General features: G+C 62.0%; 61 protein-coding genes and 2 pseudogenes (2 of these 63 cut by a window edge). 37 read left to right on the forward strand and 26 right to left on the reverse strand.

Annotation, left to right across the window (positions count from 1 at the left end; translation table 11 throughout):
• Nucleotides 1–168, reverse strand: the 5' portion of a protein-coding gene (gene lptF / locus RO009_14195; protein ID MDT3686183.1) for an LPS export ABC transporter permease LptF. 1,017 nt of this gene lie to the left of the window's left edge; only the first 168 of its 1,185 coding nucleotides appear in the window; it begins with the start codon at nt 166–168; the stop codon falls past the left edge of the window.
• A gap of 384 nt (nt 169–552) precedes the next feature.
• Here lptF and RO009_14200 point away from each other — a divergent pair, with 384 nt between their 5' ends.
• The 3 genes from RO009_14200 to RO009_14210 all read left to right on the forward strand — a co-directional run bounded on the left by RO009_14200 (nt 553) and on the right by RO009_14210 (nt 2,885).
• Nucleotides 553–2,052 carry a leucyl aminopeptidase gene (locus RO009_14200; GenBank protein MDT3686184.1) on the forward strand — a complete coding sequence of 500 codons (1,500 nt, stop codon included), beginning with the start codon at nt 553–555 and terminating at the stop codon, nt 2,050–2,052.
• A 96-nt stretch (nt 2,053–2,148) separates the two neighbouring features.
• Nucleotides 2,149–2,436 (forward strand): hypothetical protein, encoded by a 288-nt coding sequence (locus RO009_14205; GenBank protein ID MDT3686185.1) that lies wholly within the window; start codon nt 2,149–2,151, stop codon nt 2,434–2,436.
• Nucleotides 2,433–2,885, forward strand: a complete 453-nt coding sequence (locus tag RO009_14210) for a DNA polymerase III subunit chi (protein MDT3686186.1) — start codon at nt 2,433–2,435, stop codon at nt 2,883–2,885. The genes RO009_14205 and RO009_14210 overlap by 4 nt, the downstream gene beginning before the upstream one ends.
• A gap of 3 nt (nt 2,886–2,888) precedes the next feature.
• Here RO009_14210 and RO009_14215 read toward each other — a convergent pair whose 3' ends face one another.
• Nucleotides 2,889–3,074, reverse strand: coding sequence for a hypothetical protein (locus RO009_14215; protein MDT3686187.1), 186 nt, complete (start codon nt 3,072–3,074; stop codon nt 2,889–2,891).
• Between the two features lie 250 nt (nt 3,075–3,324).
• Here RO009_14215 and RO009_14220 point away from each other — a divergent pair, with 250 nt between their 5' ends.
• A complete protein-coding gene (locus tag RO009_14220) occupies nt 3,325–3,933 on the forward strand; it encodes a hypothetical protein (GenBank protein ID MDT3686188.1) in 609 nt (202 codons plus the stop codon).
• Nucleotides 3,934–3,940: 7 nt separating this feature from the next.
• Here RO009_14220 and RO009_14225 read toward each other — a convergent pair whose 3' ends face one another.
• Complete coding sequence (locus tag RO009_14225) at nt 3,941–5,821, reverse strand: ABC-F family ATP-binding cassette domain-containing protein (GenBank protein ID MDT3686189.1); 1,881 nt, start codon at nt 5,819–5,821, stop codon at nt 3,941–3,943.
• 146 nt (nt 5,822–5,967) lie between these two features.
• On the opposite strand from RO009_14225, the gene RO009_14230 reads away from it, so the two are divergent.
• On the forward strand, nt 5,968–6,798 hold the full coding sequence (locus RO009_14230) for a cyclase family protein (protein ID MDT3686190.1): 831 nt from the start codon (nt 5,968–5,970) through the stop codon (nt 6,796–6,798).
• A 1,073-nt stretch (nt 6,799–7,871) separates the two neighbouring features.
• On the opposite strand, the gene RO009_14235 is transcribed toward RO009_14230, so the two are convergent.
• Entirely contained in the window at nt 7,872–8,255 is a 384-nt protein-coding gene (locus RO009_14235; GenBank protein MDT3686191.1) for a hypothetical protein, read from the reverse strand.
• Nucleotides 8,256–8,326: 71 nt separating this feature from the next.
• Nucleotides 8,327–9,399, reverse strand: a pseudogene (locus RO009_14240) (IS3 family transposase).
• Nucleotides 9,400–9,688: 289 nt separating this feature from the next.
• Between RO009_14240 and RO009_14245 the strand changes: the two are divergent.
• Both RO009_14245 and RO009_14250 read left to right on the forward strand, forming a co-directional pair.
• On the forward strand, nt 9,689–9,838 hold the full coding sequence (locus RO009_14245) for a hypothetical protein (protein ID MDT3686192.1): 150 nt from the start codon (nt 9,689–9,691) through the stop codon (nt 9,836–9,838).
• Between the two features lie 42 nt (nt 9,839–9,880).
• Nucleotides 9,881–10,459, forward strand: coding sequence for a hypothetical protein (locus RO009_14250; protein MDT3686193.1), 579 nt, complete (start codon nt 9,881–9,883; stop codon nt 10,457–10,459).
• 1 nt (nt 10,460) lies between these two features.
• Here the strand turns inward: RO009_14250 and RO009_14255 are convergent.
• Nucleotides 10,461–11,376 (reverse strand): annotated as a pseudogene (locus RO009_14255) (IS1595 family transposase).
• Between the two features lie 718 nt (nt 11,377–12,094).
• Here RO009_14255 and RO009_14260 point away from each other — a divergent pair.
• Complete coding sequence (locus tag RO009_14260; GenBank protein MDT3686194.1) at nt 12,095–12,229, forward strand: hypothetical protein; 135 nt, start codon at nt 12,095–12,097, stop codon at nt 12,227–12,229.
• 94 nt (nt 12,230–12,323) lie between these two features.
• Here the strand turns inward: RO009_14260 and RO009_14265 are convergent, their stop codons facing one another.
• Nucleotides 12,324–12,971: a thermonuclease family protein gene (locus RO009_14265; protein ID MDT3686195.1), complete on the reverse strand. Its 648-nt coding sequence runs from the start codon at nt 12,969–12,971 to the stop codon at nt 12,324–12,326.
• 342 nt (nt 12,972–13,313) lie between these two features.
• Here RO009_14265 and RO009_14270 point away from each other — a divergent pair, with 342 nt between their 5' ends.
• Nucleotides 13,314–13,526: an alkylphosphonate utilization protein gene (locus RO009_14270; GenBank protein MDT3686196.1), complete on the forward strand. Its 213-nt coding sequence runs from the start codon at nt 13,314–13,316 to the stop codon at nt 13,524–13,526.
• 166 nt (nt 13,527–13,692) lie between these two features.
• Here RO009_14270 and RO009_14275 read toward each other — a convergent pair whose 3' ends face one another.
• The 3 genes from RO009_14275 to RO009_14285 form a co-directional block, all read right to left on the reverse strand.
• Nucleotides 13,693–14,220 carry a DinB family protein gene (locus RO009_14275; protein ID MDT3686197.1) on the reverse strand — a complete coding sequence of 176 codons (528 nt, stop codon included), beginning with the start codon at nt 14,218–14,220 and terminating at the stop codon, nt 13,693–13,695.
• 242 nt (nt 14,221–14,462) lie between these two features.
• Entirely contained in the window at nt 14,463–14,699 is a 237-nt protein-coding gene (locus tag RO009_14280) for a hypothetical protein (GenBank protein MDT3686198.1), read from the reverse strand.
• Between the two features lie 179 nt (nt 14,700–14,878).
• The gene (locus RO009_14285) at nt 14,879–15,088 is read right to left on the reverse strand and encodes a sulfur globule protein precursor (GenBank protein MDT3686199.1); all 210 of its coding nucleotides are present in this window, start codon (nt 15,086–15,088) and stop codon (nt 14,879–14,881) included.
• A 196-nt stretch (nt 15,089–15,284) separates the two neighbouring features.
• Here RO009_14285 and ndk point away from each other — a divergent pair, with 196 nt between their 5' ends.
• The 3 genes from ndk (at nt 15,285) to RO009_14300 (ending at nt 18,740) form a co-directional block, all read left to right on the forward strand.
• Nucleotides 15,285–15,707 (forward strand): nucleoside-diphosphate kinase, encoded by a 423-nt coding sequence (gene ndk / locus RO009_14290; protein MDT3686200.1) that lies wholly within the window; start codon nt 15,285–15,287, stop codon nt 15,705–15,707.
• Between the two features lie 130 nt (nt 15,708–15,837).
• Nucleotides 15,838–16,551, forward strand: coding sequence for a TerC family protein (locus tag RO009_14295; protein ID MDT3686201.1), 714 nt, complete (start codon nt 15,838–15,840; stop codon nt 16,549–16,551).
• A 98-nt stretch (nt 16,552–16,649) separates the two neighbouring features.
• Nucleotides 16,650–18,740 carry a molybdopterin oxidoreductase family protein gene (locus tag RO009_14300; protein ID MDT3686202.1) on the forward strand — a complete coding sequence of 697 codons (2,091 nt, stop codon included), beginning with the start codon at nt 16,650–16,652 and terminating at the stop codon, nt 18,738–18,740.
• Between the two features lie 11 nt (nt 18,741–18,751).
• Here RO009_14300 and RO009_14305 read toward each other — a convergent pair whose 3' ends face one another.
• Entirely contained in the window at nt 18,752–19,792 is a 1,041-nt protein-coding gene (locus RO009_14305; protein MDT3686203.1) for an autotransporter outer membrane beta-barrel domain-containing protein, read from the reverse strand.
• A 445-nt stretch (nt 19,793–20,237) separates the two neighbouring features.
• On the opposite strand from RO009_14305, the gene RO009_14310 reads away from it, so the two are divergent.
• Nucleotides 20,238–20,441, forward strand: coding sequence for a cold-shock protein (locus RO009_14310; GenBank protein MDT3686204.1), 204 nt, complete (start codon nt 20,238–20,240; stop codon nt 20,439–20,441).
• 61 nt (nt 20,442–20,502) lie between these two features.
• Here the strand turns inward: RO009_14310 and purN are convergent, their stop codons facing one another.
• A complete protein-coding gene (gene purN, locus RO009_14315) occupies nt 20,503–21,192 on the reverse strand; it encodes a phosphoribosylglycinamide formyltransferase (protein MDT3686205.1) in 690 nt (229 codons plus the stop codon).
• Complete coding sequence (gene purM, locus RO009_14320) at nt 21,189–22,262, reverse strand: phosphoribosylformylglycinamidine cyclo-ligase (protein MDT3686206.1); 1,074 nt, start codon at nt 22,260–22,262, stop codon at nt 21,189–21,191. Before purM ends, purN begins: the two co-directional genes overlap by 4 nt.
• A gap of 127 nt (nt 22,263–22,389) precedes the next feature.
• Here purM and RO009_14325 point away from each other — a divergent pair, with 127 nt between their 5' ends.
• The 5 genes from RO009_14325 (at nt 22,390) to ppx (ending at nt 28,666) form a co-directional block, all read left to right on the forward strand.
• On the forward strand, nt 22,390–22,935 hold the full coding sequence (locus tag RO009_14325) for a CDP-alcohol phosphatidyltransferase family protein (GenBank protein MDT3686207.1): 546 nt from the start codon (nt 22,390–22,392) through the stop codon (nt 22,933–22,935).
• Nucleotides 22,936–22,957: 22 nt separating this feature from the next.
• Nucleotides 22,958–24,091 (forward strand): AI-2E family transporter, encoded by a 1,134-nt coding sequence (locus tag RO009_14330; GenBank protein MDT3686208.1) that lies wholly within the window; start codon nt 22,958–22,960, stop codon nt 24,089–24,091.
• Between the two features lie 2 nt (nt 24,092–24,093).
• A complete protein-coding gene (locus RO009_14335) occupies nt 24,094–24,771 on the forward strand; it encodes a chromosomal replication initiator DnaA (protein MDT3686209.1) in 678 nt (225 codons plus the stop codon).
• A 93-nt stretch (nt 24,772–24,864) separates the two neighbouring features.
• Nucleotides 24,865–27,084, forward strand: coding sequence for an RNA degradosome polyphosphate kinase (locus RO009_14340; GenBank protein MDT3686210.1), 2,220 nt, complete (start codon nt 24,865–24,867; stop codon nt 27,082–27,084).
• Nucleotides 27,026–28,666 (forward strand): exopolyphosphatase, encoded by a 1,641-nt coding sequence (ppx, locus tag RO009_14345; GenBank protein ID MDT3686211.1) that lies wholly within the window; start codon nt 27,026–27,028, stop codon nt 28,664–28,666. Before RO009_14340 ends, ppx begins: the two co-directional genes overlap by 59 nt.
• Before the next feature lie 9 nt (nt 28,667–28,675).
• On the opposite strand, the gene hpaD is transcribed toward ppx, so the two are convergent.
• The 3 genes from hpaD to RO009_14360 form a co-directional block, all read right to left on the reverse strand.
• Nucleotides 28,676–29,527, reverse strand: coding sequence for a 3,4-dihydroxyphenylacetate 2,3-dioxygenase (gene hpaD / locus RO009_14350; GenBank protein ID MDT3686212.1), 852 nt, complete (start codon nt 29,525–29,527; stop codon nt 28,676–28,678).
• A 96-nt stretch (nt 29,528–29,623) separates the two neighbouring features.
• Nucleotides 29,624–30,772 (reverse strand): ribonuclease D, encoded by a 1,149-nt coding sequence (gene rnd / locus RO009_14355; protein ID MDT3686213.1) that lies wholly within the window; start codon nt 30,770–30,772, stop codon nt 29,624–29,626.
• 11 nt (nt 30,773–30,783) lie between these two features.
• Nucleotides 30,784–32,475 carry a thiamine pyrophosphate-binding protein gene (locus RO009_14360; protein ID MDT3686214.1) on the reverse strand — a complete coding sequence of 564 codons (1,692 nt, stop codon included), beginning with the start codon at nt 32,473–32,475 and terminating at the stop codon, nt 30,784–30,786.
• 134 nt (nt 32,476–32,609) lie between these two features.
• On the opposite strand from RO009_14360, the gene aspS reads away from it, so the two are divergent.
• From aspS to RO009_14405, 9 genes are all read left to right on the forward strand, one after another.
• Nucleotides 32,610–34,406, forward strand: coding sequence for an aspartate--tRNA ligase (gene aspS, locus RO009_14365; GenBank protein MDT3686215.1), 1,797 nt, complete (start codon nt 32,610–32,612; stop codon nt 34,404–34,406).
• A 64-nt stretch (nt 34,407–34,470) separates the two neighbouring features.
• Nucleotides 34,471–36,750 (forward strand): NADP-dependent malic enzyme, encoded by a 2,280-nt coding sequence (locus RO009_14370; GenBank protein MDT3686216.1) that lies wholly within the window; start codon nt 34,471–34,473, stop codon nt 36,748–36,750.
• A 203-nt stretch (nt 36,751–36,953) separates the two neighbouring features.
• Complete coding sequence (gene speD / locus RO009_14375) at nt 36,954–37,433, forward strand: adenosylmethionine decarboxylase (GenBank protein ID MDT3686217.1); 480 nt, start codon at nt 36,954–36,956, stop codon at nt 37,431–37,433.
• 122 nt (nt 37,434–37,555) lie between these two features.
• Nucleotides 37,556–38,428 carry a polyamine aminopropyltransferase gene (gene speE, locus RO009_14380; protein MDT3686218.1) on the forward strand — a complete coding sequence of 291 codons (873 nt, stop codon included), beginning with the start codon at nt 37,556–37,558 and terminating at the stop codon, nt 38,426–38,428.
• A gap of 340 nt (nt 38,429–38,768) precedes the next feature.
• Complete coding sequence (locus tag RO009_14385) at nt 38,769–39,458, forward strand: helix-turn-helix transcriptional regulator (GenBank protein MDT3686219.1); 690 nt, start codon at nt 38,769–38,771, stop codon at nt 39,456–39,458.
• Between the two features lie 163 nt (nt 39,459–39,621).
• Nucleotides 39,622–41,229 carry an EAL domain-containing protein gene (locus tag RO009_14390; GenBank protein MDT3686220.1) on the forward strand — a complete coding sequence of 536 codons (1,608 nt, stop codon included), beginning with the start codon at nt 39,622–39,624 and terminating at the stop codon, nt 41,227–41,229.
• A gap of 84 nt (nt 41,230–41,313) precedes the next feature.
• Nucleotides 41,314–41,757: a hypothetical protein gene (locus RO009_14395; GenBank protein ID MDT3686221.1), complete on the forward strand. Its 444-nt coding sequence runs from the start codon at nt 41,314–41,316 to the stop codon at nt 41,755–41,757.
• Nucleotides 41,758–41,812: 55 nt separating this feature from the next.
• Nucleotides 41,813–42,280 carry a DoxX family protein gene (locus RO009_14400; protein ID MDT3686222.1) on the forward strand — a complete coding sequence of 156 codons (468 nt, stop codon included), beginning with the start codon at nt 41,813–41,815 and terminating at the stop codon, nt 42,278–42,280.
• Nucleotides 42,281–42,286: 6 nt separating this feature from the next.
• Entirely contained in the window at nt 42,287–42,568 is a 282-nt protein-coding gene (locus tag RO009_14405) for a DUF3551 domain-containing protein (protein ID MDT3686223.1), read from the forward strand.
• A gap of 174 nt (nt 42,569–42,742) precedes the next feature.
• On the opposite strand, the gene RO009_14410 is transcribed toward RO009_14405, so the two are convergent.
• The 3 genes from RO009_14410 to RO009_14420 all read right to left on the reverse strand — a co-directional run bounded on the left by RO009_14410 (nt 42,743) and on the right by RO009_14420 (nt 45,061).
• The gene (locus RO009_14410) at nt 42,743–43,300 is read right to left on the reverse strand and encodes a dihydrofolate reductase (GenBank protein ID MDT3686224.1); all 558 of its coding nucleotides are present in this window, start codon (nt 43,298–43,300) and stop codon (nt 42,743–42,745) included.
• A 109-nt stretch (nt 43,301–43,409) separates the two neighbouring features.
• Nucleotides 43,410–44,276: a polysaccharide deacetylase family protein gene (locus RO009_14415; GenBank protein ID MDT3686225.1), complete on the reverse strand. Its 867-nt coding sequence runs from the start codon at nt 44,274–44,276 to the stop codon at nt 43,410–43,412.
• Between the two features lie 206 nt (nt 44,277–44,482).
• Nucleotides 44,483–45,061 carry a glutathione peroxidase gene (locus tag RO009_14420; protein ID MDT3686226.1) on the reverse strand — a complete coding sequence of 193 codons (579 nt, stop codon included), beginning with the start codon at nt 45,059–45,061 and terminating at the stop codon, nt 44,483–44,485.
• A gap of 477 nt (nt 45,062–45,538) precedes the next feature.
• On the opposite strand from RO009_14420, the gene RO009_14425 reads away from it, so the two are divergent.
• Nucleotides 45,539–45,967, forward strand: a complete 429-nt coding sequence (locus tag RO009_14425; protein ID MDT3686227.1) for a hypothetical protein — start codon at nt 45,539–45,541, stop codon at nt 45,965–45,967.
• Nucleotides 45,968–46,055: 88 nt separating this feature from the next.
• Here RO009_14425 and RO009_14430 read toward each other — a convergent pair whose 3' ends face one another.
• Nucleotides 46,056–46,478 (reverse strand): hypothetical protein, encoded by a 423-nt coding sequence (locus tag RO009_14430; GenBank protein MDT3686228.1) that lies wholly within the window; start codon nt 46,476–46,478, stop codon nt 46,056–46,058.
• A gap of 215 nt (nt 46,479–46,693) precedes the next feature.
• On the opposite strand from RO009_14430, the gene RO009_14435 reads away from it, so the two are divergent.
• The gene (locus RO009_14435) at nt 46,694–46,846 is read left to right on the forward strand and encodes a hypothetical protein (protein ID MDT3686229.1); all 153 of its coding nucleotides are present in this window, start codon (nt 46,694–46,696) and stop codon (nt 46,844–46,846) included.
• A gap of 33 nt (nt 46,847–46,879) precedes the next feature.
• Here the strand turns inward: RO009_14435 and RO009_14440 are convergent, their stop codons facing one another.
• Nucleotides 46,880–47,107 carry a hypothetical protein gene (locus RO009_14440; protein MDT3686230.1) on the reverse strand — a complete coding sequence of 76 codons (228 nt, stop codon included), beginning with the start codon at nt 47,105–47,107 and terminating at the stop codon, nt 46,880–46,882.
• 229 nt (nt 47,108–47,336) lie between these two features.
• Here RO009_14440 and RO009_14445 point away from each other — a divergent pair, with 229 nt between their 5' ends.
• On the forward strand, nt 47,337–47,603 hold the full coding sequence (locus RO009_14445) for a DUF3551 domain-containing protein (protein MDT3686231.1): 267 nt from the start codon (nt 47,337–47,339) through the stop codon (nt 47,601–47,603).
• Between the two features lie 21 nt (nt 47,604–47,624).
• On the opposite strand, the gene RO009_14450 is transcribed toward RO009_14445, so the two are convergent.
• Together RO009_14450 and RO009_14455 are read right to left on the reverse strand one after the other, a co-directional pair.
• Nucleotides 47,625–48,377, reverse strand: coding sequence for a hypothetical protein (locus tag RO009_14450; GenBank protein ID MDT3686232.1), 753 nt, complete (start codon nt 48,375–48,377; stop codon nt 47,625–47,627).
• Nucleotides 48,378–48,820: 443 nt separating this feature from the next.
• Nucleotides 48,821–49,186, reverse strand: coding sequence for a hypothetical protein (locus tag RO009_14455; protein ID MDT3686233.1), 366 nt, complete (start codon nt 49,184–49,186; stop codon nt 48,821–48,823).
• Between the two features lie 163 nt (nt 49,187–49,349).
• On the opposite strand from RO009_14455, the gene RO009_14460 reads away from it, so the two are divergent.
• Nucleotides 49,350–49,598 carry a PilZ domain-containing protein gene (locus RO009_14460; GenBank protein MDT3686234.1) on the forward strand — a complete coding sequence of 83 codons (249 nt, stop codon included), beginning with the start codon at nt 49,350–49,352 and terminating at the stop codon, nt 49,596–49,598.
• Between the two features lies 1 nt (nt 49,599).
• On the opposite strand, the gene RO009_14465 is transcribed toward RO009_14460, so the two are convergent.
• On the reverse strand, nt 49,600–49,902 hold the full coding sequence (locus tag RO009_14465; protein MDT3686235.1) for a hypothetical protein: 303 nt from the start codon (nt 49,900–49,902) through the stop codon (nt 49,600–49,602).
• Nucleotides 49,903–50,178: 276 nt separating this feature from the next.
• Between RO009_14465 and RO009_14470 the strand changes: the two genes are divergently transcribed.
• The 3 genes from RO009_14470 to RO009_14480 all read left to right on the forward strand — a co-directional run bounded on the left by RO009_14470 (nt 50,179) and on the right by RO009_14480 (nt 51,381).
• Entirely contained in the window at nt 50,179–50,439 is a 261-nt protein-coding gene (locus RO009_14470) for a hypothetical protein (GenBank protein MDT3686236.1), read from the forward strand.
• Between the two features lie 235 nt (nt 50,440–50,674).
• Nucleotides 50,675–51,151, forward strand: a complete 477-nt coding sequence (locus RO009_14475; GenBank protein MDT3686237.1) for a YbaK/EbsC family protein — start codon at nt 50,675–50,677, stop codon at nt 51,149–51,151.
• A gap of 20 nt (nt 51,152–51,171) precedes the next feature.
• Nucleotides 51,172–51,381, forward strand: coding sequence for a hypothetical protein (locus RO009_14480; GenBank protein ID MDT3686238.1), 210 nt, complete (start codon nt 51,172–51,174; stop codon nt 51,379–51,381).
• Between the two features lie 359 nt (nt 51,382–51,740).
• On the opposite strand, the gene RO009_14485 is transcribed toward RO009_14480, so the two are convergent.
• Together RO009_14485 and RO009_14490 are read right to left on the reverse strand one after the other, a co-directional pair.
• Complete coding sequence (locus tag RO009_14485) at nt 51,741–51,980, reverse strand: DUF6719 family protein (GenBank protein MDT3686239.1); 240 nt, start codon at nt 51,978–51,980, stop codon at nt 51,741–51,743.
• An 86-nt stretch (nt 51,981–52,066) separates the two neighbouring features.
• Nucleotides 52,067–52,942, reverse strand: a complete 876-nt coding sequence (locus RO009_14490) for a transporter (protein ID MDT3686240.1) — start codon at nt 52,940–52,942, stop codon at nt 52,067–52,069.
• 344 nt (nt 52,943–53,286) lie between these two features.
• Between RO009_14490 and RO009_14495 the strand changes: the two genes are divergently transcribed.
• The 3 genes in view from RO009_14495 to RO009_14505 are tightly spaced (at most 1 nt apart) and all read left to right on the forward strand, a layout consistent with a single transcriptional unit that may run on beyond the window.
• Nucleotides 53,287–54,162: a metal ABC transporter substrate-binding protein gene (locus RO009_14495; protein MDT3686241.1), complete on the forward strand. Its 876-nt coding sequence runs from the start codon at nt 53,287–53,289 to the stop codon at nt 54,160–54,162.
• Entirely contained in the window at nt 54,159–55,058 is a 900-nt protein-coding gene (locus RO009_14500; protein ID MDT3686242.1) for a manganese/iron ABC transporter ATP-binding protein, read from the forward strand. Before RO009_14495 ends, RO009_14500 begins: the two co-directional genes overlap by 4 nt.
• 1 nt (nt 55,059) lies before the next feature.
• Nucleotides 55,060–55,466, forward strand: partial view of a metal ABC transporter permease gene (locus RO009_14505; GenBank protein MDT3686243.1) — the start only. The gene runs 469 nt beyond the window's last position; only the first 407 of its 876 coding nucleotides appear in the window; its start codon is at nt 55,060–55,062; its stop codon lies off the right edge, out of view.

Raw genomic sequence — 55,466 nt, forward strand, 5'->3', positions numbered from 1 at the left:
GATGAGGCCGGTAATGCCGAGAAACACCAGAATGGTTTGTCCGCGGCCGGTCATCAAATCGATATCACGCAACGCCTGCGTGATCCAGATGACGGATGTCAGACTGAAGAGCACGACGAGGAACGCACCAAAGGTGGTGCGGAAGATGTAAAGGCCGATCGACCCCATCGTCTTGCGACGTCCCCTTTGGCTGCCGCGCGGCAGGCCTAACACGCGCGACCCCGTTCGCACGCACAACGGCCCGGGCGCTGGCCGCCCGGAACCACGGCCCCTCTCATCGTTTCACAAAATGGCCGGGCAATGGCAAAGCGTTGAAAATGCACCGAAAAAAGTTAAGCCGTTGGCAAGATTTTAGAGCCTGTGGCGCCCCTGACACGCCCCTCGGAAGTGACTTGGTTCCTATGGTTAATATCTTCTTCGCCCCTGCAGGGCATACGGTCCCGAAGACCCCTTGATTTGACTTTGCGCGCAACTTTCGCCCCATATCCATGAGCTGGCCGCATTCCCGCGGCCATTCATGAATTTCGACTGCCAGCCCCAGGAAAATCTGCCATGTCCGACGCCCTCAAGATCGGATTCTCCACGCCTGCTGCCCCGACCAAGGGTGTTCTCGTCTTGTTCTGCGAGTCGGGGGTAAAGCTTGGCCCGTCGGCCAAGAAGGTGCTGGCGCCGGCCGGCGACCTGCTGACGCGGGCGGCGGCGGCCGATCGTTTCAACGGCAAGAGCGGCAGCGCTATCGACATCGTGGCTCCGGCCGGGCTGAAGGCCTCGCGGCTGATCGTGATTGGCACCGGCAAGGCCGACGGGAAGCCGGAAGATCTCATCAAGCTTGGCGGCCAGGCGCTCGGGCGGGTGCCGGCAAGCGTCACCGACATCACTGTCCTCGCCGAATGGGCGGACGGCAGCATGAAGCCCGAACAGGCGGCCGATCTCGCGCTTGGCATGGCGCTGCGAGGCTATTCCTTCGATCGCTACAAGACGAAACGCAAGGAGGGCGAGGAGGAACCCAAAAAAACGCGCCATGTCAGCATCGGGGTCGCCGATCCGGACAAGGCACGCAAAGCATGGAGCGAGCGCCAGGCCGTCGCCAACGGCGTGACCACGGCGCGCGACCTGGTCAACGAGCCGGCCAATGTTCTGTATCCGGCCGAATTCGCCCGCCGCGCATCAGCGTTGAAGAAGGCCGGCGTGAAGGTCGAAGTGCTCGACGAACGCGCGATGGCGAAGCTCGGCATGCGCGCGCTGCTTGGTGTGGGGCAGGGCTCCGAGCATGACAGCCGCATGGTTGTCATGCGCTGGGACGGCGGCAAGAAAGGCGAAGCGCCGCTCGCCTTCATCGGCAAGGGCGTTTGTTTCGATACCGGCGGCATTTCGATCAAGCCAGCCGGCGGCATGGAAGACATGAAAGGCGATATGGGCGGCGCGGCCTGTGTCGTCGGTCTGATGCAGACGCTGGCCGCGCGCAAGGCCAAGGTCAACGCGATCGGTGTGATCGGCGTCGTCGAAAACATGCCGGACGGCAAAGCGCAGCGTCCGGGTGACATCGTCACGTCGATGTCGGGTCAGACCATCGAGATCATTAACACCGATGCCGAAGGACGGCTCGTGCTAGCGGATGTGCTTTGGTACGCAGCCAAACGTTTCAAGCCGAAATTCATGATCGATCTGGCGACGCTGACCGGCGCGATCATTGTCTCGCTCGGCCATGAATATGCCGGCCTGTTTTCGAATGACGACAAGCTTGCGGACCGGCTGTCGACGGCAGGCCAGGCGACCGGCGAGAAAGTCTGGCGCATGCCGCTCGGCCCCGAATACGACAAGCTGATCGATTCAAAATTCGCCGATGTGAAGAATACCGGCGGGCGCAATGGTGGCGCGATCACTGCCGCGCAGTTCCTGCAGCGGTTTGTCGACAAAGGCATCCCCTGGGCGCATCTCGACGTCGCCGGCACCGCAATGGGATCGCCGCAGACCGACACCAACAAGAGCTGGGGATCCGGCTTCGGTGTGCGTCTGCTGAATCAGCTCGTGGCGGATTATTACGAGGGATAGGTTCCTGCTGGTGCAGCTGGACGATGTGCTGGGGCTGGGTTTTGCCGTTTTGTGTTTCGGTGCCGAGCCGGCGAATCTTGCTGCGAAGTCGACGGATTGCCGGAAAAGCTCGGTGCCACGCTTGTCGGCTGTCTGCCGCGAGCGCTGGCTTTCGCGGCGAAGCCTCTGGGCGGGATGCTGCGCGACCAGCGCGGAGAGATCGGCGCCTTGCTCGGCGAAAAGCCGACGGTGATTGTTCTGAGGCCGGATCGTTATGTAGCCGTGGCATCCGCGTCCGAGGAGATCGCGGCCGGCGTCCGGGCTGTGGAACACATGATCGCCGATACATTCGCGACGGGCAGGCACTCGCCTCGGCGACGTGATCATCCTATGATTGCCGCGTGACTGAAGTCCTCTTTTATCATCTGCAACATCAGCCGCTCGAGCGCGTCCTGCCGACGCTGCTCGAAAAATCGCTGGCGCGCGGCTGGCGCGTGATCGTGCAGGCGTCGTCGGATGAGCGCATCGAGGCGCTCGACGCGCATCTGTGGACTTATAACGATTCCAGCTTCCTGCCGCACGGCACGGCGAAGGGGGGCGATGCGGCGGAGCAGCCCATCCTGCTGACGGTCGAGAGCGACAATCGCAACAGCGCCAATGTACGCTTCCTGATCGACGGCGCGCCGCTACCGGACGACGCCGAATCTTACGAGCGCATCGTCCTGATTTTCGACGGCGAGGACGAGGACGCAGTTGCCGCCGCGCGCGCGCGCTGGACGCAGGCGAAGGACAAGGGCTTTGCGGCGACCTACTGGCAGCCGGACGAGCAGGGCCGCTGGGTGAAGAAGGCCTGAAGGTCAGGCGTCGCGCGGATTTGTCAGGCGCAGCGCGATGATCCAGGCGACCCACAGCATGGCAAGAAACAAGGCCATGAAGACGATCAGGCTCGCGCTCGGAAAATACAATTCGACGATTTCGCCGAGTCCCACTGCGACCGCTTCCGCGACAATGAGCGTCACGGCATAGACAAACATGAGTTGCATGGCGACGATCCTCCCATCGCCGATGTTCCATTGCCGGGGCCCGGCTGCAATGGCGGCCAGCAGGCGGGAGGCGGCGGGTGTGCAGCGCTTGTGCTGCAATCCCAAATGGTTGCGGGATGCCCAGCATCTCTTCGTTGAAGCCGGCATTAACGATGGCGGCGGAAGGTGCGGGGCTCGGTTGCCGGGCGCCACGATGATGTCTAAGAATTTGTCTTAAATGCCGGATCAACCGGCGGCCGGGGGAGTTTGCGTGATTTTGCGGGTGAAAACGGCAGCGAGCTGCGCGCGCGCAGGGCTTTTTGCGGCCACGGCCCTCCTGGCCGCCTGCGCCTCGCAGACTGACGGCCCGGCGCCCACTGCCAGTTCCACCGCCAAGCTGTCCGATGTTTTCGCCACGCCTGACTGGGCGAAATTCACAGGCAGCAGCAACAAGCCGCTGGTGCAGCGCACGGTAACCCCGAACGATCTGATCGGCGCCGACGGAAGTTGCGTGGCGCAAGGCCAGGCGACTGCGCTGACGGAGAATGACGGCAGCGTGCCGGAAACCAATGTCGAAGCATTGCAGGGGCAGGGCGCGCTGCCGCAGGTGAGCGGCGGCATCGGGCTTGCCATGACCGAATGCGAAGTGGTGCAGCGCGCCGGTGTTCCCACCCAGTTTGAGATCGGGGCGGACGGGCAGGAGCGGGTGACGACCATCACCTACACGCAGGGCCTGTGGCCCGGCCTCTATCGTTTCCGCGGCGGCCGCCTGGTCTCGATTGAGCGTGTCGCCGTCCCCGAGCCGCCGAAGACCAAGAAGCCGGCACCGAAATCGGCCAAGCCCGCATCCGGGCCGACGCGGATCGCGCCGCGCTCCTGATCCGCCGTCACGCCGACGCCTCTTCCAGCGCATCCGACGCCTCCAGCCAGTCCTGTTCCGCTGCCGCCAATTTGACGCCGGCCTCCGCGCGCGCTTTCGACAGCGCGGCGCCTTTCGCCGGATCGGACGTGAACAGATTCGGATCGGCGAGGGCGGCGTCGAGCCTGGCAATCTCTTCGCCCAATTTCTGCGTTGCCGCCTCCGCCTGACTGACGCGCTTGCGTAGAGCGGCGAGTTCGGATCGCTTCTGCGCCGAATTCCTCCGCGCGTCCGCCTTGCTACTGTTGCCGTTCGCCGCCTTGTCGGTCTTGCCGTTGCTCCTGCGGTCGGACAAGACGCGGCGTTGATATTCGTCGAGATCGCCGTCGAAGGGGACGACATCGCCATTCGCGACCAGCCATAGCCGTTCGACGCAGGCTTCCAGCAAATAGCGATCGTGCGAAACCAGGATCACCGCGCCCTTGTAGTCGTTGATCGCCTCGATCAGCGCGGCGCGGCTGTCGATGTCGAGATGGTTGGTCGGCTCGTCGAGAATGACGAGGTTCGGTCCGCCGAATGTGGCAAGCCCGAGCATCAGCCGCGCCTTCTCGCCGCCGGAGAGGCTTTCCACTTTCGTGTCGGCGCGCGCGCCGGAAAACCCGATTTGGCCGGCGTGGGCGCGTACCTTGCTCTCGGGCGCGTCCGGCATCAGCGTGCGCACATGATCGTAGACGCTTTCGGCGGGGCGCAACTCGTCGAGCTGATGCTGCGCGAAATAGGCGATCTTCAGCTTGTCGGCGCGGGTGATCTTGCCGCCCATCGGCGCGAGCCGCTTCGACAGCAATTTCACCAGCGTCGACTTGCCGTTGCCATTGGCGCCGAGCAGTGCGATGCGATCATCGTCATCGATGCGCAGCGACAGATTGCGCAGCACCGGCTTGTCCGCTTCGTAGCCGACCGAGACGCCGTCGAGCGCGATGATCGGCGGTGAGAGGAGTTTTTCCGGCTCTGGAATGACGATTGGCAAGACTTCGTCGTTCACCGCCGCCGCGATCGGCTCCATCTTGGCCAGGAGCTTCAGGCGCGATTGCGCCTGGCGCGCTTTCGTTGCCTTGGCGCGGAAGCGATCAACGAAGGCCTGCAGATGCTTGCGCTGGGCTTCCTGCTTCTTTGCGGCCTTCTGGTCGAGGATCAGCTTTTCGCGCCGCTGCTGCTCGAAGGAGGAATAGCCGCCGCGGTAAAACGTCAGCTTGTTGTTCTCCAGATGCAGGATGGAATCGACGGCATTGTCCAAGAGATCGCGGTCATGGCTGATCACGATTACCGTGCGCGGATAGCGCGCGAGGTGATCCTCGAGCCATAGTGTGCCTTCCAGATCCAGATAGTTGGTCGGCTCGTCGAGCAGCAGCAGATCAGGCTCGGAAAACAGCACCGCCGCCAGCGCGACGCGCATACGCCAGCCGCCGGAAAATTCCGAGCAGGGGCGCTGCTGGTCTTCCGCGGAAAAGCCGAGGCCCGACAGAATGGCGGCGGCGCGGGCGGGGGCGGAATGCGCGTCGATGTCGGCGAGGCGCGTGTGGATGTCGGCGATGCGATGCGGGTCGGTCGCGGTGTCCGCCTCGGCAAGGAGCGCGCTGCGTTCCTTGTCGGCATTCAGCACCACATCCACCAGCGGCTCGGGGCCGTTCGGCGCTTCCTGCGCCAGGCGGCCGATGCTGGCGCGCGGGCGGATGGTCACGCTGCCGGTCTCGGCGTGCAGATCGCCGGTGATGACATTGAACAGCGTCGACTTGCCAGTGCCGTTGCGGCCGACCAGGCCGACGCGCGAGCCCGCCGGCACGCGCACCGAGGCGTTCTCAAGCAGCAGACGCCCGGCGATGCGGACGGAGAGGTCTTCAATCATCAACATGGGGCGCCTTTTGGCCGGAACGACGCGCGGAGGCAACCTCTCGCTTCGGGTCGCCCCGCGAAAGCGGGGACCCATATCGCAGCGCCGTTGCGCCTGGTCTCACACGGCGCGATGCTTGCTGGCTTCAGGCCAGCAGGGAGGCAGTCATGTGCGTTCCGGGATGCGAAGAGGCGGTGCGGCAGGCGCTGACGCGGCGTGGCTTCTTCAAGAACGTGACTTTGGGCGCGGCGGCGGCCGGCTTCGCCGCGACCGCAATTGCGCCATGCGAGGCGCAGGCGGCGACCCGCAAGTTCACGCAGGTGGTCGATCTGACCCACACCATGTCGCCGGATTTCCCGACCTTTTTCGGCGTCCCGGGCGTGACGCTGGAAAAGCAGTTCGACATCAAGAAGGACGGCTTCAATCTCAACTGGTGGCGCATCATCGAGCATGCCGGCACGCATCTCGACGCGCCGATCCATTTCTCCGAAAATGGCGCGACGCTGGAAGCGATCGCAGCCGACGCGCTGGTCTTGCCGCTGGTTGTGGTGAGCGTGGCCGCCGCCGCGGCGCGCAATCCCGACTATCAATTGTCGCGTGCTGATCTTCAGGCGTGGGAAAAACGGCACGGAAAAATCCCGCCGCGCGCTTGCATCGCCATGAATTCCGGCTGGGCCCGCTACGCAAATGACGGCGCGAAATATACCGGCAAGGATGCCGCCGGCGTGTTCCACTTTCCCGGCTTCGCGCCGGAGGCGGCGCAATGGCTGATGAAAGAGCGCAACGCTACCGCGATCGCGGTGGACACGCTGTCGCTTGATCACGGCCCGTCGAAGGATTTTGCAACCCATAAGCAGTGGCTGCCGTCCGGACGCTGGGGACTTGAGAATGTTGCCAATCTCGACAAGGTGCCGGCGAAAGGCGCGACGCTGGTCGCCGGCGTCGCGAAGGTGCAGGGCGCAACCGGCGGGCCGGCGCGGGTGATGGCGCTGGTGTGAGCTGGTCCTCTTCACGCCTGCTGCGTCGGAGCGGGGCGGGATGCGTCCGTCGTCTCGAGCCACTCCACGAAGGCGGTCGTCAACGGCGTCTCATCGAGCGCGGCCAGCATCTCCTCACCTGTCATCCCACACTCCTTTGCGGTCATCATGCTGAAGGCCCATAGCTGGACAAATTCCGGCAGTTTCGGGAAATTGCTGCGCCAGCAGGACGGCACATCCCCACGGCAGGCCCGCGCGGTCCGGCAGGCTGCGTTGTCGCAGACGTGCCAAAGGCGAATGTGTCTGGCCCAGTTGCGCATGCTCGCGTCAATCTTCTGTTCGCGAACAGATCGATGATGAGCGTGAGCAGGATGTGCGTGTGATGTGTCGGTCATTGGTGTCTCTCTGGATGAATGCGTTGGAATGAACGGCGCTGTCAGCAGGCCAAGCGCCACCGCCCGTATTGTTTGAGGCGCCGGGATCGCCTTCACTCTCGTTTCCCTCTCTCCAAAGAGAGGGGGATGGTGCGCCGAGTGGCGCGACCAAATCCTGACTGTGCACGTATCCATCTCCGGATACGCGGCGCCTCTCGACGCACCATCGCGGCGTTCTCACTCCGACGTCGGGCCGCGCGTCTCCAGAGCCGCACTGTGCGGATGGATGAGCCAGCTCCTGGCAGAGGCCCATCAGTGGCCTCGGGCGGAGCCCCGACGTCGCCCGAGTCTGTGGCTGCGAACCACAGCCGCGGGCGCCGCACCGGCCGAGGCCCGGAATTGCCGGGCGCCGTCCAGGAAGGCTGTGCCGCGCATCTCCACGGCACCCCTTCCTTCGTCCCGCCGTCATGACGCCTCATGAAAGCGCCCCTCAGCGGACGAGGTGAAAAGGAATATAATCCAAGTTAGGAATATTGTCGCAGTTATATACTTGACATAGTGACTATAGGTGGTAGATGGGCACCGACAGGCCGGTGCATATGGGGGGCAATTCCCCCACCGAGGAATGTGAAATCACGCCAGAGATGATCGAGGCGGGATTAGACGAGCTTTATTCGCACGACATCACTGAGCCTCGTCGCGCTGAGATGCGCGAGGCCGTCAGAGCTGTGTTTGCCGCAATGTGTGCAGCTCGCGCTTGAATTCGATTTGTAGATTGGCGGCTTGGATAATGAGATTGCGGATGCGGCTAATGGTTTCGGTTATTTCCGCCTCCGAGGCGTGAACATAGCCCGGGGGTGAAGCCTTCAGCTGTCTTACGCTATCGCCCTCGCCCTGCTCGCGGATATAGAACCAGGGATCATGCACGACTCTATTACGGTCCTCTGCCACCTCGTACTGAGAGCCTTTTAGCTTGCGGGCTCTCTTTAAGAGTTCTTCAGATATGCCAACGTGCTTTCCGAGTGCCTCGATAGCCTTGAAGCGAGGTGTGGCCCCCATCATTTGACCCGTGATGCAGAGCGCAACATCTTCGGTGAGCTGCACCCCGTCTTTGGATCACGCGGCTGGGGAATTTCCAGCCTGTTGACCAGTGGCGGGCCGTGCGCCGCTGATCGATTCAGCACGTCGATCGGCGGTCGGTTGCCGATCGCGCTGTGTGGTCGCTCCTCGTTGTAGTGTCTACGCCAAGCCTCGCATTTTCGCTGCGCATCGTCGAGGCTCATGAACCAGTGTGCGTTCAGACACTCGCTCCGGAACTTGCCGTTGAACGACTCGATGAATGCGTTGTCGGTGGGCTTGCCTGGCCGGGAGAAGTCGAGCGTGACGTCACGCTGGTAGGCCCAGAGATCGAGATCGCGCGAGACGAACTCGCTGCCCTGGTCGACCCGGATGGCCTTTGGATAGCCAAGCTGGCGGCCGACACGTTCAAGCACCTCGACAACATCGGCACCGCGAAAGTTGAAGCGCACTTCCGTCGCCGGCGAAAACCGGGAGAACGTGTCCACGATGGTGAGCACGCGCAACTTGCGGCCGGTGGCGAGTTGATCGTGCACGAAGTCCATCGCCCAGATCTCGTTCGAGCGGGTCGCTGGCTGACGGTCGTCTCGCAGCCTGGCCTTGACCCGGCGCCTGGGCGTTTTGTTGCGCAATTGCAGGCCCATCTCGCGATACAGCCGATAGACGCGCTTGGCGTTCACCGGCCAGCCCTCACGCCGCAGCAGCACATGAATCCGCCGGTAGCCGTAGCGCACCCGTGTTGCGGCGATCTCCTTCATCCGGTGGCAAAGGGGCGCCTGCCCAGCGCGGCGGCTCTTGTAGTGGTAGGTCGAGGGCTCCGTCACCAGGACTGAACAGGCGCGACGGATCGAGACCTTCCAGGTCGATCGCGCATGATCGACCAACTGCCGACGCCGGGCAGGCTTCATAGTTTGCGGCGAAGAACATCCTGCAGCATGGCGCGATCAAGCGACAGGTCGGCGACCAGCTTCTTGAGCTTGCCGTTCTCATCCTCGAGCTGACGCAGGCGCTTCATCTCCGAGGGCATCAGACCGGCATACTTCTTACGCCAGTTGTAGAACGTGGCTTCGGAGATCCCTGCCTTCCGGCAGACTTCGCCGATCGCGGTGCCGTCCTCCGCCTGCTTCAGCACGAAGGCAATCTGCGCCTCCGAAAACTTCGATCTCTTCATGGTTCGCTCCGTCCTCCGGCCGTTGCCGCAAAACTGGAATTTTCCAGCTTAGCGCAGTCCAGAAAACCGGAGGCAGGTCATCGGGGATTTGTGCAATGTCCCATATAATTTCATCGAGCATGTGCTCGAAATGGGTCCAATAGGATGCAACTCGACCAATCAACTTGTAATATGGGTTCTCCTTAGGGAGAACGGTCTGGATTCGGATAATCTGGTTGCCAACGATATCCTCAAATACATCGATGTTTCCGGCGGGGGCATCATTAATCGGATCGGACATTTTGGCCTCATGGCAAAAGACAAGATCGATACCGAGTACAGCAAGAAAGAAGCGGCGAAGCGCCGCGACGACGCATTGCGGCGGGCGCTAATGACGCCCCCCAAACCACATACAAAACCTGCAAAATCGCAGAAGCGTACCAAGAAGAAGGCCGATTGAACTAGTCCCCGCCGTGGGGCACCATCCCAGCAGGGGATGGGGATGCGATTGCCGCCTGACGAGTTTTTGGGACTAACCGCAAATGGTTGGATTGCTGTAGGGACCGTTGCACTAGCCCTCGCAACGTTTCTCCTAGTAGCGGTTGCTTGGTATCAATTGGTGGCCATTAGGGATGAAAACAAAAGATCGCGGACCTTGGCGGTCTGTGAGCGATACGATACCGACCCGGTTCTAGATATTTGTTTGCGTAATTTGTCTCAGGGCTGGCGAACCCGCGACATCCACTATAACCCGCGCAAGTACAGGATAGATGCCGCCACGCTATTGAATTACATCGAGTCCGTTTTCAATGGCGTAGATGAGGGCGTTTATGATGAGTACCTAGTTTTTAGTTTTTTCGAAGAAACCACCAACCTGCACATCACTGATTATTTAACTAGCGATCTGCGGGAGAAGATGGACATCGGACCCGATGAGTTCTCGCACATCATTAAGATGTGCGAGAAGTGGAAGAATAACCCACCAAAAAAGAGGATTGGGCTATGCGCACGGTTAAGAAGTAAACTTCCGTCGCCATTTAAGAAAGCGAAGGGCAGCATGCCGTCGCCAACGGGGGTTTAGCTCAGTTAGCTTGACGATACGTCAGCCGCTTGCCTTCCGCGCCTTTGATGGCAAGGGCTGCACGTTCCCCGTCAGTAATGCCGACGCCAGAGCTGCGTGTAGCGGAAAGAAAACTCGTCAAGATAACGCTGTAGGTGCTGTTCACCGCAGAAGTGATACACACCGACCATGCCCTTCTTGAAGATGCCGAAGAAGTTTTCGACATTGTTGGTCGAATAGCCGCGCTTGTTGACGTATTCGCGGCCGGTATGCAGCACGGTTTCATGTGCGCCGAACTCTGAGCCGACTTCGACATAGAGGCGGCTTTCATCGGTCACGAGTACCGACTTGCGGTCAACGTTGCGGACCAGAATGTCACGGACAACCTCAGCCGTGGCGGTCTTGACTGCAAAGGCGCGGACATTGCCTTCCGGCTCGACGAGGGCGACGACGCCGGACTTGTTCTTGAGGCCCTTGCGATAGCCTTTGGCGCGCTTGGACGTGTTGCCGTAGTAGGTTTCATCGGCCTGAATTTCAGAGCCCTTGCCGCCCATAGGTTCGGGCTTGGCATCACGCATGGACTCGCGGATGCGGTGCGCCATGAACCAAGCCGACTTGTAGGTGATGCCGAGCATCCGGTGCAGCTGATGGGCTGATACGCCTTTCTTGGAAGCGGCCATCAGGTGAAAGCCGAGAACCCACTTGTGCAGGGGAATGTGGCTCCGTTCCATGACCGTCCCAACGGTCACGGTGAAATGCTCAGAGCACTCGTTGCACTGATGCAGGCCGGGCCTATGGGACTTGCCTGCAAGGCGATGAATGCGGGTCTGGTCCGAATTGCCGCAATGGGGGCAGATCGGGCCTTCGGGCCAGCGCAGAGCCTCCAGATGCTCTCTGGCAGCGGCTTCGTCGTGGAAGATTTTGTCGGTCAGTTTCATAGGTCAGCTCCAATGGGGCCAACCTAGGGGATGGGCCTCACTATGTCAAGTATATAAGTGCGAATATTGTCAATACCTCGTTGACCTTTCGCGGTCATCCTGAGGTACGCAGCGACGCCCCGCCTTGAAGGGATGTACGGCACTCGGCCGGCACCTCAAGGTGCCTGCGCTGCGCCGGCCACAAGGCGCATGGCGAAAAATGCGTCGACAGAAACCGAACTTCGACAACGCACGCGCAAGCAAGAGTTTTCGCAGCTAGCATGGAGCCAACGGGTGCGCGGGAAGCGCGGCCCGATGACAAATTCGCGGGAACGCAGGGAAATGATCCCGGATTGCGCTTCGCTCCATCCGGGCTACGCGTGCTGAACGAACGCCCGAAGGGGCACTCCCTTCGCGCATAGAGAAATATTGAGACTTCGGGGAAAGTCCGCAAATTTTCCAACCTGTCAGTCATTTTGACGGGCCAGGTAAGCGAAAATCTCAATTTTGATCATGAGAACTCACTGTAACCCAAAGGGTTAAACACAAAGAGCCGCAGACTTTCAGATTTCTAATGTGAAAAATGAAGGGAGTGCTCTCCGGCGCTCCTGCAAAAATCCCAAGGGATTCAGCCAGCTGGTTTAAAAGTTGTTCCAGCCCTGCCGAAAATGCTTGCCGAACCCGTCCCGCCGGTCCCCCATACCCCCGTCGGTCACGCTGATTCTTAATGGAGGAGTCCGTGACCAATAAAGATAATGAATTGCAGTTCTCGTTCCTCACGCTAAAACTCTTTGCGCGAGGTCGAGTGGCGTTTGTGATGGCGGGCGCGGTGTCATTGCTCATAGTCGCGATTGCTTATCGCGTCGTTCAATGATGGCGAGCTGCGACCATGCCGTATTGGTTGATCAATTTGGCAGCGTGGTATGAGTTTCGTTGCGCTCAACCCCGTCCGACGATCCGAACGTCCGTCACCCGCACCAACTCCGCCGCGCGCCATCCCACGGGCGGGCAAGTCCTTCGGCGACCAATATTCCGCCCAGCGAGCGGCCATTGCGTTCGATGACACGCAGTTTGCGGCCATACGAATCTTCATCGCGGCTGCCGATGGCGAGGATTTGCACCGGGCCTTGGTTCAGCAATGCATTCAGGCGCTGGGTCGCCTGCCGGGCGCGCTTGAGTTCCGAGGCGCATTTTGGGCTGAACAATTCCGGCGCATCGATATCGGCAAGCCTGATCTTGAATCCACCGTAACGGATGGTGTCGCCGTCGAACACGCAATTGGGCGAAGAGCCATTGCCGCAATAATCGAAACGGACATGAATGCGCCGCTCTTCGTTTGCGTGTGGTCGCAGCGGCACGGGCAGGCTCGCGACAATGTGGCCGGCCTTGTTCGCCAAGGACTGTGGCTGCGGAAGCAGCGAACGATATTCGACCATCGCCCACAAAGCCGCGGCGACGGCGACCAGCGTCATCAGCGGAAACCACATCCGCAGATGCGGCCACCAACTCCGGTTCCAACGCCAGCGCGAACGACCCGCGAGGCGCTGTTCGGCGGCCCGGCGTTCGGCGGCTCGGCGCCACGGGTCCAGTCTGATCAATCGGCCGGTGTCGCTCACGGTCGGCTCCGAATCGGAACGCAGGATAGTGAGCGCGGCCGCGCTCGCGCGGGCGGTGTGATTTCATCGTTAGCAATCGGTGAAGGCCAGGCGCAGCGTGAACAAATTTGCGCGGCGAGCGTTGGGCTTGCAGCATGCGCCGGGTGTCAACCGGCCGCAACGGAGAAGGTGGACGCGGCTGATTTTGCCGGTTTCTGGCCGCGGCAACAACGTATCGGTATGCGTGGCATCTCACCCGTTCCCGGCGCGTGCGCCTTCTCTGCCACGCCCACAATATTTTGCAGCCGCGCGCGAAAGGCTTTATAGCGCTGCCTTCGACAGGCAGGCAGCGAAAGCGACATCATGGACGTCAAGGACAGCAACGGCACCACACTCAACGACGGCGATTCGGTTCAGCTCATCAAGGATCTGAAGGTGAAGGGCACGTCGGTGAATCTCAAGCGCGGCACGGTGGTGAAGAATATCCGCCTGACCGGAAAACCGGGCGAAGTCGAAGGCCGGGTGGAGAAGGTGAAGGGGCTGGTGCTGAAAACCGAGTTTCTGAAGAAGGTGTAGCGTCGCGATCCACAATCATTGTCATCGCCCGCGCCGATCTTTACCCGGGAGCGGTTCCCAAGGTGCGCATGTCGGCTTTGGCCGACTTGCGAGTGGGCGAGCCCGTAAATACCGCGTTGCAGTGATGACTGGAAGCCGTGCTTTCGCGGGGCATGACAAATGTGGGCTATCCCACCTTTCTTGAGACCGCCGTTCCGCTTTCGCGCTGATAAATGATGAGATCGAGCGATGGCGTTCGTTCATTGCCGGTCAGCGCCGTGAGCAGCGCATGCACTTGTCCGCGGTGATGGGTCTGGTGATTGAAGAATTGATCGAGCGCCAGCGCAAGCGGCTGCTCGATAGTCACGGGATTGGTGATGGTGCGATAGCGGAACGGGCCGTTGAGATCGGCGTCGGTGAGACCGGCGATGTAATCGATGATCCGCTGATCTTCCGCGCGGCGCGCATCGCGCAATCCGGAAAAATCCTCGAACAGGATTTGGTCAAGCCGTGTGGGCGAGGGGCCTTCGCCGGTGAAGCGGCGCATCCAGATGCGGTCGGCGACCAGAAGGTGATTGAGCGTGCCGTGCACCGATTTGAAGAAGGCGCCGCGGTCGGCGCGGTAGTCGGCGTCGGACAAGGCCGACGCCGCATCGTAGATGCGCGCATTGGCCCAGGCATTATAGCCGGCGAACATCGTGTAGCGGTGGGGCATGGGCATGGTGATTCCAAGTTGTCATTGCCGGGCTTGACCCGGCAATCCATCATTCGTGCAAAGAAGATTGGTATTCGAGGCAGATGGATGCAAGCAGAACTCGCTTACGCGAGTTCTGCAAGTCCTTCATGCGCAAGTCGGGTAAACCCGACTTGCGGGTCAAGCCCGCGCATGATGAAATTATTTGATTGCACTGGTCACAAAATGAAAACTCCGGCGTTATGGCCGGAGTTTTCTGCCGCTTAGTAGCAGATATAGACGCGCTTCAGGCGCGGGCCATAGGGGGTCTTCACCCAGCGCTTGGTCCAGCAGCTCGCATAGTAGCCCCCGTAATAGACCGGTCCGCCGTAATAGGCGTGACCATGCCATTCGTTGTGCCAATGCTTGTGCTTGAAGCCGGCTTCGGCCGAGGTCGGGGCGAATGCCGCCATGCCAAGGGCGGCGACGGCGAGAGCCGAGAGCGTCAATTTGCGGAACATTTCCAACTCCATGTTGCAGGGATGCGTTCTTCACATCCTGTGCATGGGTCGGTGCGCGGGCCGGATGCGTTCAAAATTTTGCGGGCGCAATGTGCGGCCGGGCGTCGCAGCGTGGAGAAAAGGCAAAAGCCCCGTCTCTTGCGAGACCGGGGCTCTGCCTGGTCAGAGGGGCGGAAGCCTTAGCGGCAAACGCGGACCCAGTCCCAGCCGTAATAGGTCCACACCTTCTTGGTGTAGCAATGCGGCCTGTAGTAGCTGTAGCCGTAATAGGGCTTGTAGAAGTGCTTGTGGCCGTAGCCGTAATAGTGGGCCGACGCGGCGGTCGGGGCGAGCGCGGCAGTGGCGAGGGCAACGACCGCGGCCAGTCCAAGAACAGTCTTGCGGATCATAGGGGGCTCCTGTTTGTCCGGTGGATGTGCCTCTCACATCCTGCAAGTTCGTCGCGGGCTGCCGCGCCCCGGTTCATGCCGGCCCAAAAATTCGGAAAACCCCGTAAAATCGCGCTCTTGCGAGGTGCAAGGTCGGTGGGTATAAGCCGCCCGACCTCACAATCTCCCTTTTCCCAGCATTTGAAGGACGATCTCGATGGCGATCGAACGCACTTTCTCGATCCTGAAACCCGACGCGACCGCGCGCAATCTGACCGGCGCGATCAACGCGATGATCGAGAAAGCGGGGCTGCGCATCGTGGCGCAGAAGCGCATTCGCATGACCCGCGAGCAGGCGGAGACGTTCTACGCCGTCCACAAGGAGCGGCCATTCTTCGGCGAATTGGTCACGTTCATGACCTCCGGTCCGGTGGTGGTGCAGGTGCTTGAAGGCGAGAACGCCATCGCCAAATACCGTGAGGTGATGGGCGCGACTGATCCCTCGAAGGCCGCCGAGGGCACAATCCGCAAGGTGCACGCCAAGTCGGTCGGGGAAAACTCGGTGCATGGGTCCGACGCCCCGGAAACCGCGGTCATTGAAATCGCTCAGTTTTTCTCCGGGAATGAGATCGTCGGATAACAGCGATTCCGAAACTCAGAAAATAACAGCATTCCTGAAATATTGTATTCCAGTCTAGCGATGGCGATGATGCGGCGGCTTGGGAGGGCCACCCCGTAATCATAAGGGGCCAAGGCGGACGGAGGACAGGGTGGATTTCTTCGCACAATTCTCGCAGCCGACATTCTGGCTGGCGGCGCTGCAGATCATCTGGATCAACATCCTGTTGTCCGGCGACAATGCGGTGGTCATTGCGCTGGCCTGCCGCGGGCTGCATGGCAGCCAGCGCCGCTGGGGCATGGTCCTCGGCGCCGGCGCGGCGATCCTGCTCCGCGTGTTTTTCACGATCATCATCGCCCAGCTCATGGGCCTGCCGTTCCTCAAGCTGATCGGCGGCGTCGCTCTGCTGTGGATCGCGATCAAGCTGATCGTGCCCGACGAGTCGCATGGCGAGGACAATGTGAAGGCGGGCGAGAGCCTGTGGCGCGCGGTGCGCATCGTCGCCATCGCCGACATCGTCATGAGCCTCGACAACGTGATCGCGATCGCGGCCGCCGCCAAGGGCAGCATCACTCTGATCGTTTTCGGTCTGGTGGTTTCGATCCCGATGATCATTGCCGGCGCCGCACTGCTGATGGCGGTGCTCGACCGCTTCCCGATCCTGGTCTGGGCCGGCGCCGCGCTGCTCGGCTGGATCGCGGGCGAGATCATGATCGAGGATCCCGCCACCATCAGTTGGCTCGGCAGCGAGCTCGTGCACCGCTACGTCTATGCCGCGGCAGCGGCCGGCGCCCTGTTCGTGGTGGCGGTCGGCTGGCTGATGCTGCGCGCGAAGCGCCCGGCGGCGGAGGTTGCCGACGTCTAGCCATGGCAAAGTGATCTGATCCTTCTCGGATCGTGTGCTAGATATGAACCGGCGCGGCAGCCTTGCCGCGCCGGTTTTCTTACAGAGAGGAGAAGCGGATGAATCGGCCGCTGCGCACAGAGTTCCGCGCCAGCGCCTGTCCGCATGACTGTCCCTCGACCTGCGCGCTCGAGATCGAGGTTCTTGATGATCGCACCATCGGCCGTGTGCGCGGTGCCGGGGACAATGCCTATACCGCCGGCGTGATCTGCGCGAAGGTCGCGCGCTACGCCGAGCGCGCCAATCATTCCGGCCGTCTGCTGCGCCCGCTGCGGCGCACGGGAGAAAAGGGCAGCGGCGAGTTTGCGCCGGTCTCCTGGGACGACGCGCTGGACATCGTCGCCGAGGAATTCCGCAAGGCCGAGGCACGCCACGGCGGCGAGGCGGTGTGGCCTTACTTTTATGCCGGCACCATGGGCCTCGTCATGCGCGACGGCATCAACCGCCTGCGTCACGCGAAAAGGTATTCCGGCTTTTTCTCGACCATCTGCGTCAATCCGGCCTGGACCGGATTCATCGCCGGCACCGGGCGGCTCGCCGGCGCTGATCCGCGCGAGATGGCGAAATCCGATCTCGTAGTGATCTGGGGCACCAATGCCGTCAACACCCAGGTCAATGTGATGACGCATGCGACGCGCGCGCGGAAAGAGCGCGGCGCGAAAATCGCGGCGGTCGATGTTTACATGAACGGCACGATGGAGCAGGCCGACCTGCCGGTGCTGATCAAGCCCGGCACCGACGGCGCTCTGGCCTGCGCGGTGATGCATTGCCTGTTCCGCGACGGCAAGGCGGACTGGGATTATCTCGACAAATACACCGACGCGCCGCGTGAACTTGAAGCGCATGTGCAGACGCGCGGGCCGGACTGGGCCACGCGGATCACCGGATGCCCGGTGGAGACCATTGAGGAATTCGCGCGGCTGATCGGCGACACCAAGCGCGCCTTCTTCCGGCTCGGCTACGGTTTCTCGCGCTCGCGCAACGGCGCGATCAACATGCATGCTGCGCTCTGCATTCCGGCGGTGACCGGCGCCTGGCTGCACGAGGGCGGCGGGGCTTTTCACAATAACGGCGCGATCTATCACTGGAACCGGACGATGATCGAAGGGCTCGATGCGCGCGACCCGGCGGTGCGCGAGCTCGATCAGTCGCGCATCGGCCCGATCCTGACCGGCGACAGCGAAGCGCTGCTGGGCGGGCCGCCGGTCACTGCGATGCTCATACAGAACACCAATCCCGTGTCGGTCGCGCCCGACCAGACCCTGGTGAAACGCGGCTTCGCAAGAGACGACCTGTTCGTCTGCGTGCATGAGCAGTTCATGACCGAGACCGCGCGCATCGCCGACATCGTGCTCCCGGCGACCATGTTCACCGAGCATGACGATGTCTATCAGGCCGGCGGCAGCCAATACATTCTGCTTGGACCGAAACTGGTCGAGGCGCCGGGCGAATGCCGGTCCAATCATGACCTGATCTGTGCGCTGGCCAAGCGGCTGGGCGCCGAGCATCCGGGTTTTGGCATGACCGCGCGCGAGATCATCGACTGGACGCTGCAGAATTCCGGCTGGGGGACGATCGATCGGCTGGAGACGGAGAAATGGATCGACTGCCAGCCGCCTTTTGCGCGCGCGCATTATCTCGACGGCTTCAAATGGCCGGACAAGAAATTCCGCTTCAAGCCGGACTGGTCAACGGTCCCGTTTCCATCGCCGTCGACCTTCGGACCCATGGCGCAGATTCCCTCATTGCCGGATTACTGGCCGGTCATTGAGACCGTTGACGATGCGCACCCGTTCCGCCTCGCGACATCGCCGTCGCGCAATTTCCTCAACTCCACCTTCAACGAGACGCCGACCTCGCTCGCGCGCGAGCAGCGGCCCACGGTGATGATCCATCCCGATGACGCCGCATCGCTCGGGCTCGCGGACGGGGACAAGGCGGTGCTCGGCAACCAGCGCGGCGAAGTGCGGCTGCGGGTGCGGCTGTTCGAGGGCGTGCGGCGCGGCGTCGTGATCGCGGAATCGATCTGGCCGAACGATGCGTATGAAGACGGCCGCGGCATCAACACGCTGACCGGCTCCGACCCGATCGCGCCCTATGGCGGCGCCGCCTTCCACGACAACAGGATCTGGATCAGGCGCGCGGATTGAACGGCGCCGGCTTACCAGCGGAATTCCAGCCCCAGCGTCCCGGCGTGCGATTCAAAATTGCCGCGGAAACGACCGTCATAGACGGCATAGAGCCGGGCTTTCGGCGCAAGCTGCATGGACAGGATCGCGCCGGTGTCGACGCCGAAGCGATCTTCCGACACGCCGGCAATGAATCGCGGCAGCGCGCCGCCATTGACGGGACTGATCGTCAGGCCGCCGACATTTTGCGACACAATATCAACCGCGCGGCCATAGACGCTGAAATCCATCACCATCGTGCTGGCGAGCCAAGTGTAGCCGACCTCGCCGCCGCCAAAGATGCGCGTGCGCTCGGCGATCTGCTCGCTGCCGTTGACCGGCACGGCGCCGCCGGTTTCGGAATAGGCGTCGGATTCCGCGCGTGCCCAGTCCATGCCGATCTTCGGGACGATGCGCCAGTTGCCGGAACTCCAAAGATAGCTGAGCTCAGCCAGCGCGCCCCAGAGGTTGGTGTCGTAGCTGGCGACGGAGGGAGCACCAGTGCCGCGGGTGGAATCGATGTCGCCAAAGCCGCGGATGGCGGCAACCCCCAGCACCCATGGGCCGGATTCAAAGGCGATGTTACCGCCAATCTGCGTGAGATCGATCCGGGAGGACTGCACATATTGAATGATGTCGACGTCGCTGCGGCTCTGGTCGACCGAAAGGCCGACCGATATGCCGGGGGCGATAATTAGCCCGAGGCCGGCCACGCCGCCGTAAATGCGGCGCTTGTCGCCGCCGAAATCGCCGCGCGGATCCATGCGCGAGCGCACGCCATAAGCCTCAAACCATGCGCGATAACGGTTGTCGATGGCGGAGACGGTCTGCGGCGCGGCTTCAAGATCGGCACCGCCGCCGGACGGCGTGAATTGCGACGGCGCACCGGCGGCGCGCGCCGCTTCGGTTCCGAGATGGCGCAGGAAGCGCGTTCCGATTTCGAGGGTCGTACTGGGTGAGGAGAGGGAAATGTTGCCGTCGCTTGCCGGAAGCGGCTGCGGGGTTGGCGGCGTCTGCGCCAGTGCGACCGGCATCCAACCGAACAGCCCCAGTGCAAGAAAAGCAGGCAGGGCCGCAAACGCCCAAGCGCGATCCCGCTTCCACACTTGCCAGCAACGCCCCGCCAATGTCCCGCCCCGTATGCTTTCGCAGCTGCAAAATTTTAGATGACTTTCTGACGAAAACAATCACTCAAGGACACAGAGCAATAAGGACACAGAGCCATCGGCGGTAATGCGGGGTTCCATCTGAGCGATCGGATCATCGAGACCCGCCGACAGGGAACGCGCATCTTTCTTAAGCCGCAATTGTCGCAATACTTTCTGACGCAATCTGATTTTGGTTCGTTCGCCCCGTATGCATCTTCCCCCGATGCAATCCGTTCCGGACTTCCCCAAAAGCAAGGTTGTGGCGCGACGAGCAGCGAGCCCGACGCGTCATCGCCAAACCGGCTTAACGTGACTAACCAGGAGACCGACGATGCAAAAAGGCACCGTCAAATGGTTCAATCCGACGAAGGGTTATGGGTTCATCAAGCCGTCTGCCGGCGAAAGGGATGTGTTCGTGCACATCTCGGCTGTGGAGCGGGCGGGTCTGAGCACCTTGAATGAAGGCCAGGCCGTGGAATTCGAACTGGTCACCAATCGCGGCAAGACGTCCGCGGAGAATCTCAGGGTAGCGTAATACACACCATGCATATGGTGGGCTGAACGAACAATTCGCTCCTTATAAATGCGGCCCCCGGTCACGCAGCCGGGGGTTTTGTTTTGGCCTCTGCCGGAACGAAGGCTTTCTCGTTCGAGGCGAGCGCGCCGTCGATCACGCAGCGCCCATCCGCGATGCGCACGCGTCCTTGCGCGACCAGCTTCAGCGCCAGCGGATAGATCTTGTGCTCGATCGCGAGCACGCGGGCCGCGAGTGTCGCCGCATCATCGGTGTCAAGCACCGGCACCCTGCCTTGGGTGATGATCGGCCCTGAATCCATTTCCGGCACGACGAAATGCACGGTCGCCCCGTGTTCCTTCACGCCTTCGGCCAGTGCGCGCTCATGCGTGTGCAAACCTTTGAATGCCGGAAGCAGGGCGGGATGAATGTTCAGCATGCGACACTGCCAGCGGCCGATGATCCAGGGCGTGAGGATGCGCATGAAACCGGCGAGGCAGACGAGGTCGATACGGTGTGTTTCGAGCTCCGCCTGCACGGCGCGCTCGAAGGCTTCGCGATCCTTGCCGAAGCGTTTGTGATCGACGACCGCCGTCGCGATGCCGTCGGCCTGCGCGGCAGCAAGTCCGCCCGCATCCGGCTGGTTGGACAACGCCAGCGAAATCTCCGCCGGATAATCGGCGGCCTTGGCGGCTTCGATCAGCGCCGTCATGTTGGAGCCGCGGCCGGAAATCAGCACGGCGACACGTTTGCGCGCCGGGCCGGTGCTCATGCGAGGTTCAAGCGGCCGGTGGTCTGCACCGGCTCGGCGTCGTCCGCGCGCGGAATCACTTCGCCGAGATCAACCACCGCTTCACCGTTGCGCGCGAGCACGCCGCGCACCTGCGCCGCCTTGTCGGGCGCGACCACAACCACCATGCCGATTCCGCAATTGAAGGTGCGCAGCATTTCCGGCACCGCGATGTCGCCGGCCGTGGCCAGCCACCTGAAAACCGGCAGCACCGGCAGGCGCGTGAGATCGATGCGCACGCCAAGATGTTTCGGCAATGCGCGCGGTATGTTGTCGGGGAATCCGCCGCCGGTGATATGCGCCAGCGCCTTCACCGCGCCAGTCTCGCGGATGGCGGCGAGGCATGACTTCACATAGAGCCGCGTCGGCGTGAGCACCGCTTCGCCCAGTGTCTTGCCGGTATCGAATGGCGCCGCGTCGCCCCACGACAGGCCCGCATGCTCGGTGACCTTGCGGACGAGCGAGAATCCGTTTGAATGCACGCCGGATGAGGCGAGGCCAAGCATGATGTCACCCGCGGCGACATCCTTGCGGGGAAGGATGCCATCGCGTTCGACGGCGCCGACTGCAAATCCGGCGAGATCGTAATCTCCGCTCTGATAAATGCCCGGCATCTCCGCGGTCTCGCCGCCGATCAGCGCGCAGCCCGATTGCTTGCAGCCCTCGGCAATGCCGGCCACGACCTGCGCGCCGATCTCGGGATCGAGCTTCGAGCAGGCGAAGTAGTCGAGGAAGAAGAGGGGCTCGGCACCCTGGACCACGAGATCGTTGACCGACATGGCGACAAGATCGATGCCGATGGTGTTGTGACGGCCGGTCTCGATCGCGATCTTGACCTTGGTGCCGACCCCGTCGGTGGCGGCAACCAGCACCGGATCGGTCATGCCCAGCCGCTTCAGATCGAACAGGCCGCCAAACCCGCCGATTTCCGCATCCGCTCCGGGCCGCGCGGTGGCGCGCACCAGCGGCTTGATCATCTCGACCATGCGGTTGCCGGCATCGATATCGACGCCGGAGCCGGCATAGGTCAGGCCGCGCCCCGTCTCAGCCATGCAGGTTCCCTGTTATTTCGCCGGTGGTTACGTGGAAATCGCATTGCGCGCAATGGCTTGATGGACGTTATATACTGTCCGAATGCGGCCGGTGCCCGCCGGCCGCCCGTGTCCGGGGCTTTCTGGCTTGAGTATTCCCAACCTCATTACGCTCGCACGCATTCTCTGCGTGCCGCTGATCGTCTGGGCGATTACGGCCGGGGAGATGATGGGGGCGTTCATCCTGTTCTTGGCCGCCGGCATCAGCGATGCCGTCGACGGCTTTCTCGCCAAGCGGTTCAACATGGCGAGCGAACTGGGCGGGTATCTCGATCCGCTGGCCGACAAGGCGCTGATCGTCTCGATCTACGTGGCGCTCGGCATCACCGAGGCGATCCCGCGCTGGCTGGTCATTCTGGTGGTCTCGCGCGACATCATGATCATCGGCGCGGTGATGCTGACGTGGCTGATCGGTAAGCCGATGCGAATGAAGCCGCATCCGGTCTCCAAGGCCAACACGGTCGCGCAGATTTTCCTTGCCTGCCTGGTGCTGGCGGCCCTGGCTTTCCGTTTCGATGCCGGCTGGCTGTTGCCGACCTCCATCGCCCTGGTGGCCATCTTGACCTTGCTCTCGATCGCCTTCTATGTCGCGGAATGGATCCGCCACGTGGGTGCAAACGGCACCGCCCATTGACGGAGGGGGTGGGGAAGCGCGCATGGCAAATGTGAAACGTGGCTCCTCCGGCACGGCACCGGGCGGCGCCGATCGCGCCCCGAGCCCCATCAGCCTGAAACGCCAGCTCATTTTCTGGACCGGCGCGCTGATCGTCTTCATCGCGCTGCTCTGGATTCTTGCCGATGTGCTGCTGCCCTTCGTCGCCGGCATGGCGCTGGCCTATCTGCTCGATCCGCTGGTGAAGCGGGTGCAGGGCGTCGGCCTGAGCCGTGCCTGGGCGGCGGTCATCATCGTGATCGTCTTCGCCGTCTTGCTCGTGCTGGCGATCATTCTCATCGTGCCGGTGCTGGGCGATCAGATCGGCCAGTTCATGCAGCGCCTGCCCGACCTGATCGATCGTGTGCGCGTCCTGATCCAGCAATCCAACCAGAGCTGGCTCGGCACCTTCGTCGGCGAAAGATTGCCGGAAGCGCAGAAGTCGCTCGGCACTGTCGCCGCCACCGCGGCGGGATGGATCACGACATTCCTCGGCTCGCTCTGGTCGGGCGGCAAGGCGCTGGTGTCGGTGCTGTCAATCCTTGTCATCACGCCCATCGTCGCCTTCTACATGCTGATGGACTGGGAACGCATGGTGAATGCGGTCGACAACCTCATTCCGATTCATCATCGCGAGACGGTGCGCGCGTTGCTCCGCGAAATGGACGCCGCAATTTCCGGCTTCGTGCGCGGGCAGGCGATTGTCTGCCTCATCCTCGGTGTGTTCTATTCCGTCGCGCTGATTGCCATCGGCCTGAACTTCGGATTGCTGATCGGCTTGGTTGCGGCCTTTCTCAGCTTTGCGCCCTATATCGGCACCATGGTCGGCTTTCTGCTCGCCACCGGCGTGGCGCTGGCGCAATTCTGGCCGGACTGGATCTGGGTTGTGGCCGCGGCCGGCATTTTCGCCGTCGGCCAGTTCATTGAAGGCAACTTCCTGCAGCCCTATCTCGTCGGCAAGGAGACCGGACTGCATCCGGTGTGGCTGATGTTCTCGTTGCTCGCCTTCGGTGTGCTGTTCGGATTTGTTGGTCTTCTGGTCGCGGTGCCGATCGCCGCCGCCATCGGCGTTCTGGTGCGCTTTCTGGTCCGGCAATATCAGGCGAGTTCGTATTACACCGGCGACCAGCCAAGCTGATCATGCCGGCCGCCCCGCGTCAGCTTGCGCTTGCGCTCGATCATGTTGAGAACCTGACCCGCGACGATTTTCTGGTCGGGCCGCCGAACGACTCCGCGCTGGCCATGATCGAACGCTGGCCGGACTGGCCGAGCCGCGTGATCGCGCTCGTCGGACCGGCGGGCTCCGGCAAGAGCCATCTGGCCTCGATCTGGGCGGAGCAATCGGGCGCGCGCTTTCTATCGGCGCGAGCGCTGCCGGAGACGCATCTGCCGACTGCGCTGGCAACCGGCGCGCTGGTGCTTGAGGACATTGACGACAATGACCTCGACGAGCGCGCAATGTTCCATCTGTTGAATCTGGTGCGGCAGGACCAGGCGTGGCTCCTGCTCACCGCGCGGACGCCGCCGACGCAGTGGAGGATCGCGCTCGCCGATCTGGCCTCACGTCTGCGCGCAGTGCCGGCATTGACGCTCAGCCCGCCGGACGACGCCTTGCTGCGGGCGGTGATCGTCAAGCTGTTTGCGGACCGCCAGCTCGCCGTGGACGAGAACCTGGTCGGCTATCTGGTCAGCCGGATCGAGCGGTCCTTCGCGGCTGCGCGTGCTATGGTGACGCTGCTGGATCAGGAGGCGCTGGTCCGCAAACGCCCGGTTAACCGTGCACTGGCCACCGAGGTATTGCGGGACACCGGCTTTTAAGCGGTTTGTGCCAGACTGTCTGTCATGGGGGCGTCATGGCTCCGTCATAAACCACGCCCAGAATCGGATGGCGGGAGCAAGTGGCAAATGTCCATGGCTGAAAGCAGCGAAGCTGTTGTGTTGAAAGCGGAATCCGCTGCGCCGGCGCCCTCCGGCGCCGCCCTCGATACGGCGCTGCTGACCGCGCCGGACCGCTTCATCAACCGGGAATTGTCGTGGCTGCATTTCAACCGCCGCGTCCTGGATGAATCGGACAATCCGAACCATCCGCTGCTGGAGCGGCTGCGTTTCCTGTCGATTTCGGCCAACAACCTCGACGAATTCTTCATGGTGCGCGTCGCCGCCCTCAAGGGACAGGTGCGCGAAGGCATTACCGACCGCAGCCCGGATGGATTGACCCCATCCGAGCAATTGGCGCGGATTGGAGAGGTGGTCTCAAAGTTGGCGCGCGACCAGCTCGCCCGCTGGCGTGCCCTGCGTCATGACCTCGCCGAACAGGGCATCGTCATCGTGGACGGGCAGACGGTGACCAAACAGGAGAAGGCGTGGCTGGAAGACCATTTCCTGCATCATATCTTCCCGGTGCTGACGCCGCTGGCCATTGATCCGGCGCATCCGTTCCCGTTCATACCCAATCTCGGCTTCACCATCGCCTTGCAACTCGCGCGCGTCAGCGACAGCAAGGCGATGAACGCGCTAATCCGCGTGCCTCACAAAATCGAGCGCTTCGTGCATCTGCCGCGTCAGGATGCCAGCGAGCAGCGCGTCATCATGCTGGAGCACGTGATCTACCTTTTCATCAGCCAGCTGTTCCCGGGATATGCGGTGCACGGGCAGGGCGCTTTCCGCGTCATCCGCGACTCCGAAATAGAAATCGAGGAAGAAGCGGAAGACCTGGTGCGCTCCTTCGAAAGCGTGCTCAAGCGGCGGCGCCGCGGATCGGTGATCCGTCTCGAGATCGAAGACGATATGCCGGTCGAGCTACGCCGCTTCGTGCAGCGGTCGATGGGGGTCGACGAGAGCGAGACCTATATTGTCGAGGGCGAACTTGCCGACAGCATGCTGGCGCTCAACGACCTCAAGGAGCTGGTTGCGCTCGATCGCCCCGACCTTCTTTTCGTTCCCTACAATCCGCGTTTTCCGGAACGTATCCGCGACCATGGCGGCGATTGTTTTGCCGCCATCCGGCAGAAGGATCTGATCGTTCATCATCCCTACGAATCGTTTGACGTCGTCGTGCAGTTTCTCCAACAGGCGGCGCGCGACCCGGATGTGATTGCGATCAAGCAAACGCTGTACCGCACGTCCGCTGAATCTCCCATCGTCAAGACGCTGGCGGAAGCGGCCGAAGCCGGGAAATCCGTCACCGCGCTGGTCGAGCTGAAGGCGCGGTTCGATGAGGAAGCCAATATCCGCTGGGCTCGCGACCTGGAACGCGCCGGTGTGCAAGTCGTCTATGGTTTCGTCGAACTCAAGACGCACGCGAAATTGTCGTTGGTGGTGCGACGCGAGGGGAAGCGGCTCGCCTCCTATGTGCATGTAGGTACCGGCAATTATCACCCGATCACCGCCCGCATCTATACCGACCTGTCGTTTTTTACCGCCGATCCGGTCATTGCTCAGGACATCACGCGCATCTTCAATTTCATCACCGGTTACGCCGAGCCTGCCGAGCTCGAATCCATGGCGGTATCGCCGGTGACTTTGCGCAAGCGAATCAGCGATCACATCCGGCAGGAAATCGCCCATGCCAAGGCCGGCCGCCCGGCCGCGATCTGGATGAAGATGAATGCGCTGGTCGATGCGGAAATCATCGACCTCCTGTATGAGGCCTCGCGCGCCGGCGTGCGGGTCGATATCGTCGTGCGCGGCATCTGCTGCCTGCGGCCGGGGGTGCCGGGCCTGTCCGACAACATCCGCGTGAAATCGATTGTCGGCCGCTTTCTGGAGCACGGCCGAATCTATTGTTTCGGAGACGGTAACGGCCTGCCGCATGCCAAGGCGACGGTCTATATCTCCTCCGCCGACATGATGCCGCGCAATCTGGACCGCCGCGTCGAGGCGCTGTGCCCGATCACGAATCCGACCGTGCATGAGCAGGTCCTCGACCAGATCATGGTTGTCAACTTCAAGGATAACGAGCAGAGCTGGATGGTCTTGCCTGACGGCACCGCAAGCCGCATAAGGCCGGGCAAGGGCGAGGAGCCGTTCAACGCCCAGAAATATTTCATGACCAATCCGAGCCTGTCGGGACGTGGAAAATCTCTTAAGGAATCTCCGCCACGCCGCCTCACGCGCCGCCAGGACCGGTAGGGCGAATGACAAGACGCCGCCGCGCGCCGCGGCCGGCTCCCCCCAATCGAAGAAGAAGACCAGGTCCCGCAAGCCACGTTCGCCCCAAGGCCGTCTCGACCACGGGCCGCCCGTCGGCGTCATCGATATCGGTTCAAACTCGGTCCGTCTTGTTGTCTATGAAGGCCTGACGCGGTCACCGACACCGATCTTCAACGAGAAGGTTCTTGCCGGGCTGGGCCGCGAAGTGCAGTCGACCGGTTTGCTGGCTCCCGACGCGGTGAGGCAGGCGCTGCTGGCGCTGAAACGGTTCCGCGCGCTCTGCGATACGCTGAAGGTCGCGCATGTGTTCGGCATCGCGACCGCGGCCTGCCGCGACGCGCGTAACGGCCCGGCCTTCATCGAAGAGGCAGAACATCTCAGCCGCATCAAGATCGACGTGCTGTCAGGACGGCGCGAGGCCGAATTGTCCGCCCTCGGCGTCATCTCGGGCATTTATCGGCCGAACGGCCTTGTTGCCGACCTCGGCGGCGGCTCGCTCGAACTGATGGATATTCACGGCGAGCGATTGCGGCGCGGCATCACACTGCCGCTCGGCGGCCTGGCCTTGCAGGACGCCTCGAAAAAATCGATCAAGAAAGCAGAGAAGATCGTCGCCGACGCGCTACACGATGTGAAGGCTGGCGCGGCGGGGAAGGGACGCTCCCTTTATGCGGTGGGCGGCGCCTGGCGTGCGCTGGCGCGCTTACACATGGCGCAGACCGGCTATCCGCTGCATGTCATGCACGGCTATCGCATGCGCGCAAAAGACGCGATCGAATTCTGCGAGCTGGTGCGTCGTGTCAACATCGATACGCTGTCGCAGATCGATGTTGTCGCGGATGCGCGGCGTCCGCTGCTCGCTTATGCCGCCTTGGTGCTTGAGCATCTCACGCGGCGGACCAAGCCTGCCGATGTGGTGATTTCCGCCCTCGGCGTGCGCGAAGGTCTGCTCTATTCAATGCTGAAAGTGCACGAGCAGCGGAAGGACGCGCTGATCGAGGCCGCGCGCAATCTCAATCTGCTGCGCTCGCGTTCGCCGCTGCATGGCGAGGAATTGCTGGCATGGACAGACCGGTTTTTTGCTTCATCGGGAATCGATGAAACTGAAGAAGAAAGGCGGTTGCGCCACGCTGCCTGTCTGGTTGCTGACGTCGGCTGGCGCACGCATCCGGATTATCGCGGCGAGCAGTCGCTGAACATCATCGCGCATGCATCATTCGTGGCGCTGGATCATCCCGCGCGCGCATTTCTGGCGCTGTCGGTCTATTTCCGTCATGTCGGCGTCACGCATGACGACGAATTGTCGCCGCGGCTGCGCGAACTCGCTTCAACCCGTCTGCTCGATCATGCGCGCGTGCTCGGCGCCGCAATGCGCGTGGCCTATATGATATCGGCCTCAATGCCGGGTGTGCTGCCGGAGACGCCGCTGCGAGTCGAGCGCCAGCGGCTGGTGCTGCGCATGCGCGGCAAATATGCCGCGCTGGCAGGCGACCGGGTCTTCAACCGGTTGCGGACGCTGGCGCGGCTGATCGGCCGCGAGCCGCATCTGGTGATGGACTGAATGGACGGCTCACGCCGTTAGATGAAATTCGACGGCCACCTGGCCGCTCCCGCTCGACGGGAAATATGCGCAGAGCTGTTCGGATTGTCCCGTGTAGGCATCCCAGCCGAGGACGCCAAACAGCATGGCGGTGTCGGCCATCAGCGCTTCGCCGCTGCACTTGCGTGTATAGTCGGGAAGCATGCGGCAGAACTCGGCATAGCGGCGCTCCTTCCAGAGATCGAGCACGCGCAGATCCATCTGCCGGTTGAATTCGCTGGAAATGCTGTTCCAGGCTTGCGGGCCGAGCTTGCTGTTCTCGAACAGCTGGTGCGACAGCGAGCCGCTGGCCAGCACCGCCGCCTTGCAACCAGATTTCTCGATGGCGCGGCGGACGGCTTCGCCGAATCTGCGGTTCTCGTCGACGGAGGCAAAGACCGGAGCAGCGACGGGGACGACCGAGAGGGCCTTGTCGGAATTCATATAGTGCATCGGCACGATGGTCCCGTATTCGACCGGCAGGGTGGGAACGCGATGCGCGAGTACATTCGGGCCGGATTTGGCGCATTCAGAAACGATCAGGTCGGCAAGCTCGGGATGACCGCGATAGTCGTAGGAGAGATCGCTGATCATGTGCGGCGCTTCCGGGCTGGTATAAACGCCCTGATGATGCGCATTGGCGTTGATGTGGAATCCGAAATTCGAAATCCAGTGCGTATCGAAGACGACGAAGGTGTCGGTGCCGCGTTCGCGCGCCCGCCGGCCGAGCAGCTTCAGGGCATTGATCGCGTCATCGCGTGTGCCCTTCAGCGGCTCCACGTGTTCCGACAGCATCAGCGACGGCACGTGTGTAACCTTCGCCGCAAGTACAAGCTCTCCCATGCCATTCCCCCGCATTGTTCTGGATCTGCGCGAGGTTAGGGAAGCAGCAGGCCGGCGTAGTTGAGCTATGTCAAAGATGCTTGTCCGGACGGGGGATCATGCGCGCTCGATCGCCGAGACGCGGCCTTTTTCGATCGCGAGCGCCAGCCGTCCGGCTTTCAACGCCAGCGCCTTCTCGCCGAACAGGTCGCGCCGCCATCCCTTGAGGGCGGGAACGTCGGCATGGTCATCGGCGGCGATGCGCTCGAGATCATCGACCGTGGCGATCACCTTGGAGGCCACCGCATGCCGCTCCGAGGTCATGCGCAGCAGCACTTTGAGAAGTTCGACGGTCGCCGCGCCGTTGGGGGCGGGCTTGGAGCGCTCCAGCACCGGCAGCGTTTTGGGATCGCGCGCCAGGGCTTTCTTGACGAGGTCGGGAATGTCCTGCCCCCATTTCGATTTCTCGAAACCCCGCGGAAGGGACCGCAAGGAGGCGAGGCGTTCGATGGTGGTGGGCGCCTGCACCGCGATATCGGCGACCACATCGTCTTTCAGAATGCGTCCACGCGGCACGTCGCGCGCCTTGGCTTCGCGCTCGCGCCAGGCTGCGATCTCGATCAGCACCGCCAGTTCCTTGGGCTTGCGGACACGCGCGCGCAGGCGCTGCCAGGCATTTTCCGGATCCATGCGGTAGGTTTCGGGCGAGGTGAGGATGTCCATTTCCTCTCTCAGCCACTCGGTGCGACCGCGCTTTTGAAGGTCGGCGTTCAGCTTGCGATAGACGTCACGCAAATGGGTAACGTCGGAGACTGCATATTCGATCTGCGCCTTGCTCAACGGTCGCCGCGTCCAGTCGGTGAAGCGATGAGACTTGTCGAGCGCGTCGCCGGTGATGCGCTGGACAAGCTGATCGTAGGAGATCGAGTCGCCATAGCCGAGCACCATGGCGGCGACCTGGGTGTCAAAAACCGGATGCGGGATCAGGCTTGCATGATGCCAGACGATTTCGATGTCCTGACGCGCAGCGTGAAACACCTTCACGATCTTCTCGTTCGCCATGAGATCGAAGAAAGGCTGCAGATCGAGTCCATCGGCAAGGGCATCCACAACGATCGCTTCGTCGGGCGAGGCTATCTGCAGCACACAGAGCTGCGGGTAATAGGTCGACTCGCGCAGGAATTCGGTGTCGACCGTCACATAATCGTGGGTCGCGAGTCGTTTGCAGGCGGCAGCAAGGTCACCGGTCGTCGTAATCAGGTCCATCAACATCAACTTCAGGCGCCGCGCACGCGCGGCATGAGAATGAACTCCCAGGGCGACGGCATTTCGCCGACCGGCACCTCGATCAGGGTCGGGCCGTCGCGGCGCGCGAAACCGCGGCGCAGGGCTTTGCGCAATTCGTTCGCGTCATGCGCGCGCTCGGCGGCGACGCCGAAGCTCTCGGCGAATTTCACGAAATCCGGGTTGGCCAGATCGACGGCGATATGGCGGGCGCCGTAACTCTGCTGCTGGATCAACTTCACGTTGCCGTAGGTGTTGTTGCTGAACACGATATTGACCAGCGGAATGCGGTGACGCACGGCGGTGGCGAGCTCGACTGCGGTATACATGAAACCGCCATCGCCCGAGATCGACAGCACCGGCACGTCGGGCCGCGCATTCTGCACGCCGAGCGCGGTGGCATAGCCCCAGCCGAGATTGTCCTGAAAGCCGGGCGAGATATACGTGTTCGCCTTGTAGACCGGAAAGGCGAGGCGGGAGGCGAAGCCGATCTGCGTCACCTCGTCAACGAAGATTCCGTTCTCCGGCAGTTCGGCGCGGATCGCTTCGAGAAATGCGATCTGCGGGCCGAGCTTGCCGAGCCGCTTTTTCATCTTCGCGTGGCGCTCCAGCATTTCCGCCTTGCGTGACTTGCGCTTGATGTTGTGTGCCGGAAGCACATCGAGCAGACGTTTCAGCGCGCGCGCGGAATCGCCGATGATCGCCGCGGCCGGCTTGCCGATGCGTTCGACTTCGTCGGGATCGGCGTCGATGCGCACCACTTTCAGCTGCGGGTCGTGACCCCAGTTGTCGAGCTGCATCAAGAGGCGGGTGCCGATGCCGATCACCACGTCCACCTCGCGCCACATCTCGTGCGCCAGCGGTAGCGGGATGGAGAGCGGATTGCGGTCATCGACCACGCCGCGGCCGCGCCGCCAGGCGACCACGGGCGCCTGCAGCATATTGGCGAGGCGGGTGACCTCGCGGGAAGCGCCCTGGGCGCCGCCGCCGACCACGATCATGGGATTCCTGGCGGCGCCTAGGATCTTGGCGGCCGCCAGGACCGCGTCCTCATCGATCGGGGGAAGTTCCGGCTTCTCCGGCTTGCCGATCCTGCCGACCGGCTCGGAGCGGCCCCAGACGTCCATGGCGCATTCCAGCGCCGCCGGTCCGGGCCGGCCGGTGGCCATGGCCCGCATGGCATCGTTCACCAGGCGCGGGGCGTCCGCCGGCCGGGCAATGCGGGCGGAATGGTCGACGAGGCGGGCAATGATCCCGGCCTGATCGCGGATTTCATGCAAATGGCCGAGCGAGCGGCCAATGGCGGCCTGGGGAATCTGGCCGATAATGGCCAGAACCTGCGCGTTCATGCTGTGAGCCTGCAACAGAGCCGCCCCGGTATTCAGGAGGCCGGGCCCCGGCACCACGGCATAGGCCTGCGGCCTGCCGGTCGCGAGCGCCGCCCCCAGCGCCATGTAGGCCGCCCCTTGTTCATGCCGGGTATGGATGGTCCGGATGCGGTTCCCGGCCTTATAGAGGGCGTCGAAGAAGGGGTCGTTATGCACGCCGGGCAGGGCATAGATCGTGTCCAGCCCATGCGCGAGCAGGGAGGCTACGGCCGCCTCGCCGGTGGTCATGCGGCCATTGGGGAGGGGCGCTGTTTTGGTTCCGCTCTTGCGGGCCGCTTTTGTCGTCTTCTTGGTCATGTCGTCCGCCGAAGCGTTTCCGGTGCTGAGTTTGCAGATCGATGCCACGATGTCGAGGCCGTCGCCTTGACAAAGACAGACCCCCATGCGCTTTTCGCGGCCCTCAGCCCTAGAAGCCGCGAATCCCTTCAGACATGCATCGCTATCGCACCCATACCTGCGGCGAGCTCCGCGACACACACATTGGCGAGACGGTGCGCGTCTCCGGCTGGTGCCACCGCATCCGCGACCATGGCGGGGTGCTGTTCATTGACCTGCGCGACCATTACGGCCTGACCCAGGTGGTGGCCGATCCCGACAGTCCAGCCTTCAAGACGGCCGAGACCTTGCGCTCGGAATGGGTGGTGCGGGTCGACGGCAAGGTGCGCCGGCGTCCAGGCGGGACCGAGAATCCCGACCTTCCGACCGGACAGATCGAAGTTTTCGCCGTCGACATCGAGGTGCTGGGCGCGGCCGGCGAATTGCCGATGCCGGTCTTCGGCGACCAGGAATATCCGGAAGACATCCGCCTGAAATACCGCTTCCTCGACCTGCGCCGCGAGCGGCTCCACCAGAACATCATGAAGCGCGGCGCCATCATCGATTCGATCCGCCGGCGCATGAAGGAGGGGGGCTTCTTCGAATTCCAGACGCCGATCCTGACCGCGTCTTCGCCGGAGGGCGCGCGCGATTTCCTCGTGCCCTCGCGCCTGCATCCCGGAAAATTCTACGCGCTGCCGCAGGCGCCGCAGCAATTCAAGCAGCTCATCATGGTGTCGGGCTTCGACCGCTATTTCCAGATCGCGCCCTGTTTCCGCGACGAGGATGCACGCGCCGACCGCTCGCCGGGGGAATTCTACCAGCTCGATATCGAGATGAGCTTCGTCACGCAGGAAGACGTGTTCGCCGCGGTGGAGCCGGTGTTGCGCGGCGTGTTCGAGGAATTCGCCGACGGCAAGGCGGTGACATCGAAATTCCCGATGATCCCTTATGCCGACGCGATGCGCATGTACGGCACCGACAAGCCGGACCTGCGCAATCCGATCAAGATGCAGAATGTCACCGAGGCGTTCCGCGGATCGGGCTTCAAGATTTTCGCCGGCATGATCGAGAAGGATCCGCAGGTCGAAGTGTGGGCGATCCCGGCGCCGAAGGGCGGCAACCGCGCCTTCTGCGACCGCATGAATTCCTGGGCGCAGGGCGAGGGCCAGCCGGGTCTCGGCTACATCTTCTGGCGTGAGGGCGAGGAGGGTGGCGCCGGCCCGCTTGCCAAGAATATCGGACCCGAGCGCACCAAGCAGATCGCAGATCAACTCAAGCTCGGCATCGGCGACGCGGTGTTCTTCATCGCCGGCCGGCCGAAGGATTTTGTGAAATTCGCCGGTCCCGCGCGCACGAAAGTCGGCGAGGAACTCGCTCTTGTTGCGAAAGACCGTTTCGACTTCTGCTGGATCGTCGATTTCCCGATGTATGAATGGAGCGAGGAAGAGAAGAAGATCGACTTCTCGCACAATCCGTTTTCGATGCCGAACATGCCGGTCGACGAGTTCCTGGCGCTCGATCCGAAGGACAACGAAAAAATCCTCGGCCTCAAGGCGTTCCAGTACGACATCGTCTGCAACGGCGTCGAATTGTCGTCGGGCGCGATCCGCAATCATCGCCCCGACGTGATGAAAAAGGCCTTTGCCATTGCCGGCTATCCCGAAGATGTGCTGAAACAGAAATTCGGCGGCATGCTGCGCGCTTTCTCGCTCGGCGCACCGCCGCATGGCGGCATCGCGCCGGGCATCGACCGCATTGTCATGCTGCTCTGCGGAGAGGAGAATCTGCGCGAGGTGGTGCTCTTCCCGATGAACCAGCGCGCGGAAGATCTCCTGATGGGCGCGCCGTCGGAGGTCACGCCGAAGCAAATGCGCGAGTTGCATATCCGCCTCAACTTGCCGCAGAACTGAAGCTGCTGCATTGGAGACGTCTGCAGGTTAAGGTGCGGGCGGGAGAAACGTAATGCCATCCGTCATGTCCAATCTGTCCGATGAACTGCGCACGTCCGCGCTGGCCTATCACCGCAGCCCCAAGCCCGGAAAACTGGAAATCGCCGCCACCAAGCCGCTCGGCAATCAGCACGATCTGGCGCTGGCCTATTCCCCGGGCGTTGCCGCCGCCTGCGAAGCGATCGCGAGTGATCCCGCCGAAGCCGCCGAACTGACAAGCCGGCAGAATCTCGTGGCGGTGGTGTCTAACGGCACCGCGGTGCTGGGCCTCGGCAATATCGGGCCGCTGGCGTCGAAGCCGGTGATGGAAGGCAAGGCGGTCCTGTTCAAGAAATTCGCCGGCATCGACGTCTTCGACATCGAGATCGACGCCAAGGATGTCGACCGCATGGTGGAGGTGGTTTCGGCGCTGGAGCCGACCTTCGGCGGCATCAATCTCGAAGACATCAAGGCGCCGGAATGCTTCGAGGTCGAGGCGCGGCTGCGCGAGCGGATGAAGATCCCGGTCTTCCACGACGACCAGCACGGCACCGCCATCATCGTCGCCGCAGCGGTGGTGAACGCGCTGCACGTCACCGGCAAGACCATCGACAAGATCAAGATCGTGGCCTCTGGCGCAGGGGCGGCGGCGCTCGCCTGTCTCAATCTCCTGGTCTCGCTGGGCGCGAAGGTCGAGAACATCTTCGTCACCGACCTCGAAGGCGTGGTCTACAAGGGCCGCAAGGAATTGATGGACCGCTGGAAGGAGGTTTACGCGCAGGACACGAAGGCGCGGAAGCTCGGCGAGGTGATCGTCGGCGCCGATGTTTTCCTCGGCGTGTCAGCAGGTGGCGTGCTCAAACCCGATATGGTGGCGCGCATGGCGGATCGTCCGCTGATCATGGCGCTCGCCAATCCGGTACCGGAAATCATGCCGGAAGAGGCGATTGCCGTGCGTCCCGACGCCATGATCTGCACCGGGCGGTCCGACTATCCGAACCAGGTGAACAACGTCCTGTGCTTTCCCTTCATCTTCCGCGGTGCGCTGGATGTCGGCGCGACCACGATCAACGAGGAGATGAAGCGGGCGGCGGTCGAGGCCATTGCCGGCCTGGCGCGGGAGACGCCATCAGAAGTTGCGGCAAAAGCCTATGACGGGGAGGCGCGCATGTTCGGCGCCGGCTCGCTTATTCCCAATCCGTTCGATCCGCGCCTGATTTTGCGCATCGCACCGGCCGTGGCGCGCGCCGCCATCCGGTCGGGCGTGGCGACACGGCCCTTCATCGATTTCGACGCCTATGAAGAGCGTCTGAACCGCTTCGTGTTCCGTTCCGGTTTCATCATGAAGCCGGTCTTCATCAAGGCGAAGGCCGATCCCAAACGCGTCATCTATGCCGAGGGTGAGGATGAACGCGTGCTGCGCGCGACGCAGGTCATTCTGGAGGAGGGACTGGCGCGGCCGATCCTGGTCGGCCGCCCGGCGGTCGTTGAGGCGCGGCTGGCGCGGTTTGGCTTGTCACTCAAGCCCGACCGCGATTTCGAATTGATCAATCCGGAAGACGATCCGCGCTACCGCGAATTCGTGAAGGCCTATGTCGAGGCCGCCGGCCGGCGCGGCGTGACGCCCGATACCGCGCGCACGGTGGTGCGCACCAATACCACGGTCATCGCCGCGCTCGCGGTGCGGCTGGGCATCGCCGACACCATGCTCTGCGGTCTCGAGGGCCGCTACATGGCGCATCTGAAGAATATCCGCGACGTGATCGGGCTCGCCTCCGGCGTGCGCGAATTTGCCGCGCTCTCGCTGGTCATCACCGACAAGGGCGCGTACTTCATGACCGACACACAGGTCACCGCGGAACCTGGCGCCGAGGAGATCGCCGACATCGCCGTGCTGGCGGCGGCGCATGTGCGGCGTTTCGGGTTGGAACCGAAGATCGCGCTGCTCTCGCATTCCAATTTCGGCTCTTACGACAGCGCCTCGTCGCGCAAGATGCAGGCAGCACGCGAGCGGCTCGCGGCGACGCATCCGGCGCTGGAAGTGGAAGGCGAGATGCATGGCGACGCCGCGCTGCTGCCGGCCTTGCGCGAGCGGATTTTTCCGAATTCGCGGCTCAAGGGCGAAGCCAATGTGCTGATCATGCCCAATCTCGACGCCGCCAACATCGCCTACCAGATGTCGAAGGTGCTGGCTGATGCCTTGCCGGTCGGCCCGATTTTGATCGGTGCCGCCCGCCCGGCGCATATTTTGACGCCATCGACGACCTCGCGCGGCGTCATCAACATGACGGCGGTATCGGTGGTCGAGGCGCAGGCAAACGGATAAAGCCTCGAAGCGGCTATTCCCGCCCGCACGCTCCCGAGTTAGGCCATTCTTCAAGAATCTGCTTGATACTCGGGCGCGAAATGCTTATTTGGCGGCTTGCCGTTTGGATCGGTCCGCTCAGTCCGTGGGTTGATTCGGCGGCTTTCCTATTATGTGAGCCGGCTCGCCGGTCTCAGCTTTGATCTCTGGTTGGGGAGGACGGCATGAGCCAAAACGCCCTCTTTCAATCGGGAAAAGGCTTGGGGACCCCAAGTACCGCCCGAAAGAAGGACTTCGCGATCGACGCGTCTTCGGTTGCTGCTGAAGAAAGTGCCGATCATTTCGTGGTGAGGAACGGGGTGCGGTGCGCCGGCGCGCATCTCATCATCGACCTATACGACGCCAAGAAGCTCGACGATCTCGATCACATCGAGGCCGCCCTGCGCGCCTGCGTGGATGCGGCTGGCGCGACGCTGCTGCATATTCATCTGCATCATTTCGAGCCGAATGGCGGCGTTTCCGGCGTTGCGGTGCTGGCGGAAAGCCACATCTCGATCCATTCCTGGCCCGAGAACGGCTATGCCGCGCTCGACGTGTTCATGTGCGGCAAGGCAAAGCCCGAAGCCTGCGTGCCGGTGTTGCGGCAGGCGTTCAAGCCTGGTCGCATCGCCGTGAGCGAATATCTGCGCGGGCAGGGCGCTTAATTTTTTAAGTCGCGACGTCATGGCCGGGCTTGTCCCGGCCATCCACGTCCCAATGCTCGGAAACTCAGGAAGACGTGGATGCCCGCGACAAGCGCGGGCATGACGAAACGTTGTGAGGCGCCATGGCCAACGACCGCTGGATTTCCGAAACGTTGTTCGATGACCTCGGCTTCCGCATAAGCTTCAAGGCGGAGCGCGTGCTGTATGAGACCAAGACCGAACACCAGGACCTGGCGCTGTTCGAGAACAGGCGTTTCGGCAAAGTGCTCATGCTGGACGGCGCCACGCAGGTCACTACGGCCGACGAGTTTGTCTATCATGAGATGATGACCCATGTGCCGATCCTGGCGCACGGCAAGGCGAAGGATGTGCTGATCGTCGGTGGCGGCGATTGCGGCATCGCCGAGGAAGCGCTCAAGCACAAGGCGGTGAAGCATCTGGTGCAGGTCGAGATCGACCAGTCTGTCGTCGATTTTTCGAAGGAGCATTTTCCGGAATTCACCGGGCCGGTTTTGTCCGACAAGCGCTTTGAACTCGTTATCGCCGACGGCATGAAATATGTCGCGGAAACCGATCGCCGGTTCGACGTGGTGATCGTGGATTCCACCGACCCGCAGGGCCCGGGCGCGGTTCTGTTCTCCGAAGAATTTTATGCCGGCGTGAAACGCTGTCTGACGCCGGGCGGGGTGATGGTGACGCAGAGCGGTGTGCCGTTCTTTCAGCCGGAGGAACTGACCGGCAGCATCGAAAAATTCCGCAAGCTGTGGAAGGACAGCAGCTGCTATGTCGCAGCGATCCCGACCTATATCGGCGGCCACATGGCGATGGGCTGGGCGAGCGATGACAAGACGCTGCGGCAAACGTCCGTGAAAACCATTGCGCAGCGCTATTCGCGCGCCGGGCGCTTCAGCACCAGATACTGGACGCCTGAGGTACACGTCGCGGCCTTCGCCTTGCCGCGCTTCATCGCTGAACATGTGACGGTGGTGAAGTAAGGCGCCGCTATCGCCACAACGGCTTGTTGGCTTGGCGTATCGCGTCGAAGCGGCTTACGCCGATATTCTTGAGCAGGCGTGCTTCCATCTCGGACAACTGACGGCGTTCCTTCTGGCGGCGGGTGCATACTACATCCCATGCGATTCCCCGCCTGAACACGCGGGCGACAGCATTGCAGACCCCCGGCAGATCAGATTGGCGAAGCCGCAGTCGTCCGGCGCTCATGGCTCTCCTCCATGAATAATCTCGCCGGATTAGCCGGAATGCGGATGGCGATGCTTCGGCCGCGCCCGAACGTTCTGCCTTGCAGATCGTAAGGTCGAGGGCCAGACTCTTTGCGTGAGAGCAGCACACAACCAACTCGCGATCGTTGCCGCATGCGCCGGAGATCCGGCGCGCGCGAACATGCTGTCGCTGCTGATGGACGGGCGCGCCTTCACCGCCGGTGAATTGTCGGCGGCGGCAAACATCATGCCGCAGACCGCGAGCGGGCATCTGGCGCGCATGGTCGATGCCGGATTGCTGATGGTCGCGCAGCAGGGGCGGCACCGCTATTACCGGTTGGCATCGCCCTTGGTCGGACAGATGCTGGAGGGAATGATGGTGGTTGCAGCTGCCGATCCGTCCGCGCGGAAATTCGGTCCGCGCGATGAGGCGATGCGGTTTGCCAGAACGTGCTATGACCATCTGGCCGGAAAACTGGCCATTGCCCTTGCCGACGGGCTGATGGAGCGCGGCTATCTCGTTCTCTCCGACGAAGGCGGCGAGATCACGCCGGCCGGCCGCGCTTTCTTTTCCAGGCAGGGCCTCGATCTGAACCTCCAGCCGCACCGGGCCTTCTGCCGGCCGTGCCTCGACTGGAGCGAGCGGCGTTATCATCTCGCCGGGACGCTCGGAACGCGCATCAAGCAACAGTTTTTCGAACGGCAATGGATCAAGCAGAAGGCGGGACAGCGCACGGTGACGCTCACACCGCTAGGCCGCAGGCAGCTGCGGGACATCTACAGCGTTGCAGATCCCGGCATTTAGATTTCGCTAACCATGCCGCGCTTTGGAGAAAGGCTGCGGCAATTTCAACCTGGGGTCGGCGAGGCATTTAAATCCGCCTTTACGCCGCCGCGGCACCTTCAGGGCCTCGATCGGGCCGGGCTCTGTCTTTGTGCGTTTGTTGTCAAAAAAGCTGATTGCTGTCGTGGCCGGCGTCCTCCTCGCAGGAACGCCGATGGCTCTGTTCAACTATTGGGTGAACAACCTCATTCTCGAACAGACCCGTGACGACGTCGATTCCACTGCCCGCCGCAGCATCACATTGGCGGAAGGGCGCATCGGCCAGGCCATGAGCGCGGTTGAAGACTTGGCACGGCGCGACATCACGACATGCAGTCCGGAGCATATCGACGCGTTGCGGCGCGCCAAACTAGGCTATAGCGCCGTCTCCGAATTCTCCATTCTCGACGCGAGCGGCCGAACCCTCTGCAGCGACCTTGGCATTGCCTTGCGGCATCGCATCGTTCTTTCCTCCGAAACTGTCGCCGACAGCACGGTCAGCCTGGATGTGATGGTGGTGGACGACAAGCCGCAACGCATGCTGCGTGTCCGCCGTCCGACAGCAACCAACAGCGTTGCTGCGCTTATACCTGGCGACCTGTTGATTGCTCATGTCTCGACCCAGGGCGGGCTGTTGATGAACGCGCATGGGCGTATCGCAACCACGGACGGCACCATTTTGGCGACTGTCGGCCCGGTGACGGAATACGGAAGCCCGTTCGATTCCATGGTCGTCAGCACGCTGGTGTCGAAGCGCTTCGGCGTCAATGTCACCTTGACCCGGCCGGAATCGATGCTGTCGAGCGGGCAGGAGGAAATCAAATTCCTGGGCTCGGTCGTGAACGGCGTGATCGCCATCGCGTTGCTGACGATCGGCATTCTGGTGCCTTGGCGGCAGCGCAACAATCCGGTCGCGGAACTCGAACGCGCGCTGAACGCCGGTGAATTCATTCCGTATTATCAGCCGGTCGTCGACATCACGACGGGGCGGCTGCGCGGATGCGAAGTGCTCATGCGCTGGCGTAAAACGGATGGCACTGTTATTCCGCCCGCGTCTTTTATTCCGCTTGCGGAATCGAGCGGGCTGATCCTGGAGATGACGCGAAGCTTGATGCGGAAGGTGTCGCAGGAGCTTGGTCCGGTCTCGCAAACCCGACCGAACCTGCGGGTGGGTTTCAATCTTGCCGCCCAGCATTTCAGCAATGACAGCATTGTCGAGGACGTGCGGAAGATATTCGAACACTCTCAGATCAATCTCACACAGATTGTACTTGAAGTGACGGAGCGGCAGCCGCTCGACGATTTGGCGCAGGCTCGTCACGTAATTGCCGCTCTGCAGCAGCTTGGTGTCAAGATCGCGATCGACGATATTGGCGCAGGCCATAGCGGTCTGTCCTATATTCTCAAGCTCGGCGTTGACGTGATCAAGCTTGACAAGATGTTTGTCGACGCCCTCGGCAGCGAGAGCAATTCCACTGCGATCATCGAGACGCTGGTGGAGCTCGCGCGCAACATGGATATCGAAATCATCGCCGAAGGCGTAGAAACCTTCGAGCAGGTGATCGCGCTGCGCGAGCGCGGCGTCGAGGCCGTACAGGGCTATGTCTTTGCGCCGCCTTTGCCCGGGACGTCTTTCCTGCGACTGCTAGAGGCGACCGACCACCAGGCGCAATTGGGCAAGACGAAGGCGCCGGCGACCGTGTCATTCGGCTTTGGCTACCTGTCGTCACGCCGGCGCGCCAACGCCGCCTGAGAAGAGGCGCGGCAATGCCCCATGTTTGCCATCGCCCGCGCGCAAGAAGATTGTCACAACGTCCATATTTGACACGGCACATCAATGAAGCGTCTTTTGATCAGTGTATTCTTGCTGGCCATGCTGACGCCCGCGATGGCGCAGAATGCACGTCCGGCCGACCCGGAAAACGGCCGGAAACTGCTTGAAAATGAGCAGATCAATGTGCGGGAAATGCACCTCAAGGCAGGGACCAAGGTCGCAAGCCAGGCGTTTCCAAATACGTTTCTATATGCCCTGACCGATGGCGCCCTGGTCTTCTTGCCGCCAGGACGGACACCCTATGAACTGACATTCAAGGCGGGTGAGGCGCTGTGGCTGTCCGCACAACAGGCAGCGATGGCCAATGAGACCGGCAAGGATATTCGCGCCTTGCTGGTGGAGATCAAGCAACGGCCGCCCGCGGCAGCCAAGTCGAAAGGGAAGAGCAAGGGCACCGGCAAAGGATCGAAATCGAAGGCGCCTGCCGCCAAGAGCAGGAAGAAGTGATAGACTTGGCCATATTTGCGAGAGCTGCCGGCAGGCTATTTGCAGGGCGATATCCATGAATATTCTTTTTATTGTCGGCCGTATCGCATTCGTGCTGATTTTCATTCTGTCCGGCGCGCAGAAGCTTTTCGATATTTCCGGCACCGCGGCGATGATCGAAAGCAAGATCGTCGTGCCGCCAATTCTCATCGATCTTGAAACGAAGCTGCAAGGCCTGACCGGCATGCCGTTGCCGAGACTGCTGGCGATCGTGGCCGGCGTGGTCGAAATCGGCGGCGGACTGATGATTGCCGCCAATGTCGGAACGCGGATCGCGGCGGCGGCGTTGATCGTCTTTACGGCGCTGGCAACTTATCTTTTCCACGATTTCTGGGCGATAACCGGCACCGACCGCACCGCCAATATGGTTCAGGCGATGAAGAATCTCTCCATGATCGGAGCGCTCATCATTTTCTTTGTGCTTGGTACGTGGCGCCCGGCGACCAGCGGCGACCGTGACAGAGACTCCGATTCACCTTATTGAGCACATATGGAAACGAAAACCACATCATCGCTGCGACTCATCGTCTGCGCAGCCTCTTGTCTCTCAATCCTGCCGCTTGTTGCAGGCACTCGGCCTGCGCATGCTTTCTTCAGGAACTACAATGAGGCGTGGTGTGCGCAAATGGGCGACGGCATCGAGGATTGCTCCTATTACACGTGGCAGCAGTGCCGTGCGGCGGCGTCCGGCACGGGCAATTTCTGCTACGCAAATCCACGCTACGTCCCGCAGCAGCAGCGGAAGTCGAAACGAAAATATTATCGCGGCTGAATGAAAGGGGCGGCCAAGAGGGCCGCCCAAGTTGATACGCCACGCGGGAGGAACTCCTGCGGGCTGCCGTCCGGCGCAGCCTTCGCGATCGAATCAACGCATACTCAAACTCTGAGGCGATTCGTCGCATTCGTCACGCGAATCTTTTCCTACAGGAATACCGTCACGATTCTGTCAGGTTTGTCCGGCGCGCTCCCAGACGACCAGGGTCGCGCCGCGCCGCGCGTCAAGCGTCTGTTGAGGGCCTGCGACCAAGCCGCTGGCGGCCAAGACGTCTTCGGGAGTTGAGGCCGGCACCCGCGGGAAAACCGGCCGTCCACCCGGAAGCTTCACGCCCTTTGCTCGCGTCAGGTAGAACGCGTCATAGCGCTGCAGGAATAATCCAAAGACCTCCGTGCCCCCCAGGACCGCGACGATGCCGCCCTCCACATCGACGGCTTCCATCGCCTGTTCCAGCGGCAACCCGGCAGGGTTCCACAACACCGCGTTGGGGAAGTCGGTCGGGCCGAGCGTCTCGACGGCCCTGCTGGCTATGAGGCGCCGACGCGTTGGCGATTGCGGCTGGTTCTCATGCGAATGACGCCCGTGCACTAGGATGTCGGCGCGGTCGAGGCCGCTGGCCAGGAATTGCTGATCAGCCTCGACCACGAGGGAAGGGGGCATCACGCCGGCCGCATCCGCCAGCATGCCGTCTTCCGAAACGATGGCGTATCCTTCGATGCGCAGCGTCATGTGAGATCGGTCCCAAGTCCGAACAGGATATCCATGAAGGCGGGCGCTGTCCGCAAACGAAAACGCCGGGCAACCGGCCCGGCGTTTCATTTATTGTTGATCGCCGAGCTCAGTCGACGGTGCGGACCACGCTTGCGGTCGGGCGCTGGCTGACCGTCGGCAGCTTCTGATCCTTCTTCACCAGCTCGTCATACTGCGCGATGGTCTTGACCGGATCCTTCGCCCGCATGTGCACGATCTTGTAGCCGTCAGCCTTGAGCTGGTTCAGCAGCTCCGGCAGCGCTTCAGCGGTGGCATGCTGGAAGTCATGCATCAGCACGATGCCCTTGCCGTGTTTCTTCAGCTTGGCCATCACCGAATTGACGACCTGCTCAGGCTTGCGCGCCTTAAAATCGAAGGAATCCATATCGGTGGAGAACATGCCGATGTTACGCTCGCCGAGATAGGTCACGAGCTCCGGCGGATGTTGCAGGGCAGGGAAGCGGAAGAACGGGGCCGGCGCCGCACCGAGCGAGATTGCAACCGCGCTCACGCCTTTCTCAATCTCCTCGAGAGCCTGCTCTTTCGTCATATTCTTCTTGGCGAGATTTTGATGCGACCAGGTGTGCGAGCCAATGGTATGGCCGGCCTCGGCGACCTGCTTCAGAATCTCCGGATAATAGGTGGCGTGTTTGCCGATCGGGAAAAACGTGGCCTTGATGCAGTGATCGGACAGGGCCTTCAGCACCGCCGGCGTTGTCACGGGCCAGGGGCCGTCATCGAAGGTCAACAGCACTTCCTTGTTGCGCAGGAAATCATGTTGCTTGAAGTGCTCGAAACCGAAGCCCGGACCACCGGTCGTGTCGATTTCGACCGTCCGCGCAATTCCCAGTGCATTGGGATTGGAGCAGGCTGCGCTGCCAGATTGGCCCAAGGCGGCCCCTGACGCCGCCACAGAAGCGGAAATTGCCAAAGCAAAACCGAGTCCCACACGCATTTAGACCTCCTCATGAGACCATGGGGGCCAAATACCGGCCCAAAAATGTTGAAATCGAGCGCATGGAACGCCCGCCGGCATCCGGAGTCAACGAAATGGTAACTTTTTGCAGTCGGGGATTGGGGAATATGGTTAGCCGTGCCCAGAAGGTCACTTTGGGCGGGACGGAGCCGTTGAGGGACGGGTCTGGAACCTGATCCGCCTTCTCAGCCGGTGACGAGTTCCCTCTCGATGGCGGCGACGATCTTCGGGTCCATGGGTTCGATCGCCGAGGCATAGACGCCGGCGATAATGCCGTCCCGTCCGACAAGGTATTTGTGAAAGTTCCAGCGGGGCGTTTCGAGGGGGCGCTGCAGGGCGGCCCAACGATAGAAGGGGTGGGCGCTCTCGCCCTTCACATCGATCTTTGCCATGAGCGGAAAGGTCACGCCATGCGCGTGCGCCGTGTGGCGGATCTCGGAAGCGCCGCCAGGCTCTTGCTCGCCGAAATCATTCGACGGCACTCCGAGGACCAGAAGTCCGCGGTCGCGATAACGCGCCCACAGGGTTTCGAGCCCGGAAAATTGCCGTGCATAGCCGCACAACGATGCAGTGTTCACGATCAGGATCGGCTTACCGGCCTGTTGCACGAGCCGAAGGTCGGAGCCGTCGAGATCGCGGAAAGAGAATGCATAGGCGGTGGTGCGGCTGACGGCAGGCGATTGCGCGCGCGTTGCAAAGGCACTCAGCGGCACAGCGGCCAATCCTGCGGCCAGTTGAAGAAATGCTCTGCGGTCGACTGTCATCGCTCACCCTCTGTTTTCTAATTTATCAGTCCGCCGGCGGGACCGGCGAAGCACAAGACTGTGAGCACGCTGACATCGTGACGGAACGCCTGCCGCATCTGTGCGTTTTTACCAGCGGCGCACGAAGGTTAGGCGATGTCATTCCAGGCAAATGCGAACGAATCCGGTGCGGAGGCTATGCATTTGTCACCGCAAGAACCGCGGGCAGCCAGTTTGACCCTAGCCTGCATCCTCGCGGTTGGCAGCATGTTTGTCATCGCCGCTCCACAACCCGAACCAGACATCAAGGTGGGCGCAACGCGAGCATCGGCGGTGCCGACGGGTGCAGCAATATCAAAGGCGCCGACGCCAAAAACCGACGCGCAAACGGATGTGAAAATCATCGGTGGATCTGCCGATGTCGGCAAGCCATGCGATGAGCAGACTTGGCCTTACATCGAACGGCGCTGTCTGACGTGGGCCGATGCAAAAAATGCAATGGACAATAACATCGCGCAAGCGCCGCTCGGCCTGCGCGACGTGCTCACCGGTGTCTGGCCGGCAAAGAGAGACATGCCTGCCGCCTCCGCAATGGCCGCGCCTGCAACCGATCAACCGGCTGGCAGCCTGACCGCGATCGTGCCGACGCCTCCCTCGGAACAGATGCAGGCGAGCACGGTCGCGGCTGCGCGCGACGATGAAGACCTTGCAGGGATGGATGCGGCCGTGCCTCCGTCGCGGGCCGAACAGCGTCAGATGGCGCGGGAGCAGCGGCGTATGCACCGCGAGCAACGGCGCATCGAACGCGCCGAACGGCGTGCCGCGCGGAACTGGAGCGAGTACAGCGATCGTGATGGCGAGGCGCGGCGCCTGGTCGTGATTCGTCGGGCCTCGCAACCCGATCGCTTCTTCCGCAATCTCCGATGACGCAAAAAAATCGCCGGCTGCCCGAAAGCAGCCGGCGATGACGCGCGCCTTGAAAACCTGTGATTTGAAAAGTCGCTGGTGCTGAAACTCAGTGGCAGTGATTGCGGTAGCGTTTCGGAGAGCCGTAACCTGCGTATCCGTAATTCTGATAGCCGTAGCCCTCGGCATAGGCCGGACGCCTGGGCGCGACGAATTTGGGCGGGACCGGCGCAAGTTTCGGAGCCGGTTTGGCTTCCTGCGGCGCCGCTTCCGGCGCTCCCTGCGGGACCTCTGCATCGGGCTGAGCCTGTTCCGGCTGCGCCGCGGCGCCCTCGGTCGCGGGAGCGGGCGTCTGCGCAGGCTGCTGGGCCGCCTGCGGGGTCTGGGCAACCTGTTGCTGCGCCGGCGCCGGCAGAACCTGAATCTGGCGGCTTTCGCCAGACTGCTGCGCAGGGGCGGACTGCGCGTGAGCGGCACCGGCCATGACGGCCAGGATTGCGGCGGCGACTGCGGATTTGGTCAGCATGGTCATGGCCTTGGTCCTCTGAAAAGGCTGGGTGAGCATGGGTCGCGGCGGCCGCGGCGCCGGTTCAACATTTCTCTCGTCGAGCCAAAAAATTTGCGCGCGGAACCGGGTTTATTCGGTCGCTTTCAGCAACCGCTAACCAGCGCAGCAGGAGCCGCAATCTTGCCCGAACGTCGCCTGTCTTTGCGCGTCCAATGTGCAGGTCAAACTCTGGTGCTGGCATGAGCGCATTGGATCGTGTCGTGTGTCTGCTGGCCTTGCTGATGGCGGTATTCGGCAGCGTGTCGCTGTATGCGCAGGCGCAGGAGCTCGAGCGGCAGGCCGCCGCTTGCCACGTTCAATTGCGGCAATTCGCGCTCTATCCCGGCCTGTGAACGCAGTGCCGTCTCAGCGCCGCGTGCAGGACTCTACATCGTCTTGGGAATCGGAATGGTATGGACCAGCCGTCCTGCCTCGTCGCGCACTTCCAGCATCCAGCCGCTGTAACGCCTCAGTCCAAGACTGATGCCGGCGATGGCATCGCGCGCGGTCAGCAAAGCCTCCTGGCGGGCGGCGGCGTCGCTCGGGAATTCGCGTCCGACCTGATCGATGACTGTGCGCTTGTCATCCTTGTAGTCGAAATAATAACGCGGCATGCACCCCGCCTTCACTCGATCGCTGGGTAGGCGGGGAGCACAAACAGGCTGTTCGTCACTGGCGCGCGGTCCCCCTGACAGTCATCAAGGCAAACGCCGCATGCTGCGGCAGGTTCCGGGGTGGAAGCAGCCGGGAATGACTCTCACGGAGACGCCTCATCCCGCGTTCGTGATGGCGCCAGCAAACGGCGGGATGCTAGCGTGCCCCCTCGAGGCATGAGGACTCGGCATGCGCAAAATCCTGATCGCGGCGGCTCTGCTGGCAGTGCCAGTCCTGGCACCACAATCGGCAGCGGCGGACACCATTTATCCCTGGTGTCTGTATGACAGCCGCGGCGGCGTGAACTGCGGATTCGTCAACGAATGGCAATGCCGCAAATCAAAAACCGCAAACGCCGACATGTGCGGCCTTAATGGGCTCTACTTCCGATACCCGGCGCGTCAGATGGACCGCCCGCCTTACCGGGCGAAGCGCTATCGCTATTATCACGGGTGACAGAGCAATGCGGCGCGTGGATCAACGCGCCGGATTCTGGCCGCCCTGCATCGACGAGAAGCTCGAGAACAATCCGCCCTTCTTGCCAGTGTTATCCTCTGCCAGGCGCTTGATGAAGGTCTCGGGCAGATACGCATTGGGATTGGGCGTATCGAGGCCGATATGCTTTGCGATATCGGCGGCGAAGGAATTGCAGTTATAGGTCGGCGCGTGCCAAGTCTTGGTCGTCGCCTGCAGGTGGCGGATATAGGCCGCGGTGCGGTCATACTCGGCCTTGGTCATCGCCACGCAGAAGCGCGCCGTCAGATATTGCTCGTCGAGGTCGCCATAGCTGACGCCGGTTTCGGCTTCGACCGGCGCCCAGTGACCCTGAATATAGGTCGCGGGATCGTCGCCTTTGGGATGCAGGCCGGCAACCTTGAAGCTGGCGAAGCCTCTGCCGCTGCCGAGTGTGCCGTGGAAGACGAAGGTGTGGCCGTAGCTTGCGGCGGTGCGTGAGCGGAATTCCACGAAATAGGGCTTGCCCGCCACGCGCGGGCAGGCCTTTGAGGTCACCGGCTCCTTGATCGGCTCTTTCTTAAATTGAGACGTGCGCTGCGCGACACCAGTGCTCGCAGCCGCCTGAGCCTGCAGCTTCGTGGATTGTGCCGGTTTGGCTTGAGTCGGCTTGGTCGCCTGAGAGGCGGTGGGCTTTGTGGCCGCACCCTGAGGGGAGGGCGTCTGCGCCTGGGCCGCAAACACGTTCACGCTCGCGGAGATTGCGAGCGTATACATTCCAATCCGGAAACCAGACAGGTTCCCGCCAGTAAATTTCATACGCACAGTGAGCTCCCTAACCAGATTCCGACCCAACTCCAGCCGGCCCGGCGAGCGGAAGCGCCCTCGCAACCCAAGCAAAACGAAAAAGGCCAGCGCTAGCTGGCCTTTCCGTATATCAGCCCTTGGTTACGACCGGAGCTTTACCAACCGGGTACTTGCCAACCGTCGTGCAGGCCGCAGCGCTCAGCAGTGTGAGGAGCGCGGTGGTGATAACAAGAGTCTTCTTCATGGGTACAGCCCCCAAGGTGTGAGTCCAGACCATGACATTAGAGGCCTCGACTAACGGCCACTAGTGCCAAAAAGACACAGTGAATTAACTATACGCATTCCGAAGCTGTCGAATGGCATTCATCCACAGGCCGGCTTCGGCATCGGGCGAGATCAGTAGACCTAGGCCGCTAGTCGTCGTCGATTTCGTCGTCCAGCGGTGCGATGGTGGTGAGCGGACCGCTGGAAAGGCTGATCTTGCGCCGGCCGGTGGGCTGCTCGGGAGCCGGGGCGGGCGCCTTCCGCGACAGGGCAAACAAGGCGGCGCCGGCATACCCGCCTGATTCGACCAGTTCGTCTTCACTGCAACTCGCAGCGATCGTCAGACCGAGCGATTGCAGATGGGCGCGGCGATAGCAGTAGAGAGCGAGCATGGCGCGCACATCGGGTGATACTGTCTGCACCAGCGTCGCCAGTCCCTGCCGATGGGAGCGATACAGTTCACCGAGAGTTTGATCGGCGACCGGGCAAGGTTCTTCAGCAAGACTGTAGGACATTGCGCTTCTCCAGCATGACTGCCCGAATCGACATGCGATGCTTCGCGTTAATTGAAGGTTAACTCTGGACGAATTCGCCGGCCGGCCGGCGGACTATAAAGCTCCCTTTAACGGAGAACGGCCGACAATTTACGTGGTGATTGTTGGTTTTACGGATCAGGACATGCGTGAAAACCGCAGATATCAGCGCGTCCGGCCATCCGGTCTGATGGCGAAGACCGGGAAGATCATCGGCGATCGTAAAGCGCCTGCCATCGACGTCAGCATCATCGACTTGTCGGCGGGCGGAGCCTGCCTTGGGCTGTCCAAGGATGTCGCTGTCCCCAAGCGATTCACGCTGGTGCACGGCGCAACCAGGAAAAGCTGCAGCCTAGTCTGGAAACGGGGCTATCGCCTCGGCGTGTCGTTCTAGGCTAGCCGGTAAATTCGGCAAGGATCTCCCGCCAGATCCACAGATTGACGAATGCAGACGCCACGGCGACCAGCGCGCCGAAAATCAGCGCGCGGCCAAACAAGCCGATGATCAGTGTCGGCAAGGTCAGCAACAGAAAAATGAGAGTCATCGGGAAGGCGGCCACCCACTCCATCCCGTCGCCCGCCGGATTGGCGCGTTCGCCGATCGCGTAAAAGGTGTAGATCCAGAACAACGTCAGCGCGCAGGCAGCGACGAGTACAAAGCTTCGCAGCGCAATGCGAAGGCGTTTGCGCAGGGGCATGCGCTGTCGGATCGGAGCGCCGTTCTGTGGCGATTCCTGTGACGCAGGAGGAGTTTCCGTTGGCTGCTCGTTCATGTGCCTTCTCAATCAGGGCGCAACGTTATCGCACCGGGCCGCCGTCAGGCGACTGCTCGGAGGACGGCGTCTCGCAACGAATGAACCTGAAACGGTGACGGAACGACCTATGCCAAATCCTTGCATTCGGAGCCTTCCGTGTCGTCGTCCGATCCATCATCGCCCAATACAACAACACGCCGTCGGCCGTTGACGGCTTTCGTGCTTGCGGCCTTCGCGCTCGCGCTATTCGCCGCCGCGGTGTGGTTTTGGGTGTCTCTGCAGGGGCGGGCGGCATCGTATATTGCATGGGAGAGCGGTGCGCTGATCAGTGGCGGCGTCATCTGCTTCGCAGCAATCATCGCCGCATTGCGCGCAGGATTTGACAATCTGTTGGAGTGGATCTGGGACCTGATGGCTGCGGTAGTCGCGGTCATTGTCGGGATATTCCGGGGTATCCTGTCACTGCTGGGCTGGGATTGAGAGTTTCCCTTCCGGCGCCGGTGCAAATAGCCCGCAACTTTCAGTTACGAAAGATTCCCGCTGCGCTGCGCCGAGCGGAAAGGGGAAAATCCACCGGCTGCCGATTGCAGATGATCGCAATGGCTCCTATCATTAGAAAAGGTATCAAGCCAGTAACCTGCAGCCGCGCTTTTTCAGGCGAGCCATCTGCAGGATGGTCCCCCGGGCGCGCGCTCATTGTCGCGGAGAGATCATCATGGCCATCGCCCCGACACTGCAAAAATATCTGGATGAGAACGTAAGCTACGAACTGGTCTTGCATGAGCCGACCATGTCGTCGATGCGGACCGCGCAGGTGAGCCACATCTCAGGCGAACGGATCGCCAAGGGCGTGGTGCTGCGCGGAATCGGCGGCTACGTGCTGGCTGTGCTGCCGGCCTCGCATCATATCCGTCTGCCGGAACTCGAGATGGAATTCGGCGAGTCGGTGGCGCTGGCCGCTGAGAACGAAATCGACGGCTTGTTCAAGGATTGCGCACATGGCGCCGTTCCACCGCTTGGAGAATGCTACGGCCTCGACACCATCGTCGACGACAGCCTGCGTGAGAAGCCCGATATCTATCTGGAGGCCGGCGACCACGAAACGCTTGTACATCTGAACGGCGCGGAATTCGCGAAGCTGACAGCCGAGGCACGGCACGGGCGCTTCAGCATACCGGCATCGGCGCATTAGCCGAGGAAAGAGAGCAACCAGTGACGTTCACCGTCGGCTACAAATTGATGGCGCGTACGGAGCATGTTGCCGTCGAGGCGCAGGATGCGCTCGCGGCCGCGCTTGAGGTCAAGGCGCGACATCCGGAGGCCGTGATTGTATATAGCCGGCCGCAAAACCGGCGTGGCGACGCGCGGCATCCGGTTCACGAATTGGACAGCGAGGAGGAGGCTAGGGGGCAGCAAAGCTGACAAGGGTTTCGAACTCGTAGTCGCAGGCTTCGCAGGCCCACAAGTGTCGTACGCGACGGTCTTCAAGATATTCGGACCAGTCGGGCGCGAAGAGATGCGTTCCGCATTGTGCGCATTGAATGACGGGGCGGGATTGAATGAAAGAGCGCAGCTTACGCGAGACTGGTTCCATGACGCTTCCTCAGTTTGTGGCTTCCCCGTTTTTCCCCTTTAATTTCGAAGTGTCAGCGGCAATGCGCGCGCGATGAAGCAGTGATGCTGACCTAACGATACAGTTCCTATCTCAGCCGCAACCTTCGCGCGACAGCAGCGGTTGTATCGCGTTACTTTCCCCTTGTTGGAAATACCGCCAAGCCGCGTCAGCGTCGCACGCAATTGCGGATTCGCTTGACGATGACGGCTCCGTTGTTGAGGCGCACGGCGCTACCCATGACTTCCTTTACTTGTCCGGCTGGGCAAGTGCCGTCATCCACGCGCACTTTCTGGCCAGCGCGCAAGTCAGCCGGCTCCTGGCTCAGCGGACGCGATGTGGCATAGGCAGCGAAGGAAGAGCCGATGAGCAGAACTGCGACAAGAATGAGCCGTGGCGTGCGCTCCATGTGGTGTCTTTCCTGCATACAGTTACTGCAGTCGCGCCCTCCAGCCAGACTGGCAGGATTCGCGGAACGGCCAAAGACATTTTCCACTAGAAGCGCGCGCTGATGCCGACAAAGGGGTTGATGCGGTCGGCTGCATTTGTGACGCCAAAATTGATGCCACCGTCGAGTTGCACATTCTTGCTGAGCTTGTAGGTGAAGCCCGTGGCCAGAATGCCAATGTCGCCACGCGTGTCACGTGTGCCGAAACGGCCGGCGATTTCGTAATAGGTGCTCAGGTTCTCCGTCCATTCATACGAGATGGACGCGGAGCTCAGCCATTCGGTATGCGTGCCAGGTTCGTCCTCGTTTCGCACGACATGCAATCCGCCATTCACCCCCAAGGAGAATTTGTCGGTCAGCTTCATGGCGAACGGCACAATCAATCCGCCTTCGGTTCCCGTCGGACTGATGCCGTCGTCGCGGTCGGTGGCGAGCGTCACGAATGGCAGGAGACCAAAAGCGGTCGCCCCCGGCCTCTCGAATGTGTCGTTGCCCCATAGATTGATCTTCATGCGCAGATCGACACCGCCGATGCCTGAATTGCGCGTTGCTTCGGCCGGGTCGAGCGGCCGCGTTTTGACCACGCCATGGGGCTGCACCACGACGTTGAACTCGGCCCAGTTGGTCAGGCCGATGCGGAAATTGGTTGTCGCATAGTCGTAGGATTTGGTGACCATGCCGTCTTGATCCGGGCGCGATCTGGCATAGCCAAAGATATTTGTCTCGATCTGGATGTGACCGGCATCGACAGTGAACGGGCTCTCCGTCATGTCGGGCCGGTCGGTGGTCAGGTCGCGCAGCAAGCTGTCCGGCGTCGGATTGAAGAGGGTGTAGCGGCTCTTGTCCGGCGCAGGCGAGGTCTGTCCTGGTACCATCGCGTCCGCTGCGTCGGCGCCGCCGGCTGCTGCGAAGAGGAGGGCCATCACCACCATTCCCCGTCCCAGGAAAGGTCCATTTCCGGCCCGCCCTATCTGTCCCCCGTTTTCCGGTCCCGCTTCATTTTTGGAGTCCGGCGAACCGCGGTCATTGGAGTGAGTTCCGGCGGAGTGAGTTCCGGCCATCCGGCGCAACAACATATGCATCGCCCACTATTTGCAAATCATTCGCAACTAGCTTGACGACCGGCCCATCTTCTGTCAATCTTTTTGCGAATAATTTGCAATTGCATCTTTCTGCAAGCAATCTTGTAGGAAGGGCGGGTGATTATTGGTTCGGAGGATCGGAAATGAAGTGGCTCTGCCGGCGCCGTGTGGTGGGCGCCTTCGCAATGGCTGCGGCCTTGACCTGCTTTGCAAATGCGGCGCCGGCCCAGACCGCGCCCGCAAAGCCCTTCCGCGTGGTGACGACATTCACGGTCATCCAGGACATTGCGCAGAACGTCGCCGGCGACAAGGCGATCGTGGAATCGATCACCAAGCCGGGCGCGGAGATCCACGATTATCAACCGACGCCGCTCGATATCGTGAAGGCGCAGGCCGCCGATCTCGTCCTGTGGAACGGCTTCAACCTCGAACGCTGGTTCGAGCGCTTCTTTGAGAATGTGAAGGAGGTGCCAAGCGTCGTCGTCACCGAAGGCATCGAGCCAATGGGCATCGCCGAAGGCCCTTATACCGGCAAACCCAATCCGCATGCCTGGATGTCGCCCGCGAATGCGCTGATCTATGTCGAGAATATCCGCAAGGCGCTGGTCAAATTCGATCCGAAAAATGCCGAGAGCTATAATAAGAATGCCGCTGCCTATTCGGCACAGATCAAGGCGCTCGACGAGCCGCTGCGCAAACGTCTTGCCGCGATTCCGGAGAATCAGCGCTGGCTGGTGTCGAGCGAGGGCGCCTTCAGCTATCTGACGCGGGACTACAACATGCGTGAGGCCTATCTCTGGCCGATCAATGCCGACGAGCAGGGCACGCCGAAACAGGTGCGCAAGGTGATCGATCTCGTTCGCAAGAACAAGATTCCGGTGGTGTTCAGCGAGAGCACGATCTCGGATCGCGCCGCCAAGCAGGTCGCACGCGAGACCGGAGCGCGTTACGGCGGCGTACTTTATGTCGACTCGCTCAGCGCGGCCGGCGGGCCGGTGCCGACCTTTCTTGATCTGCTGAAGGTGACGGTCGAGACCATCGCCAAGGGATTCGACAAGTGACTGCGCCGACCAAGGTCACGTCCGCTGCGGCCCAGCTCCCTGGCGCCAGCATTTCAGTCCGCGATCTGAGCGTGACCTATCCCAACGGCTTCACCGCCGTACATAACGCGAGCTTCGAACTCGATCCCGGCACCATCTGCGCCCTGGTCGGCGTGAATGGCAGCGGCAAGTCAACGATTTTCAAGGCGATCATGGGCTTCGTGCGGCCCTCGCGCGGCGAGGTGCGGCTCTGCGGGATGCCGGTCGAGGAGGCGGTCAAGAAAAACATTGTCGCCTATGTGCCGCAGAGCGAGGACGTGGACTGGAATTTTCCGGTTCTGGTCGAGACCGTCGTCATGATGGGCCGCTACGGACACATGAATTTCCTGCGCATGCCCTCGCGCGCCGACCGCTACAAGGTCGATCAGGCGCTGGAGCGCGTCGGCATGAGCGCCTATCGTCATCGTCAGATTGGCGAACTCTCCGGCGGGCAGAAGAAGCGTGTCTTTCTCGCGCGGTCGCTGGCGCAGGAAGGCCGCATCATCCTGCTCGACGAGCCATTCACCGGCGTCGACGTGAAGACCGAGACCGCGATTATTTCCTTGCTGCGCGAATTACGCGCCTCCGGCCATCTCATGCTGGTCTCCACTCACAATCTCGGCAGCGTCCCGGATTTCTGCGACCAGGTGGTGCTTCTGAACCGGACCGTACTGGCAGCCGGGCCGACGGCGGAGACTTTCACCCAGAAGAATCTGGAACGCGCCTTTGGCGGCGTGCTGCGCAATTTCCAGCTCGGCGGCCGGGCACTGCACGACGACGATGATGCCCGCAGCGTGACGGTGCTGACCGACGACGAACGGCCGCTGGTGTTCTATGGCGACAAGCCGCGCCAGCGCGAACCGGGCGAGGGCGCCTGACATGACGGAAGGCACGCTGCTGGCCGAACTGCTTGTCCCCTTCAGCTACAATTACATGCTGAAGGCGATGTGGGTGAGCGCGCTGGTCGGCGGTGTGTGTGCCTTTCTGTCGGCCTATCTGATGCTCAAGGGATGGTCGCTGATGGGGGATGCGCTCGCGCATTCCATCGTGCCTGGCGTGGCCGGCGCCTATATCCTCGGCGCGCCGTTCGCGGTCGGGGCTTTCTTTGCCGGCATTCTGGCGGCGGGCGGCATGCAATTCGTCAAGCAGAAATCGCGACTGCGCGAGGACGCCGTCATCGGCCTTGTCTTCACCGCTCTGTTCGCGCTTGGCCTGCTCATGGCGTCCATCTGGCCGACCTCGGTCAGCATCCAAACCATTGTCCTTGGCAACATCCTTGCCATCGC

This window comes from Pseudorhodoplanes sp. (assembly GCA_032027085.1).
GTDB lineage: Bacteria > Pseudomonadota > Alphaproteobacteria > Rhizobiales > Xanthobacteraceae > Pseudorhodoplanes.

Coding starts and splice junctions, on each gene's coding strand:
- RO009_14200 (MDT3686184.1), top strand. CDS start 553: ATGTCCGACGCCCTCAAGATCGGATTCTCCACGCCTGCTGCCCCGACC.
- RO009_14215 (MDT3686187.1), bottom strand. CDS start 3,074: ATGCAACTCATGTTTGTCTATGCCGTGACGCTCATTGTCGCGGAAGCG.
- RO009_14225 (MDT3686189.1), bottom strand. CDS start 5,821: ATGTTGATGATTGAAGACCTCTCCGTCCGCATCGCCGGGCGTCTGCTG.
- RO009_14230 (MDT3686190.1), top strand. CDS start 5,968: ATGTGCGTTCCGGGATGCGAAGAGGCGGTGCGGCAGGCGCTGACGCGG.
- RO009_14245 (MDT3686192.1), top strand. CDS start 9,689: ATGGCAAAAGACAAGATCGATACCGAGTACAGCAAGAAAGAAGCGGCG.
- RO009_14250 (MDT3686193.1), top strand. CDS start 9,881: ATGCGATTGCCGCCTGACGAGTTTTTGGGACTAACCGCAAATGGTTGG.
- RO009_14270 (MDT3686196.1), top strand. CDS start 13,314: ATGGACGTCAAGGACAGCAACGGCACCACACTCAACGACGGCGATTCG.
- RO009_14275 (MDT3686197.1), bottom strand. CDS start 14,220: ATGCCCCACCGCTACACGATGTTCGCCGGCTATAATGCCTGGGCCAAT.
- RO009_14280 (MDT3686198.1), bottom strand. CDS start 14,699: ATGTTCCGCAAATTGACGCTCTCGGCTCTCGCCGTCGCCGCCCTTGGC.
- RO009_14285 (MDT3686199.1), bottom strand. CDS start 15,088: ATGATCCGCAAGACTGTTCTTGGACTGGCCGCGGTCGTTGCCCTCGCC.
- ndk (MDT3686200.1), top strand. CDS start 15,285: ATGGCGATCGAACGCACTTTCTCGATCCTGAAACCCGACGCGACCGCG.
- RO009_14300 (MDT3686202.1), top strand. CDS start 16,650: ATGAATCGGCCGCTGCGCACAGAGTTCCGCGCCAGCGCCTGTCCGCAT.
- RO009_14305 (MDT3686203.1), bottom strand. CDS start 19,792: ATGCCGGTCGCACTGGCGCAGACGCCGCCAACCCCGCAGCCGCTTCCG.
- RO009_14310 (MDT3686204.1), top strand. CDS start 20,238: ATGCAAAAAGGCACCGTCAAATGGTTCAATCCGACGAAGGGTTATGGG.
- purN (MDT3686205.1), bottom strand. CDS start 21,192: ATGAGCACCGGCCCGGCGCGCAAACGTGTCGCCGTGCTGATTTCCGGC.
- purM (MDT3686206.1), bottom strand. CDS start 22,262: ATGGCTGAGACGGGGCGCGGCCTGACCTATGCCGGCTCCGGCGTCGAT.
- RO009_14330 (MDT3686208.1), top strand. CDS start 22,958: ATGGCAAATGTGAAACGTGGCTCCTCCGGCACGGCACCGGGCGGCGCC.
- RO009_14335 (MDT3686209.1), top strand. CDS start 24,094: ATGCCGGCCGCCCCGCGTCAGCTTGCGCTTGCGCTCGATCATGTTGAG.
- RO009_14340 (MDT3686210.1), top strand. CDS start 24,865: ATGGCTGAAAGCAGCGAAGCTGTTGTGTTGAAAGCGGAATCCGCTGCG.
- hpaD (MDT3686212.1), bottom strand. CDS start 29,527: ATGGGAGAGCTTGTACTTGCGGCGAAGGTTACACACGTGCCGTCGCTG.
- rnd (MDT3686213.1), bottom strand. CDS start 30,772: ATGGACCTGATTACGACGACCGGTGACCTTGCTGCCGCCTGCAAACGA.
- RO009_14360 (MDT3686214.1), bottom strand. CDS start 32,475: ATGACCAAGAAGACGACAAAAGCGGCCCGCAAGAGCGGAACCAAAACA.
- aspS (MDT3686215.1), top strand. CDS start 32,610: ATGCATCGCTATCGCACCCATACCTGCGGCGAGCTCCGCGACACACAC.
- RO009_14370 (MDT3686216.1), top strand. CDS start 34,471: ATGTCCAATCTGTCCGATGAACTGCGCACGTCCGCGCTGGCCTATCAC.
- speD (MDT3686217.1), top strand. CDS start 36,954: ATGAGCCAAAACGCCCTCTTTCAATCGGGAAAAGGCTTGGGGACCCCA.
- speE (MDT3686218.1), top strand. CDS start 37,556: ATGGCCAACGACCGCTGGATTTCCGAAACGTTGTTCGATGACCTCGGC.
- RO009_14395 (MDT3686221.1), top strand. CDS start 41,314: ATGAAGCGTCTTTTGATCAGTGTATTCTTGCTGGCCATGCTGACGCCC.
- RO009_14400 (MDT3686222.1), top strand. CDS start 41,813: ATGAATATTCTTTTTATTGTCGGCCGTATCGCATTCGTGCTGATTTTC.
- RO009_14405 (MDT3686223.1), top strand. CDS start 42,287: ATGGAAACGAAAACCACATCATCGCTGCGACTCATCGTCTGCGCAGCC.
- RO009_14410 (MDT3686224.1), bottom strand. CDS start 43,300: ATGACGCTGCGCATCGAAGGATACGCCATCGTTTCGGAAGACGGCATG.
- RO009_14415 (MDT3686225.1), bottom strand. CDS start 44,276: ATGCGTGTGGGACTCGGTTTTGCTTTGGCAATTTCCGCTTCTGTGGCG.
- RO009_14420 (MDT3686226.1), bottom strand. CDS start 45,061: ATGACAGTCGACCGCAGAGCATTTCTTCAACTGGCCGCAGGATTGGCC.
- RO009_14425 (MDT3686227.1), top strand. CDS start 45,539: ATGGACAATAACATCGCGCAAGCGCCGCTCGGCCTGCGCGACGTGCTC.
- RO009_14430 (MDT3686228.1), bottom strand. CDS start 46,478: ATGACCATGCTGACCAAATCCGCAGTCGCCGCCGCAATCCTGGCCGTC.
- RO009_14435 (MDT3686229.1), top strand. CDS start 46,694: ATGAGCGCATTGGATCGTGTCGTGTGTCTGCTGGCCTTGCTGATGGCG.
- RO009_14440 (MDT3686230.1), bottom strand. CDS start 47,107: ATGCCGCGTTATTATTTCGACTACAAGGATGACAAGCGCACAGTCATC.
- RO009_14445 (MDT3686231.1), top strand. CDS start 47,337: ATGCGCAAAATCCTGATCGCGGCGGCTCTGCTGGCAGTGCCAGTCCTG.
- RO009_14450 (MDT3686232.1), bottom strand. CDS start 48,377: ATGTATACGCTCGCAATCTCCGCGAGCGTGAACGTGTTTGCGGCCCAG.
- RO009_14455 (MDT3686233.1), bottom strand. CDS start 49,186: ATGTCCTACAGTCTTGCTGAAGAACCTTGCCCGGTCGCCGATCAAACT.
- RO009_14460 (MDT3686234.1), top strand. CDS start 49,350: ATGCGTGAAAACCGCAGATATCAGCGCGTCCGGCCATCCGGTCTGATG.
- RO009_14465 (MDT3686235.1), bottom strand. CDS start 49,902: ATGCCCCTGCGCAAACGCCTTCGCATTGCGCTGCGAAGCTTTGTACTC.
- RO009_14475 (MDT3686237.1), top strand. CDS start 50,675: ATGGCCATCGCCCCGACACTGCAAAAATATCTGGATGAGAACGTAAGC.
- RO009_14485 (MDT3686239.1), bottom strand. CDS start 51,980: ATGGAGCGCACGCCACGGCTCATTCTTGTCGCAGTTCTGCTCATCGGC.
- RO009_14490 (MDT3686240.1), bottom strand. CDS start 52,942: ATGGCCCTCCTCTTCGCAGCAGCCGGCGGCGCCGACGCAGCGGACGCG.
- RO009_14495 (MDT3686241.1), top strand. CDS start 53,287: ATGGCTGCGGCCTTGACCTGCTTTGCAAATGCGGCGCCGGCCCAGACC.